General features: G+C 44.7%; 46 protein-coding genes, 1 tRNA gene and 2 riboswitches (2 of these 49 running past the window's edge). Of the genes, 16 read left to right on the top strand and 31 right to left on the bottom strand.

What is annotated here, in order from left to right:
- A protein-coding gene (locus MHI15_RS29525; protein ID WP_341165205.1) for a DEAD/DEAH box helicase crosses the window boundary here: on the bottom strand, positions 1 to 1,499 show its beginning. The gene continues 1,597 nt to the left of window position 1, outside the view; only the first 1,499 of its 3,096 coding nucleotides appear in the window; its start codon is at positions 1,497 to 1,499; its stop codon lies beyond the left edge, outside the window.
- Positions 1,500 to 1,962: 463 nt separating this feature from the next.
- On the opposite strand from MHI15_RS29525, the gene MHI15_RS29520 reads away from it, so the two are divergent.
- Positions 1,963 to 2,730, top strand: a complete 768-nt coding sequence (locus MHI15_RS29520; RefSeq protein ID WP_076124500.1) for a TspO/MBR family protein — start codon at positions 1,963 to 1,965, stop codon at positions 2,728 to 2,730.
- Between the two features lie 94 nt (positions 2,731 to 2,824).
- Here the strand turns inward: MHI15_RS29520 and MHI15_RS29515 are convergent, their stop codons facing one another.
- The 5 genes from MHI15_RS29515 to MHI15_RS29495 all read right to left on the bottom strand — a co-directional run bounded on the left by MHI15_RS29515 (position 2,825) and on the right by MHI15_RS29495 (position 7,139).
- Positions 2,825 to 3,205 (bottom strand): RidA family protein, encoded by a 381-nt coding sequence (locus tag MHI15_RS29515; protein ID WP_341165204.1) that lies wholly within the window; start codon positions 3,203 to 3,205, stop codon positions 2,825 to 2,827.
- 93 nt (positions 3,206 to 3,298) lie between these two features.
- Positions 3,299 to 3,964, bottom strand: coding sequence for an oxidoreductase (locus tag MHI15_RS29510; protein ID WP_076124502.1), 666 nt, complete (start codon positions 3,962 to 3,964; stop codon positions 3,299 to 3,301).
- A gap of 19 nt (positions 3,965 to 3,983) precedes the next feature.
- Complete coding sequence (locus tag MHI15_RS29505; protein ID WP_051491245.1) at positions 3,984 to 5,258, bottom strand: MFS transporter; 1,275 nt, start codon at positions 5,256 to 5,258, stop codon at positions 3,984 to 3,986.
- A 95-nt stretch (positions 5,259 to 5,353) separates the two neighbouring features.
- Positions 5,354 to 6,766: an ATP-binding protein gene (locus tag MHI15_RS29500; protein WP_076124504.1), complete on the bottom strand. Its 1,413-nt coding sequence runs from the start codon at positions 6,764 to 6,766 to the stop codon at positions 5,354 to 5,356.
- A 169-nt stretch (positions 6,767 to 6,935) separates the two neighbouring features.
- Positions 6,936 to 7,139, bottom strand: coding sequence for a CsbD family protein (locus MHI15_RS29495; RefSeq protein ID WP_036682530.1), 204 nt, complete (start codon positions 7,137 to 7,139; stop codon positions 6,936 to 6,938).
- Positions 7,140 to 7,599: 460 nt separating this feature from the next.
- Between MHI15_RS29495 and MHI15_RS29490 the strand changes: the two genes are divergently transcribed.
- From MHI15_RS29490 to MHI15_RS29475, 4 genes are all read left to right on the top strand, one after another.
- Positions 7,600 to 8,493: an FMN-binding protein gene (locus tag MHI15_RS29490; protein WP_076124505.1), complete on the top strand. Its 894-nt coding sequence runs from the start codon at positions 7,600 to 7,602 to the stop codon at positions 8,491 to 8,493.
- Between the two features lie 48 nt (positions 8,494 to 8,541).
- A complete protein-coding gene (locus MHI15_RS29485) occupies positions 8,542 to 10,422 on the top strand; it encodes an FAD-dependent oxidoreductase (protein WP_076124507.1) in 1,881 nt (626 codons plus the stop codon).
- A gap of 245 nt (positions 10,423 to 10,667) precedes the next feature.
- Positions 10,668 to 11,117, top strand: coding sequence for a hypothetical protein (locus tag MHI15_RS29480; RefSeq protein WP_076124508.1), 450 nt, complete (start codon positions 10,668 to 10,670; stop codon positions 11,115 to 11,117).
- Positions 11,118 to 11,133: 16 nt separating this feature from the next.
- The gene (locus MHI15_RS29475) at positions 11,134 to 12,114 is read left to right on the top strand and encodes a polyprenyl synthetase family protein (RefSeq protein WP_076124510.1); all 981 of its coding nucleotides are present in this window, start codon (positions 11,134 to 11,136) and stop codon (positions 12,112 to 12,114) included.
- 568 nt (positions 12,115 to 12,682) lie between these two features.
- Here MHI15_RS29475 and MHI15_RS29470 read toward each other — a convergent pair.
- The 11 genes from MHI15_RS29470 to MHI15_RS29420 form a co-directional block, all read right to left on the bottom strand.
- A complete protein-coding gene (locus MHI15_RS29470) occupies positions 12,683 to 13,567 on the bottom strand; it encodes a UbiA-like polyprenyltransferase (protein ID WP_076179740.1) in 885 nt (294 codons plus the stop codon).
- Between the two features lie 38 nt (positions 13,568 to 13,605).
- On the bottom strand, positions 13,606 to 14,892 hold the full coding sequence (locus MHI15_RS29465; protein ID WP_339189341.1) for an aspartate aminotransferase family protein: 1,287 nt from the start codon (positions 14,890 to 14,892) through the stop codon (positions 13,606 to 13,608).
- A gap of 97 nt (positions 14,893 to 14,989) precedes the next feature.
- Positions 14,990 to 16,915: a peptidase U32 family protein gene (locus MHI15_RS29460; RefSeq protein ID WP_339189339.1), complete on the bottom strand. Its 1,926-nt coding sequence runs from the start codon at positions 16,913 to 16,915 to the stop codon at positions 14,990 to 14,992.
- Between the two features lie 43 nt (positions 16,916 to 16,958).
- Complete coding sequence (locus MHI15_RS29455; protein ID WP_339189337.1) at positions 16,959 to 17,750, bottom strand: energy-coupling factor transporter transmembrane component T family protein; 792 nt, start codon at positions 17,748 to 17,750, stop codon at positions 16,959 to 16,961.
- Positions 17,743 to 18,645 (bottom strand): ATP-binding cassette domain-containing protein, encoded by a 903-nt coding sequence (locus MHI15_RS29450; RefSeq protein ID WP_076302342.1) that lies wholly within the window; start codon positions 18,643 to 18,645, stop codon positions 17,743 to 17,745. The genes MHI15_RS29455 and MHI15_RS29450 overlap by 8 nt, the downstream gene beginning before the upstream one ends.
- The gene (locus tag MHI15_RS29445; RefSeq protein ID WP_076141845.1) at positions 18,636 to 19,490 is read right to left on the bottom strand and encodes an ATP-binding cassette domain-containing protein; all 855 of its coding nucleotides are present in this window, start codon (positions 19,488 to 19,490) and stop codon (positions 18,636 to 18,638) included. The genes MHI15_RS29450 and MHI15_RS29445 overlap by 10 nt, the downstream gene beginning before the upstream one ends.
- 29 nt (positions 19,491 to 19,519) lie before the next feature.
- Positions 19,520 to 20,077: a Gx transporter family protein gene (locus MHI15_RS29440; protein ID WP_076124520.1), complete on the bottom strand. Its 558-nt coding sequence runs from the start codon at positions 20,075 to 20,077 to the stop codon at positions 19,520 to 19,522.
- Positions 20,061 to 20,450 (bottom strand): NusG domain II-containing protein, encoded by a 390-nt coding sequence (locus tag MHI15_RS29435; protein WP_036681022.1) that lies wholly within the window; start codon positions 20,448 to 20,450, stop codon positions 20,061 to 20,063. Before MHI15_RS29435 ends, MHI15_RS29440 begins: the two co-directional genes overlap by 17 nt.
- Positions 20,451 to 21,269: 819 nt before the next feature.
- Positions 21,270 to 22,244: an alpha/beta hydrolase gene (locus tag MHI15_RS29430; RefSeq protein ID WP_256717233.1), complete on the bottom strand. Its 975-nt coding sequence runs from the start codon at positions 22,242 to 22,244 to the stop codon at positions 21,270 to 21,272.
- Between the two features lie 107 nt (positions 22,245 to 22,351).
- Positions 22,352 to 22,720, bottom strand: coding sequence for an LPXTG cell wall anchor domain-containing protein (locus MHI15_RS29425; RefSeq protein ID WP_076185196.1), 369 nt, complete (start codon positions 22,718 to 22,720; stop codon positions 22,352 to 22,354).
- A gap of 188 nt (positions 22,721 to 22,908) precedes the next feature.
- Entirely contained in the window at positions 22,909 to 24,711 is a 1,803-nt protein-coding gene (locus tag MHI15_RS29420) for a choice-of-anchor A family protein (RefSeq protein ID WP_341165203.1), read from the bottom strand.
- Between the two features lie 108 nt (positions 24,712 to 24,819).
- Positions 24,820 to 24,910: riboswitch (cyclic di-GMP riboswitch) on the bottom strand.
- Between the two features lie 495 nt (positions 24,911 to 25,405).
- On the opposite strand from MHI15_RS29420, the gene MHI15_RS29415 reads away from it, so the two are divergent.
- Positions 25,406 to 25,798 (top strand): hypothetical protein, encoded by a 393-nt coding sequence (locus MHI15_RS29415; protein WP_051491249.1) that lies wholly within the window; start codon positions 25,406 to 25,408, stop codon positions 25,796 to 25,798.
- A 199-nt stretch (positions 25,799 to 25,997) separates the two neighbouring features.
- Here MHI15_RS29415 and MHI15_RS29410 read toward each other — a convergent pair whose 3' ends face one another.
- Complete coding sequence (locus tag MHI15_RS29410; protein ID WP_280753282.1) at positions 25,998 to 26,411, bottom strand: ASCH domain-containing protein; 414 nt, start codon at positions 26,409 to 26,411, stop codon at positions 25,998 to 26,000.
- 355 nt (positions 26,412 to 26,766) lie between these two features.
- Between MHI15_RS29410 and MHI15_RS29405 the strand changes: the two genes are divergently transcribed.
- The 4 genes from MHI15_RS29405 (at position 26,767) to MHI15_RS29390 (ending at position 28,760) form a co-directional block, all read left to right on the top strand.
- Entirely contained in the window at positions 26,767 to 27,111 is a 345-nt protein-coding gene (locus MHI15_RS29405; RefSeq protein WP_076124523.1) for a DUF3221 domain-containing protein, read from the top strand.
- 648 nt (positions 27,112 to 27,759) lie between these two features.
- Complete coding sequence (locus MHI15_RS29400) at positions 27,760 to 27,954, top strand: hypothetical protein (RefSeq protein WP_341165202.1); 195 nt, start codon at positions 27,760 to 27,762, stop codon at positions 27,952 to 27,954.
- Between the two features lie 35 nt (positions 27,955 to 27,989).
- The gene (locus MHI15_RS29395) at positions 27,990 to 28,319 is read left to right on the top strand and encodes a hypothetical protein (protein ID WP_076124526.1); all 330 of its coding nucleotides are present in this window, start codon (positions 27,990 to 27,992) and stop codon (positions 28,317 to 28,319) included.
- Between the two features lie 225 nt (positions 28,320 to 28,544).
- On the top strand, positions 28,545 to 28,760 hold the full coding sequence (locus MHI15_RS29390; RefSeq protein ID WP_076124528.1) for a hypothetical protein: 216 nt from the start codon (positions 28,545 to 28,547) through the stop codon (positions 28,758 to 28,760).
- Positions 28,761 to 29,035: 275 nt separating this feature from the next.
- Here the strand turns inward: MHI15_RS29390 and MHI15_RS29385 are convergent, their stop codons facing one another.
- The 4 genes from MHI15_RS29385 to MHI15_RS29370 all read right to left on the bottom strand — a co-directional run bounded on the left by MHI15_RS29385 (position 29,036) and on the right by MHI15_RS29370 (position 31,530).
- A complete protein-coding gene (locus MHI15_RS29385; RefSeq protein WP_076220559.1) occupies positions 29,036 to 29,839 on the bottom strand; it encodes an undecaprenyl-diphosphate phosphatase in 804 nt (267 codons plus the stop codon).
- A gap of 816 nt (positions 29,840 to 30,655) precedes the next feature.
- Entirely contained in the window at positions 30,656 to 30,823 is a 168-nt protein-coding gene (locus MHI15_RS29380) for a hypothetical protein (protein WP_175618960.1), read from the bottom strand.
- A 233-nt stretch (positions 30,824 to 31,056) separates the two neighbouring features.
- A tRNA-Thr gene (locus MHI15_RS29375) sits at positions 31,057 to 31,128 on the bottom strand.
- A gap of 93 nt (positions 31,129 to 31,221) precedes the next feature.
- Entirely contained in the window at positions 31,222 to 31,530 is a 309-nt protein-coding gene (locus MHI15_RS29370) for an MTH1187 family thiamine-binding protein (protein ID WP_036682575.1), read from the bottom strand.
- A gap of 378 nt (positions 31,531 to 31,908) precedes the next feature.
- Positions 31,909 to 32,143, top strand: a riboswitch (cobalamin riboswitch).
- Positions 32,144 to 32,386: 243 nt separating this feature from the next.
- On the opposite strand from MHI15_RS29370, the gene MHI15_RS29365 reads away from it, so the two are divergent.
- The 4 genes from MHI15_RS29365 (at position 32,387) to MHI15_RS29350 (ending at position 38,590) form a co-directional block, all read left to right on the top strand.
- Positions 32,387 to 34,372 (top strand): anaerobic ribonucleoside triphosphate reductase, encoded by a 1,986-nt coding sequence (locus MHI15_RS29365; protein ID WP_076124534.1) that lies wholly within the window; start codon positions 32,387 to 32,389, stop codon positions 34,370 to 34,372.
- Complete coding sequence (nrdG, locus tag MHI15_RS29360) at positions 34,369 to 34,884, top strand: anaerobic ribonucleoside-triphosphate reductase activating protein (RefSeq protein ID WP_076124537.1); 516 nt, start codon at positions 34,369 to 34,371, stop codon at positions 34,882 to 34,884. Before MHI15_RS29365 ends, nrdG begins: the two co-directional genes overlap by 4 nt.
- Positions 34,885 to 34,940: 56 nt before the next feature.
- Positions 34,941 to 37,274, top strand: coding sequence for a ribonucleoside-diphosphate reductase subunit alpha (locus MHI15_RS29355; protein WP_312150788.1), 2,334 nt, complete (start codon positions 34,941 to 34,943; stop codon positions 37,272 to 37,274).
- A gap of 284 nt (positions 37,275 to 37,558) precedes the next feature.
- Positions 37,559 to 38,590, top strand: coding sequence for a ribonucleotide-diphosphate reductase subunit beta (locus MHI15_RS29350; protein ID WP_036682584.1), 1,032 nt, complete (start codon positions 37,559 to 37,561; stop codon positions 38,588 to 38,590).
- A gap of 180 nt (positions 38,591 to 38,770) precedes the next feature.
- Here MHI15_RS29350 and ssuE read toward each other — a convergent pair whose 3' ends face one another.
- Positions 38,771 to 39,319, bottom strand: a complete 549-nt coding sequence (ssuE, locus tag MHI15_RS29345; protein ID WP_036682586.1) for an NADPH-dependent FMN reductase — start codon at positions 39,317 to 39,319, stop codon at positions 38,771 to 38,773.
- A gap of 401 nt (positions 39,320 to 39,720) precedes the next feature.
- Between ssuE and serS the strand changes: the two genes are divergently transcribed.
- Complete coding sequence (gene serS, locus MHI15_RS29340; protein ID WP_076124541.1) at positions 39,721 to 41,010, top strand: serine--tRNA ligase; 1,290 nt, start codon at positions 39,721 to 39,723, stop codon at positions 41,008 to 41,010.
- Positions 41,011 to 41,425: 415 nt separating this feature from the next.
- Entirely contained in the window at positions 41,426 to 47,722 is a 6,297-nt protein-coding gene (locus MHI15_RS29335) for a 5'-nucleotidase C-terminal domain-containing protein (RefSeq protein ID WP_341165201.1), read from the top strand.
- Positions 47,723 to 47,828: 106 nt separating this feature from the next.
- On the opposite strand, the gene MHI15_RS29330 is transcribed toward MHI15_RS29335, so the two are convergent.
- From MHI15_RS29330 to MHI15_RS29295, 8 genes are all read right to left on the bottom strand, one after another.
- Positions 47,829 to 48,467 (bottom strand): histidine phosphatase family protein, encoded by a 639-nt coding sequence (locus tag MHI15_RS29330; protein WP_076124544.1) that lies wholly within the window; start codon positions 48,465 to 48,467, stop codon positions 47,829 to 47,831.
- A 38-nt stretch (positions 48,468 to 48,505) separates the two neighbouring features.
- Positions 48,506 to 49,309: an aminoglycoside N(3)-acetyltransferase gene (locus MHI15_RS29325; protein ID WP_036682594.1), complete on the bottom strand. Its 804-nt coding sequence runs from the start codon at positions 49,307 to 49,309 to the stop codon at positions 48,506 to 48,508.
- A 73-nt stretch (positions 49,310 to 49,382) separates the two neighbouring features.
- Positions 49,383 to 50,942, bottom strand: a complete 1,560-nt coding sequence (locus MHI15_RS29320) for a response regulator (protein ID WP_076124545.1) — start codon at positions 50,940 to 50,942, stop codon at positions 49,383 to 49,385.
- Positions 50,939 to 52,849 carry a cache domain-containing sensor histidine kinase gene (locus MHI15_RS29315; protein ID WP_340393258.1) on the bottom strand — a complete coding sequence of 637 codons (1,911 nt, stop codon included), beginning with the start codon at positions 52,847 to 52,849 and terminating at the stop codon, positions 50,939 to 50,941. The genes MHI15_RS29320 and MHI15_RS29315 overlap by 4 nt, the downstream gene beginning before the upstream one ends.
- A 118-nt stretch (positions 52,850 to 52,967) precedes the next feature.
- The gene (locus MHI15_RS29310; protein ID WP_036682600.1) at positions 52,968 to 54,662 is read right to left on the bottom strand and encodes an extracellular solute-binding protein; all 1,695 of its coding nucleotides are present in this window, start codon (positions 54,660 to 54,662) and stop codon (positions 52,968 to 52,970) included.
- Between the two features lie 92 nt (positions 54,663 to 54,754).
- Positions 54,755 to 55,645 (bottom strand): carbohydrate ABC transporter permease, encoded by an 891-nt coding sequence (locus MHI15_RS29305; protein WP_036682603.1) that lies wholly within the window; start codon positions 55,643 to 55,645, stop codon positions 54,755 to 54,757.
- Between the two features lie 17 nt (positions 55,646 to 55,662).
- Positions 55,663 to 56,652 (bottom strand): ABC transporter permease, encoded by a 990-nt coding sequence (locus MHI15_RS29300; RefSeq protein WP_081387865.1) that lies wholly within the window; start codon positions 56,650 to 56,652, stop codon positions 55,663 to 55,665.
- Between the two features lie 173 nt (positions 56,653 to 56,825).
- Positions 56,826 to 57,671: the end of a cellobiose phosphorylase gene (locus tag MHI15_RS29295; protein ID WP_076124547.1), read on the bottom strand. Its footprint extends 2,382 nt past the window's final position; 846 of the gene's 3,228 nt are visible here — the last part of the coding sequence; its start codon lies beyond the right edge, outside the window — the gene reads right to left on this strand; its stop codon occupies positions 56,826 to 56,828.

The following is a 57,671-nucleotide window of genomic DNA, read 5'->3' as shown; positions in this document are numbered from 1 at the left end:
ATTTCTCCGTTTTCATGGCGTTTCATATATCTAAGAACCTGGCGGATTTCTTTAGGATCTATCTCGATCCATTCCCCGCGGAAACGTACAAAAGGTACACCGGCCTCTACTAATGCATTTAATTCTTCCTCACTAATCGTACTATCTCCAAGCGAGGCCTCAATACGGAACGAGATCAGCTCTTCCATACCCAGAGCTGCGGGCGCCGGACTATCGCCCCCGTTCACGCCCGGCTGCATTTTCATCTTCATGCCAATGCGGCGGCGTCCCTCACGGCTCCAGCGCGAAGGCATCTGCACCGTTATTCCCCGATCGCGCAGCTGCTGCACCGTCTCCTTCAAAAAGAAATAAAGACGCTCCGGTTCCAAATCCGCCCCCGTAGGCGCAGGCTTAGCAAGAGCGCGCTGAATATCCGGCGATATCTTCGCAGCCCGGCCCAGCGCTATAAGCAGCTGCTGCTGGATATTGCGATAGCGTTTACCCCATAACGTAAACTCTCGTTCTTTACTACTCCAGATCGATTTGGCGGGAAACCAGAATTCCCCTTCTTCCTTATTCTCCGCCCAGAAGGTTAACCGCCAGACTTCATTATTGTTTTCATTGTCTTCTGGCGGCTCCAGCCGTAGCCCAAGACCCAGCTGCCCGCTCCGTGCTTCCTCTGGCTCTGAATGTGGCACATCGCTGCCAGCGGTCTCGTTCACAGTGACCAAAAGGTCTGTCACCTCTGCCGGAGTTCCTTGCACGGGTATATCTCGGCTTCCCGTGAGAAGGCTATTCCACCACAGTTCAGTTAAAGGGGAATAACCCCGGCGATAATTCGCTTTATAAGGGATTAACTCACTTTCAATGCCCGCAATTACTTTTTTTATCTCAGCAGTCATTACAGCCTGCATAAAGGAGTAAAGCACATATGCTCCAGCCTCATCACGAGAGGATAAATCCCCTGCCTCTGCGATATGCGTTCCTAGTGCAAGAACAGGCATGGATGCTGCCAGCTGCAGAAAGATCTCTTTGTCCTCCTGCTTTCGGAAAGCTGGCGACCAGCAGACCGTCGCCGCCTGTTCGCCGCCGCGGCGACGTGAGCCCACAGGGCGTGGTGGCAAGGCCCCCGGCGTAATCCCGCCCGTACCCATCAGCTCCAGCGCAAAACGTGCCGCTGCTGCCCAGTAACGCAGTTCGCCGCCTGGCTCCACTCCCTGATCTCGGCATAACGTCTCATCCCATGCCAGAAGCAGTTGAAATGCATCGCTAGGAACCAAGGCGAGCCCTTCGAACGTTCGTCCGGGCAATCCGCGCCGGGCTGGCTTCCCCTCTACAGGGGGAGCCGGATATTTCACTTCTGCCAGACGCAGAGCAGCAGTTGCAAAAGGACGCACTCCTCCCTGTAGCTCCATCCGCTTCACTACGCGAGTCCAAGCGTCAACCTTCGGCTCCGAAGTTTCGCCAGAGAAGCAAAATAAAACGTCCCCTAACCATATTGCATACAGATGCTTAGTCATCGGTGATCTCCTGTCTTTTAAGCAAGCAAAAAAAGAACCAGCCCCCTACCATCAGGAAGGGTAACTGCAACCTTTTCCGCGAGAAATAAATTTTGAAGCTATACAAGTAGAAGTCGCTTCTTCCTCTTTTAGAGAGGGAATGCGGTCCTGCGGTAAATATAAGGATAAAGAACTAGGACAAAACTTATATTTTCTTGAATCTTCATCTCTTCATCTTATACGAAAAAGCGCTGATTTAAAAACATTTCTGCATATTTTCTGTAGATTTTTATGAAATAAAGTTGAAGGATATAGAAACACCCAGTAATTTGATTCATTTAAAATACCCCGCACTACTGCCCTACTATCCAAGAATGTTATGACTCACTAGTCACTTCTTTTCTTTTAATAGTCTTAATTAGGTCAAAAAGGGGTATATTCTAAATAAGCAACACCCTATTAAAAAAGCTAGGGAGTGAATTATTTGAGACGTTATAATCCTTATAAATGGTGGAACCTCGTATTCTTTGTGGGTGTAATTATCGTAAATGTGCTGGCGGTAACCTTGCCTTTGGGCGGAAACAGTACAGGAGAAATCTCTGACAAATATAAGACTTACATGACTCCTGCTGGCTACGCGTTCTCCATTTGGTCGCTGATCTACCTCTTGTTAGCCGGTTTCGTTATTTATCAATTCCGCTCCTATACAAGTTCTAGGGATTCTGTACGAGCTATTTCGTTCTGGTTTATCCTGAGCTGTGTTTTTAATATGAGCTGGCTTTTCCTCTGGCAGTATCTATACATCGAGCTTTCTTTGATTGCCATGGTGTTAATGTTAATTTCCATCATTGTTATCTATCGCCGAACGCGCCAGATCGCAAATCCTACTTCAGGTGAGAAATGGCTGATCAAGCTACCCTTTAGTATATACCTTGGCTGGATCTCTGTGGCGACTATCGTGAATGTTAGCGTTGTTCTGGAGAAAAATCATTGGGATGGGTTTGGACTTAGCGGGATAACCTGGGCCGTGATCATGCTCTGCGTGGGGACACTGCTTGCGGTGTTAGTCAGCTACCCTAACCGAGACAGCATCTATCCTCTGGTCTTCGTATGGGCTTTCATCGCGATCGCCTTGGAACATAGAGAAGCTAATGCAGTCTTTGTAACGGGCACAGTAACGGCAGGTCTTCTGCTGCTCTACAGCATTTGGCTATTGCTCACACCACGCCGCAGAAGATACAGCAGATACTGATTGTCCTCTTGATAATATAAAAAGGCAGGCTAAGAAGGTGATCCTCCTTAACCCGCCTTTTTTTGTAGAATAATCTAGAAGTGCGAAATCATATTTATTTCTTACGTGCTACCGCTTCGATCTCAACAAGTCCGTTTTTGGGAAGTCGAGCAACCTCAATGGCACTGCGGGCAGGATAAGGTTCTTTAAAGAAAGTGCTGTAAACCTCGTTAACTGCTGCAAAATCATTCATATCTTTTAGGAATACGGTGGTCTTCACTACATGATCCAGTGATGCACCAGCTTCCTCAAGAATAGCTTGTACATTGCTAAGTGCTTGACGAGCTTGTTCCTGAACGCCCTCAGCCAAATTCCCTGTCTCGGGATTAAGGCCCAGTTGTCCTGAAGTGTATACCCAACTACCGGTGGTAATGGCTTGACTATAAGGACCAATGGCTCCTGGTGCTTTTGTAGTAGCTACTTGTTTTTTACTCATCTTGTTACCCCTCTCCATTAAACGCTGATCATTTATTGTCCATTGTAAGTCCTGTTCTCACCGTAATGCAAATTTATTAGCAGCCTGAAAAACTTAACGTTTTCCAATCACATGTATTACTTCATTCGTGTAGATATGCAAACCATGCGTGTCAGCAGAGGCAATGTTAACCATAGCTCTCGCCACAGTTACACCAGGTATGGCACGATATTTAGCCGCTTTGCCAACCATCACAAACTCCAGTGCTTTCATCAATCTAGCCGCGACGCGTTCTCCCAGTCTGAATTCCTCACGATGACCCAGCAGCAAGGATGGCCGAAACAAATGCAGCCCTTGAAAACCGATTTTGCTTAACGCTTCCTCTGCTCTCCCCTTAGTCCGACTGTAGAAATTGCGCGATTTGGCATCTGCCCCCATGGATGAAACAACCAAGAACTGTTTAACACCGTGATCTCTCGCAATAGCAGCAGCTGCAAGCGGATAATCCAGATCGACACGTTCGAACTGCTCTTGTGAACCTGCCTTCTTGATCGTAGTCCCGAGGCAACAGAAGATGGAATGAACGCCTTCGAACGAATCGCTATACTCCGCCAGGCTCTCCCAATCCACAACGATTTGCTTAAGCTTAGGATGTTCTAAAGCTAATGGAGTCCGTACAAGCACTCTCACCTCACCCCATCCTTCACGATTCAGCAATTCCTCCGTAACCGCTTTCCCTACTAATCCAGTAGCCCCTAATACCAACGCAATCCTTAACATGGAATAGTCCCCTTTACTTCTATTCGTCCTTTAGAATACGACGGCCCAGCAGGAAGGCAAGAGCGATCATAAGCGTTCCCACTACCAACTGCATACCGTATACTTGGGTCCATTGCGGCCAGTGGGCAATTTTTTCATACAGCTGTCCCCCAATAAGCGGACCAAAAAAGGATGATAAACCCGTAAGCGCCGCATAGGTCGCCATATACATAGGCCGTTCTTTTTTCGGCGTGTCTCCAATAATAAAATTAAAGGCCAGCTGGTTGAAACCGCCTACACCTACACCAAAAACAATATGAGCGGCAAACAACACCAACAGCATCGGCAACACAGACAAGAGTCCCCACATCAACGAGGACAAGGCAATAATCGGCAACGTAAAGAACAACAGACGTTTATTGCTATATTTTGCATTTAGATTACCCCAAACGTAGAAACTAGCCATCATAAAAAGAGTCTGGGACACATTAAGCAGTGATAACGTTTCATAATTTATATGAAGTAACTGCAACATGACATACGAGTATAGCGGAACAGTTAAATTCTGCAGCAGCAACCAGGCGGCCAGAAACAAAGTAGACTTCATAAATAAAGTATCTTTAAGCGGTTTCTTAAACATCGGTAAAAATTTATGTTCTTCCGATTTCTCGAAAGGCACGTCGGGATAAAAAAAGAATACAACGACGTTAGAGATCGCGAAGATCCACACAACAATATAAAGAATCAGAAAGCCATGGCTCCCGGGATAACGATCCAAAACGATACCCCCACCATACATCACCAGACTACCGAGTGCATTCAGGAACGTATTACGAATCCCAAAATAACGTCCACGCACACGTGCCGGAACAAGATCGCTGATCACAGAGCTCCACAGCACACCACCCGCCGTATTGGCAATAAAAGCAGTAGTATATAAGGCTATAAAAGCCATGACCCAATACTCTTTAGGAAAAATAAACGGAATTAGCCCCGTAGAACTCCAAAGTATCCTATGCAGGCCGATAAAAGTAACCATAGCCCATTTGCGGCTTGGCAGCTTCTGAATCAAAAAAGCTACCCCGATCTGCATCACGTTAACCAAAGTGGTAAGCGCTAGCACAAATCCAATTTGACTTGAAGTGGCTCCTAAATATAGCAGGAATCCTGTTAGAAACTGCCCTTGCAGCAGGACCTGGAAAATGGTCGATGGCACACCTTCCCAGGTAGCAATGCGCAAATTCCTGCGATGTACTGAGGTTTTACGGACACGCTTTGAACTAGTAACTGTGTGCTTAGTTTCCATGTTGTTCATAGAAAGGGGTAACACTCCTTTGATGCGGCATTTGCTTCATTCTACTCCGCATCAATCTACTGTCAATACGCCAAATTAACAAATAATATTGGAGCTTACTCTTCTATGAATTCGAGGGGTAAATAAAGCGAAAAACGACTCCCTTTACCCTCCTCACTTTCTAAAGTAATGAACCCTCCGAGCAGTCTGGCCAAATCATTACTAATAGAAAGTCCTAATCCTGTTCCGCCATATTTTCGACTAATTGTTCTATCCGCCTGTTGGAAGGCTTCAAAGATCATGGCATGCTTCTCTGGTGCAATACCTATCCCACTATCTTCTACCTCAAATACAATCCAATGCTTCACAATAGCTCTTTCCCCACGTTCCTCTTGACGAATACGGAGTGCGACATGGCCAGACTTTGTAAATTTAAAAGCATTAGAGAGCAAATTACGCAGGATCTGCTGAATCCGCTGTGGATCGGAATGAATCATTTGCGGGATGTTTTCTTCCATAGCAATAGTAAATTCTAATTCCTTTTGTTTAGCCGTGACAGCGAATTGCATAGCCAGGATCTCTGGGATCTCAATAACACTTAAATCTTCATTTATAATATCCAATCGACCTGCTTCCACTTTGGACAGATCTAATATATCGCCAATTATCATCAATAATTCTTCACCAGAACGGCGAATAATGGCTGCATACTCACTCATTTCTGCTTCCGTAAGAGAATTATCATTGTCTTCAATTAATTGCGATAAATTAATGATGCTATTCAGTGGTGTTCGAAGCTCATGAGACATATTGGCCAGAAATTCGGATTTAAATTGCGAAGCCATCATTAACTGATCGGCACGTTCTTCAAGCGCTATCTTATTCTTATGCAGCTCCTCCGTCTGGGCGGACAGTTGTTCATTAGCACGCTGAATCTGCACATTCCGTAAGAGTCCTAATTGAAAGTCACGAATAATTAAGGAGAATAGAACACTTAGAATCAACCCCGCAGGGAAAGTAATCGGCATAATCTCTCTTATGTACTCTGGGGCGGGAATCACACCAAACACCATAATGTTGATTGCATTCATTACATTTACGACTAGAATCACGATCAAACCTTTGTTCACTATGCATAAGCTAGATCGTCTGACCCAGTAGCTAAGCGCAGCACAAATAAATCCTAGAATGGACAAATTAATTGTACCAGCCATTGCTGCCTCATTTACTCCAAAAGTTAACCGTGTAAGACCTGTTCCTATACCAATCAAAACAAGAATGAAAGGATGCGGATAAGCCAGCGTTGAAATAATAAGTGGCACAAAACGTAAATCAAAAATCACATGCTCATCCAGCCTATATCCAAAAAGAGTACTAATCCACCCGGCAAAGATGGCTAGTAATACCCAGCTTACTTTCTTTATTCTTACACTTGCATTTGAAATGGTGCTTTTATATATAAGATTAGCCAAATAGGCTACAGCTATTAGCATCGCGGTGTTTCCAAAAAATATTTTAAGATAACCCATAGATTCACTCCCACCTTGGCAAAATAAATTACAACTTTCATCTCATAATACTACCATACTAAAGCCCTATTCGATAACTAACCGCCCACGGACGCAGAAGAAGAGCGCAAATCAGATGCGATTTGCGCTCTTCTTCTGGAATTTTATTATAGACGTCATTAGTAACGAATTAATCGCGGTAGGAACGTCCCCAAGTTTGGTACTCTTTTTCCGCGTCTTCTTTCGTGTGTCCATAACGTTCTTGTAGTTTACCTACTAATTTATCCTTTTCACCATCAATTACGTCAAGATCATCATCTGTAAGCTTGCCCCATTGCTTCTTGGCCTCGCCTTTGAGCTGTTTCCATTTCCCTTTAAATACATTGTTGTCCATTATTAGCTCATCTCCTTAGCTGAATTAATTAGGGTAGGATCGTTATCCCGTGTTACCTTTACTTACCCTTCCCCATTCGCTATGAATCTTTCCGCCATTCATGGCATTAGCAAATTAAGTCGTATTCTGTCACATATATTTTTTAATTTATGTATTCAAATCTTTTAAAATTTGATATAATCCAGATATAAATTAAATATTTAATTTTTTAAGTGATTTATTTCACAAATGTTTTCCTAGTCCATATGCTAGAATGCCATCGGAGATAAAACAACATCATTAAATTTTTTTCTAATCTATGCCGATATAAGTCATGATACTGTTACAAACGGGTAATGAGGTATGAGATTAAAGTGACAAATATCATTTATAAAGTGATTTTTATCACTTCGCTCGACTATTAAAATGTTTTACATTTTAATATATATATTTTAAACTATATTTTTGGAGGTCATTTGAAATGAAAAAAGCTTCTGTTATCTTGTCGAGCGCACTTATCCTTGGATTGCTCGCAGGTTGTGGTAACAACACAGACAACGCCGCAGCCCCTACTAACGCACCAGCTGAAACAACTGCTCCTGCAACAAATTCCGGTAACGCTGGAACTGAAGCTGGACAGTACAAAGACGGAGTTTACTACGGTACTGCTGACGTTGATGCTAAAACTGGCTGGCAATATTTCGCACTCTTAACTGTAGAAGGTGGAAAGATCACTAAAGCTGACTGGGATGCCTTTAACGTTAACACTGCAGGCGACCTGAAGAAAAAGGTTTCTGAAGATGGTAAATATGGCATGAAAGCTGGTGGTGCTTCTTCTGAATGGCACGAGCAAGCAGCTAAAGCTGAAGAATTCCTGATCGAAAAACAAGATCCAGCAGCTATAACTTTTGATGCTGAGGGGAAAACTGATGCCATCTCTGGTGTATCCGTACACGTATCTGACTTTGTAAAAGCTGCTCAAGCTGCTCTTGCTGCTGGTCCAGTAGAAGCTGGTCAATATAAAGACGGAGGCTACCATGCTGAAGGCGAAATGGACGCTGAATCCGGTTGGAAATCCACTGTTGACCTGACTGTTGCTAACGGTAATGTTGTAGCTGTTAAATTCAGTGGTTTGAATGCTGCTGGCGATGACAAGAAGCAATTCTCCGTTGATGGTAAATATGGTATGAAAGCTGGCGGCGCTTCTGCTGAATGGCATGAAGAAATCGCTTTGGCTGAAAAATACTTCCTTGAAAACAAAGGTACTGCTCCAACGCTTGATGCTGAAGGCAAAACTGATGCAATTTCCGGCGTGAGTATTCATGTTGGTGAATATTTTACACTTGCAGAAAAAGCACTCGAAGGCGCGAAATAATTTCGCAGGACCTTCTGCAGCTAATCAGACGAATGAGGTGAATTTCTCTTGAAGAAAATAGTCATTTTGGGCGGCGGCTACGGCGGCGTACTCACGGCTAAGAAACTGGCAAAGAAATTTAAGAAAAACAAAGATGTTGAAATTACACTGATCGACCGGAATCCATATCACACTCTATTGACTGAGCTGCATGAGGTTGCCGCGAACCGTGCTCCAGAGGATTCAATCAAGATCGATCTTAAGAAAATTTTTGCGGGCCTTAAAGTAGATGTTGTTCTTGATGAGATCAGCAATATCGATTTCAAAAGCAGAAAACTTAAGTCCGATAAAGCTACCTACGCTTACGATTACCTTGTAATCGGCACAGGTAGCAAACCAACCTTCTTCGGCATTCCAGGCGCAGAAGAAAACACCTTCTCCTTCTGGTCTTACGATGATGCGGTAGCATTGAAACGCCAAATCCGCGATATGTATACCAAAGCGGCTATGGAGAAAAATCCAGCTGTACGCCGTGCTATGCTGACCTTCGTTATTATCGGTGCCGGCTTTACTGGTGTCGAGCTGGTTGGTGAAATGGCTGAACAACGCGAGGAATTATGCAAGGAGTTCTTTATCGACCCATCCGAAGTAAGACTGATTGTGGCTGATATGGCTCCGAAGATTCTGCCTATCCTTCCAGATAAGCTGATTCAAAAAGCTGAAGCTCGCCTTCGTAAGCTGAACGTGGAAATCGTTACTGGCGCTAAAATCACCGAAGTAGGCAATGGTAGTGTTGCCCTTGGTGAGAAAAACGTCGTTGATTCCCAAACAATTGTTTGGACTGCTGGTGTTGAAGGCTCCGAAATCGTTGGTGGACTTGAAGTTCAACAACAAGGCCGCAAACGGATTGTTACGAATGAGAACCTGGAAAGTGTAGATCATAAGAACGTCTACGTAGTAGGGGACAACATTTTCTACATTCCTGAAGGTGAAACTCGTCCTGTACCACAAATGGTTGAGAACGCTGAACAAGCCGCTCCGATTGTTGCTGGCAACATTGCCGCCGACATTCAGAACACTGCTAAAAAAGCTTACAAACCAGGTTTCCACGGTACAATGGTCTCCATTGGTAGCCGCTACGGCGTAGCTAACGTTGGTCTGCCAGGTAAGTTCTTTATGCTTACTGGATTCATGGCAATGCTATCCAAACACTTTATTAATATGTTCTACCTGTCTCAGGTTGTCGGATTCAATAAAGTATGGACATATATGATGCATGAATTCTTCCATGTTGAGAACCGCAAGAGCTTCTTGGGTGGTCACTTCTCCAAACGTTCACCTAATTTCTGGCTCGTTCCACTTCGTGTTCTACTTGGGGGTATGTGGTTATACGAAGGTATTGAGAAGATCCAAAAGATTTGGAAAGATCCAGATAAGATTTTCTTGATTCCAGCTGCTCCTTTTGCAACGGATGCTTCATCAGCAGCCAGTGTTGCAGTAGATGCAGTTAAAGACACCGTAGATGCACAATCTGCAGCTTCAGCAGTATCCACTGCAAAAGAAGCAGTTGAAGCGTTGCCTGTACCTAACTTCGTATACAACATTACAAACTGGTTCATGGATTTGATGTTCTACAACAACGACGGAAGTTATACTTTCCTCGCGAAATGGTTCCAAATCGGTATGGTATGTGCAGAAATCGTCTTCGGTATTATGCTCATCGTTGGTCTCTTCACAGCACTTGCTTCTATAGCAACCGTAGGCATGTCGGTCATGATTTGGTCAACCAAAATGGCCTCGACAGAAATGTTATGGTACGTTGCTGCTGGTATTGCCTGCATCGGCGGATCGGGAAGCACACTTGGTCTAGACTACTATGTACTTCCTTGGCTTAAGAAACAGTGGAAGAGAATTCCGCTCGTCAGACGATGGTATCTATACACCGACTGATAATAAAACCCTGAATTTGTGTAATTTATCATATAGAACATATGTGCAAATTGTATTTTATTAGGGTTAAATATGGATATACTTCAGAGTAATGTGTCCCTAGGACACATTACTCTCCTTATTTACAAGAAGAAAATAACCTTCCTAATCCTAGGAAATGGTGGTTTTTTCTTGAATGAATGGTTTTGTAGGGATGATCGGGGTATGGTTTCTTCCGGCAAAACCGACAAGAAGGAGAGAATCTTGTGAACAAACAACTCATAGAAGATACCCTCCGGTTGTTGCATACTGAAATGTCACCTATTGCCGGAATTGAGCTTCAGCCCTCTCCGGCTGCATGTGAACAGCTAATCTCGGTACTGGAACGCCATGATCTGGAATACAGCCGCAAAGTCAATTTGCTGGGTATTTACACTATTCTCACTTTGGCAGCAGAGCGCCATATGGAATGTATCCCACATCATCCCGACCTTACACGCAACATTTTGGATGGAGATTATTTGTATAGCTTTTACCTGCAGTTTGCGGTGAAATGCCGTGAGCTCGACTTAGTTGCTTATCTAGCTCCTTCGATCAAAAAAATGCAGATTAGACGGTCAAATGGAGACTTCGCGGAACATGATCCAGCTACTGGAATCGAAGAGTTCTTGATTCAAGAGTGCAGACAGCGTAGTCGCACAAGCAAAGCCATTTGACAGGTGGGATCCATAAATGAAGCTGCATGAGGCCTTAAATATAGACATAAATGAAATCAACCGCGAAATCGTAAACCTTGTGACGCGTGATAAAGATGTACCTAAGAAATCTCAGCTCGCGCAAAGTGTTCTAGAGCTTATAAATTCCGGTGGTAAACGCCTTCGTCCCCTCATGGTCATTGTTGGCAGTCGGTTTGGCCGTAAGGATACCGGTCGCAGAGCGCTTCAATTAGCTGCTGCTGCTGAATTTATTCATGCCGCCTCATTAATTCATGATGATATCATTGACCGTTCTGAGTTACGGCGGGGCGTACCCGCCTTACATATTAAGACGGGGACATTGTCAGCAGTACATGTTGGTAATTACATGTCCGCTCGGGTCATCGAGCTGCTGAGCAAATATACAGGAGATAAAAACAGATACGTTCATGACTTATCCTCTGTAGCCACCGCTCAGCTGTGTCTGGGTGAATATCAGCAAATGGAACATGCTTTTGATTATGAAATTACAATGGATCAGTATTTGGAGAAATCCTTAAACAAAACCGCTCTTCTTATGGCAACCTGCTTACGGGTTGGTGCACTGTCCACTGAAAGCACCGAAGAAGTTGCCAATCTCCTTTATAATTTTGGAGAAGCCTTAGGGATGTCCTTTCAGATACAAGATGACCTGCTAGATTTCACACAGTCCGCCGATGTCCTAGGCAAACCTGCCGGTAGCGACCTGCGACATGGTCAGGTCACCCTGCCAGTGCTGTACGCCTTGCAGGACCCTAAGCTCTCGCCTGTGATCCGTGCAATCGGCCCGGATTCTTCCGACGCTGAAGTAGCACATGTGCTCACCCTAATTAACAATAGCGATGCCCTCGCTCGCGCTGAACGGGTCAGCCAGAACTATCTGGATAAAGCTGCAGCTATTGTGCAGCAGCTCTCCTCCTACCCGGCGCATGCTGATCTGGAAACGTTGCTGCAATATTTTGCGGACCGTGATCGCTAAAGCGTACGTTCTAATACAAATAAAAACGGATACCTCCCATTCACTTGGGGGTATCCGTTTTTTTGATTTAGACACATCATTTTATTGATCTTGTCGCAATTCAACTGCTATTTTTCCGCTTCAACAGGACAAGCTAAACACGCAAACGCAGCGTAGCGCACATGAGCTAATTCAGTCATTCTACTCCATCGGATATAATTAGGGAAAACCTCCCTAAAATTAGCTAATAATCGTTCGAAAACCACGATATTAGGGAATTCCTCCCTAATAAAGTCCACTTTAGCATGCTTTTAAGAGTAACCAGCTATATTTCAGGGAGAAATTCCCTAAAACAGAGTCAAAGGATAAAAAACTCAATAAGATTAGGGAGGTTTTCCCTAATCTTTGCATTCAACTCGTAGCTTCCCCCTTGCAGAGCGGGGACCCGAGTCAACACAAAAAAGGAAAGCTAGCGTAGCCAGCTTTCCAATTCCCTTGCCTACCCAAAAGGGGTAGGCTATTGTCTTTTGTTGTTAGTTTGAGGGCAATGCGCCAATGCTCAGCCAGCCGGCTCACCAAAGCCAGCTCCCTAACTAACATAGAAAAAATCAATCAGCGTACACAATAATATCACTATGCTAATTACCTGATTTAGATTATAAGAAGCCACCTTCATCAGCTTACGATTCGAAGGTTTTATAATCTTATGCTCGGTCATCAGGAGCAATGTAGCGATGCCAATCCCAACCAGATACACCCAGCCGAGATCCTGCCATACGTATAGAAATAATAGCAGCATAATCATAATGAAATGTAGACCTTTGGCGATACGCAGCGCATTCTCTAATCCAAAGAAGCTCGGAATAGACCATAACCCATGCCGCCGGTCAAATTCAATGTCCTGAGTGCCGTAGATAATATCAAATCCGGCAATCCAGAGCATAACTACCGTCCCGATCACAAACGGGGTAAATGCGATATTTCCGGTTACGGCAAACCATGCACCAATCGGTGCGGAAGCAATAACAAAGCCTAAATATAAATGGCTTAGAAAGGTAAAACGTTTTGTATAAGAATAAGTCGATATTAACACGATTGCTACCGGCGATAAGAGCAGGCAGAGCAAGTTCAGCATGCCTGAAGCCACAATAAAGATGGCATAATTGACAATAACAAAGACAACCACTTCTTTTTCTGCCAATAACCGTTGTGGCAAATGCCGATGTGCCGTACGAGGATTCTGTTCATCAAACGTACGGTCTGCCAGCCGATTGAATGCATTAGCGCCATTACGGGCACCGATCAATGCAATCAGACCCCAGATCATCACATGCCCTGATGGCCAGCCCCCAGCAGCCCACACCATCGAGATAATGGCAAACGGCAGCGAAAAAAGCGTATGAGAGAACATCACCAGTTCACTGAACATTTTAAGCTTTAGGCCTGCAGTTTTAAAAATGTTTAGAATAGCCATTCGTTTTCCTCTTTCTTCGCTACTTGAAATTCATTATATTAGTCATTAAGCTCCGCAAGGACTTCATTCAGGTTGTAAAGCAGCCCGTCGATATCCTCTTCCGTAATAATCATCGGCGGTTGAAAGGCTAGTACGTTGCGTCCTATGCCATTTTTGCCGATCAGGTATCCTCTGTCTTTCATCGCTTCCAGTACTTGATCTGTAAGCGCCGCAGAGCCTTCTGCATCCTCACCAGCAAGCTCCGCTCCCAACATAAGCCCAATTCCCCGTACATCCACAATAAGCGAAGGATAACGGTCTTGAAGGGTCTTTAGCCCTGCTTTCAATCGTTCTCCGAGCAGCACTGAGCGTTCAGGAAGCCGTTCATCGCGAATATAATCAAGCACAGCCAGCGCCGTTGCAGCAGATACCGGATTGCCTCCAAAGGTTGAAGCCGACGGACGGTTCAGCGCGAGTGCAATCTCATCCGTTGTCGCAAAGGCTGCCACCGGAATTCCATTCCCCAGTGCCTTGGCCATACTTATAATATCGGGCACTACGTCAAAATGCTCCATAGCAAATATTTTGCCTGTACGACCAAATCCAGTTTGAATTTCATCAGCGATCAGAAGCACGCCGTATCTCTCCAGCAACATTTTGACCTCACTGAAATAGGTTGGCGTTGGCATAATCATACCACCATTGCCTTGGATTGGCTCTACGATCATTGCGGCGATAGTATTCCCCTTCTCCTCAAGCACTCGCTCCAGAGATTCCAGGGATAGTGCAGCGGCTTCCTCCAGAGATAGTTCTGGATGATATGGACGAGGAATAAACTCAACGTCATGATCCAAGTATTTATCGGTGCGCCACATCGGCAGACCTGTCACACTCATAGTTAGATTGGTACGGCCGTGTAAACCACTTTCCAGTGCAATGAACCCTTTGCGTCCTGTAAACATCCGGGCAAGCAGCAGTGCGCCTTCATTAGCCTCTGAGCCGCTGTTCACGAAAAAGGTTCGGCGTAGACCGCCTGGCATAACCTCTTCCAGACGTTCAGCCAAATCCACATTTGGCTGAGTTAAATAGATCGTAGACGTATGCTGCAGCTGCTGCAGCTGCTCAATCGTACGTTCAGTTATGGCTGGATTGCAGTGCCCACAGGCAACTACAGATACACCTGCGAAGAAATCTGTATATTGTTTGCCATGTTCATCATACACAAACTGCATCGAACCTCGCACAAGCTGAGGCGCATCGCGGTAAAAATGCTGTGTACACGGATAGAAATATTGCTTACGCTTTGCCGCTACGGCTTCTCTTCCGATGAATTCTTGTTGTTCCATGATTGATTCCCTCTCTTCTTGTGAAAATAGTAACTTATTCATAGAGTACTGTGCATTCTTCTTACTAGCAGACGGTATTTTGCCCCAAAAAATAGAATTAGTTAAATTGCAGCGAACCTAGAGTATAACCCGCATAAATGGGCTCAAGACCACCTAGCATATCAACTTTTACTTCAGTACGATTCATAGCTTGTTGATAAGAAATTATAATTTCACGCAACTGCTGAGCGCTATATGTCGCTCCTTCAATACGGAAACTAGATATGCCTAGATCAATCATCTCACCAAGCAACGGTAAATAGCAGAGCTCTTTCGCGAACAAAAGATGGCAACGGCCGTGCTGATCACGATATACCGGATTTTCACCTTTGTCTGTTTTTAGAACCAATACATTATTGTGCACATATTGATTATCCTCTTCAGCGATAGGCTCCATTACTTCAGTATTCTCATAAAGGTCATGTTCCATATACATTAGTGCAGGTGTACCATGTACAACAACTTCCAAAGGTGTGTCACAACGCGAGGCAAAGGTAGCAAAGTGCTCCAGCGTCATTTCCGGTGAAACCGAAAGCTGAGTTAAACCTAATTTCGCATATAATTGGGCTGAAAGATGATTGTAGACATTTAAACTACCATCTCCAATTAACGGATAACCTGTAGAGCTGTATCTGCGAATCGCTCCCAAATTAGTAACGATTAGACCGTCGATCGGCAAGCGTTCTCCACCAAGCAATTGATCATATTGATCGAAATGCAGCTCGGTCATCATACGTGGCAACCCTAAATAGATTTTGCTATCGCCTTTTAGCTCACCAAGTTCCTTAATATCACGTTTTGTAAAAGGTCTGTCCGGTTCAAATACATCCCCCGGCAAGTATAAACTATCCACACCCAGCTCCAATACTACACGCGCCTGTTCCATATTATTCACACGTACAGCCAGCTTAGCTTTTGTTGCCATTGGTTTCTTTTCTTGCGCCAAACGTTCCCGCAATTCCTCTACACGTTTTTCAGATAGCTCACGTTCTGCGGTTGGTGTGCTAAATACTTTTCCAGTGCTATAGAATTTGCCCGTACCTTCATAACGACGGTTAATGTTAGCTAACCCTGGTTTACCAAAAGCATAAGCTGTCGAAAAGTCACGCTTGCGGTTGTTGTACAGCTCTTTAGTATCAACCGTACGATCAAAGCCAATCGGATCATCGATATATCGGTCAATGGCTTCGCCGTAGCTATTCGCCAGCATCACCATAAAATCCTTATCACGCATACGGCCTTCTATTTTGAAGGAAGTAATGCCTGATTCAATCAATTCCGGAAGATGCTCATACATAAACATATCTTTGACAGCCAGTGGATATTCAGCAGGATATACATATCCGTCTTTTTTAACCCGATAATCCCAGCGGCAAGGCTTCATACATTTCCCCCGGTTGCTGCTCATACCAAAGACATGGGAACTGAAGTAACAATTTGCACCATGCACAGAGCACATATCCCCGTGAATAAAATATTCCAGCTCCATGCCACTCCGCTGACCAAGCAGCTTAGCTGTCTGCAGGTCCATTTCCCGCGAGGTAACTACACGAGTTACACCCAGATCACGCAGCGCATAGATCATCTCCAGGTTGTGAACATTCATCATTACGGAAGAGTGAATAGGAAGGTTAAGCTCCATCTCCCGAATAAGCTCCAACACTGCCATATCCTGAACAATCAAGGCATCTGGCCGAGCACCATCAAGGAAACGCAAGTATTCTCTAGCTTCCTCCACATCTTCCTCACTAAAAAGATTATTCACAGTGATATACACTTTTTTGTCTAGACGGTGCGCGATATCAAGTGCCTCTACAATCTCTTCATGAGTAAGATTATAACCTTTACGCATCATTCTCATATTCAATACAGGTCCACCAAAATAAACTGCATCACACCGTGATTGGATCACTTCCTTGAAAATCTCAAACGTTCCTGCGGGTGCGAGTAATTCGACTTCTCTACCGTTAAAATAACGTGCCATTCAAGTTCCCTCCCAAGTTGATACTACTAATAGGGAATGAGTATTATAACAAAGCTACTGCAATTCCCATGACCACAAACATCCCAATAAAAACAGTATCGAATTTGCCCCACCTTAGGCGGTGATACCGACTGCGGGGAGCATCCATGCGAAAACCGCGGGCCTCCATGGAATACACCAGATCCTGAGCACGCCTAAAAGCACTGGCGATAATCGGGACCAGCAGGGAGACTAACATCCGTCCCTTTTCCTTCAAAGGCAGCTCTTTCAGATCGGCTCCCCTTGAGGCCTGCGCTTTCATTATTATCTGCGATTCATCTAGAATCGTAGGAATAAAACGAAGTGAAATGCTGATCATCAGCGTGATACGGTCAGGGGATAAGCCAAGCTTTTTGAAGGGTGTCAAGATCCCCTCCAGCCCTTGATTCAGCTTCCCCGGCGTTGTTGTGAAGGTCAGAAGCGCTGTAAAGGTGATAAGAAAGAACATGCGGATGACCGAAAATGCCCCTAATCTTAGCCCTCCCTCATAGATAGACCAGGAACCAAGAGTCAGCACTACCTCCCCTGTCTTTACAGACACCAATTGCACAATAAAGATAAACAACATTAAATAACGTAAAGGCTTAGCTGCTTTCAGGAAGTATTTAAGCGGAATCTTCGTTGAAGCCATAACGGCTATCGAAAAAATAGCCAGCACAGCCATGGCCATCCACGAACGTGAGAGCAGGATAACAGCTACGTATAATAGCATGCCAGTGATTTTGGCACGAGCATCCAGTTTGTGCACCCACGAACCGGTCTCAATACTCCTACCTAAGATCAGTTTCTCATTCATGGTCATCCCTCTTTCCATCGGGCTTACCAGTGCTTATTGATTCCGCTGGCAGCGAAGCTATAAGCTCTGCCAGACTCTCAGCCGTCAAGCGGGGGGCTTCATCCACAAGACCTAAATGATCAGCAACTGCACGCCAGTAACGAAGGGACTGTGGAACCGTCAAACCACACTGTTCCAGAATTGAAGGATCATCTGCAAGCACCTTTACACTGCCCTGAAACGCCGTGCTGCCCTCTTTAAGTACAACCCAGCTGTCCGCATAGGGCAATAACTCATCCATCCGATGCGTGACGATAATGATCGTTCTGCCCTGCTCACGACATAATCTCTCCAGCAAGCTGATTAGCTCTGCACGGCTAATGGGATCAAGCGTTGCCGTGGGCTCATCCAGAACGATGACCTCAGGGTCCATAGCTAGCACGGAAGCGATAGCCGCCTTACGCATTTGTCCACCGCTCAATTGGAAAGGATTCCGCTCTAGCAGTGCGAGATCCAGCCCCATATCTGACATGGCCTGACGTGCACGTGACTTTGCCTCTTCGAGACTCATGCCGAAATTAAGGGGACCGAAAATGAGATCCTTCTCGACCGTATCTTCGAACATCTGCTGCTCCGGAAATTGAAATACCAATCCGACTCGGCGGCGCAGTGGCATTAGCTTAGGTGACTTCTCACCAGCCTGAATAGTTACATCAAGCACTTTTACCGTACCCTCGGTTGGTTTCAGTATCCCGTTAAACAATTGCAGCAGCGTCGATTTACCTGAGCCCGTCGCCCCCGCAATACCAACCATCGAGCCAATGGGTACACTGAGGTTAATGTCCCGGAGCGCCGTCAGCTTCCAGAGGCTTCGGTCAGCGTAGGTGTAACTTACTTGCTGTAATTCTATGGCCATAACGTGTCTATAAGCTCCTTTTCACTGGTCGGAACATCCACATGAATACCCTGGTTCTGCAGCTCGCGTGCAAGGCGCCAAGGATAAGGTTCACGCAGATGGCATTTTTCCAGAAGCTCCTCGTTCCGGAACAACTCCGCCGGTGTAACATCTGCAGCCAAACCACCTCCATGCAGTGCAAGCACCCGATCCGATGCCAAAATCTCATCTGCATCATGTGTAATCATGAGGATCGTGTACTTCCCTTCTGCCCGCATATCCTGCAGAATACCGAGAAGGTCATTTCTGCTTCCTTCATCCAACATAGAAGAGGCCTCGTCAAAAATGACGATGCCTGGTTCCATAGCAAGAATGGAAGCGATAGCAACACGCTGCTTTTGACCTCCCGACAGCTCACCCGGATGCTTGGACAACAGATGATTTATTCCTAGTCTCGTCGTATAGGAGTGCAAACGTTCAGCCATCTCTTCGTACGGCAAACAAAGCCCTTCCAGGCCGAATAGGATATCTTCCTCTACAGTGGCTCCAATAAACTGATTATCCGGATTTTGGAACACCATTCCGATACATTGCCGAATGCTTCCGATCGTTTCCTCACTAAGCAGCATGCCACTAACCACAATCTCACCAGCCCCCTTAGGCAGCAGAGCATTGAGCAGCTTGACCAACGTAGACTTCCCGCAGCCATTAGGACCAACCAAGCTGACCCATTGTCCTTGAGAGATAGATAACGTTATATTTTGAAGAATCGGATGCTCGGGATCATAGCCAAACGATACCCCATCCAGAGAGATGACTGCTTGTCCTTCTCCCTCTAAGTCTTGACCTTCGTATGATTCATTCATGTTAGTCATCCTTCCGCTGATGTGACTAATCAGTCCAAAAATTCTTCAAACAGCGATATTTTTGACAATGACGCCACCAAATAACGGACTGCATAGCCCACGGCAATTCCTGTTACTACCCCAGTGATCAGCAGCATGGGAAGATAATAAAAAATACTAAGTGATGCAAATACCATAGAAGCTGCCAGCAGCTGACCGATATTATGCGCAATCCCACCGGCTATACTAATTCCGATCAAGCTTATACTCTTACCTTTGCCACTAATCAGCATCAGCACAAACATAACAACAAAGCTAAAAAGTGAACCAAATAAACTAAACAGCAAGCTTGAGAAGGTACCTAGCAGAAATGCAGTAAGCAGTGTTTTGAGGATGACAAGCAGCAAAGCATCCCGTCCACGTAAAAAGTAAATACAAGTCAAAATCATAATGTTGGCCAGTCCGAGCTTAGCACCCGGCACCAGTCCCATCCCGGATAACGGAATCTGTGCCTCTATTAAACTTAACACTACTGCCACTGCGGCGAAAATCGCAATAATCACTGTTCTTTTTAAAGCTGTTGCAGATTCACTACTGGACATAGGCATCTATATCATCCTCCCCCGACGCACTGGTGATTTCGACTAATACTCTATGCGGTAGACAGACAATCGTCTGTTTGGGCAGGGTAATAAAACCAAAACCTAGGCAAACTTTATCAGCGCAATCGGCATCGTACATTTCAATCCCGTAATCATGCACCTTCAAAATGTTATAGCCGCGTTCCGTGCGGACCTCAATGGTTTGTTCTTCTTTTGTAAGCTTTACCGTTTTAAATAACTCACCGTCCACCGTTACATTGGCTATGAGATTTTTACCGGCCCCACCTTTGTCATCATTGTCCGAAAACCATCTCGGTACGAGAAAAGCGAGCGCAGCAATCAATACGATGGAAATCAGCCACACATCTGCGCGTTTCATAAAAATCTCCCTTATTTTTTAATTAAAATCCAGACTTATTAATTATAACGGTCTACCCTCAATCCTTCAATCAATGTTGGAGTTTATTGTCAGTTTTAGAGAGCTGTTCACAAAATAGGCACGCAAAATAACCCCAGCAGACACAACCCATTCGTCTCTGGCATTTTCAGTTGAAGTTTGTAGCGTTTGCAAAAATATCCAACTTACATTTTAGCCCATTTGCACCGAGATCGCCCATCTCCTCTGGTTTACTAGCTTTTCCGGAATAATTCACAATTAACCCAATTTAAGTTACTTTCAAAATCTAAGCGCCCCTTATCGAGGTTTGTTCCTCTCTAGAATCAAATAAACCTTATCTTGGAATTCATTATTATATTTGCCTTTTAAACAATAGTGTGTTATATTTATATGGTATTTGTTTTTCGATATATTGAATATCCCCACCAAGAAGATGTCAGGCCGACTATTATACACATCGGCATTTTGGACAAAGAGGCTTTATGTTTTCTTGCAGTACTCTTCCTTTTTATGAGATTAAATTCGAAATATAGCATTCCGATTCACACTGGCGCGGTCAATGGAGCCGCAAGGGCAAAAGAGAGGTAGGGCTTTTGTCGTATTGGAAGGATTATTCTCGCCACACGGCTGCTGGAAATAACAAGGAATTAAGACACCCGTTACTCACGAACGGCGGGGGATGAATATAACGAGAAAGCATGACGGTACGATCCTTATTCAAGGACTACGTCATGTGTGGAAAAATATAGGCGCCCGATAACCGCTACCTAGCGGATATCGGGCGCTGTCTACGTTCAGGACTTATTTTACATATCGACTTACAAAAGCTGTTACTACATCTATATACCCCGCCTTATCCGTATCATAAGACAATCCATGCCCCGCTTGCGGCACTATGAGTCTCTCTTTTGGACTCTGGCATGCCTCATACAATTCATTCATCATAGCAAAAGGTACAAAGTTATCCGCATCCCCATGAATAAAAAGAATCGGGACCTTCGCTTTCCGCACTTGTTTTAATGCAGAGGCTTCACCAAAACCATACCCCGCCTTCAAGCGGGTGATTAGACTTGCACTTTGAACGAAAGGGAAACTTGGCAAGCGATACATGCGTCGTAGTTGGTAAGATAATTGTGCTTTTACTGAGGTATAAGCGCAGTCCGCAACAATAGCTTTTACCTGCGGCGGAAGATCTTCCCCTGAGGTCATTAGCACTGTAGCACCGCCCATAGAGACGCCGTGAAGCACAATTTGAGCACTGGGCCCAGTCTTTTTAATCATGTATTCAATCCATTGCAAATAATCTTTTCGTTCCGGCCAACCAAAACCAATGTAATCCCCTGCGCTATCTCCATGCCCTCTTGCATCGGGAATTAGGATGTTAAAGCCTAAGTTCTCGTAGTAGATTTTGGCGTACGCCCCCATATCCTTTGCTTTACCTGAATAACCGTGGGCTAGAATGGCTGTGCGTCCCGCAGCACGATTAGATTGGAGTAAGTAACCCCTTAGTTTAAGTCCATCTGCAGATACGATCTCAATATTCTCGAAGCTCTGGCGAGAGACCCAATCCTTCCCCTCCCCCCAAGAAGCTCCGGCAACCGGAGGATCAGCCTTCAGATTAGGATTATTACTTAGAAATACCTTTGGCGCTCGTTTAATAGCAATACCATAGAAGAAAAATCCCACATAGATTAGAATCCCTATGATGATTACAGCGCTAATAATGAACCATATCAATTCGCCTTCGCCATCCCCTCTACATTTCTTTTCCAACAAGAGTATACCATCTACTTAGAATGCACCAAACTATCGCAATCATGACATACAAATAGAGCCGCCATCGGAACACTCCCGAAAGCGACTCTATGTTGATCTACCCTTTATTATTTATTCTTTTTGGAGAACTTGGTTCTCATTAATAATCCGATAAGTGCAAAACCTAAACCTGCTACATAGTAAGGTGCAGGACTTGATTCACCCGTTTTTGGCAATTCCTTCACAGGTGGCTTACCTAATGGGATCGTATCGTCCACTACGATGATTTCATCAGGTGTTGGTGTTGGCGTTGGTGTCACTGCCGGTACCGGACCTAATGGGATCTCATCATCATCAACAAGTACTTCTGTGCTATTCGACGGTGTTGGTGTTGGTACTGGCGATGGTGTCGGCGAAGCTACAGGCCCAAGCGGCACAGGATCTTCTGCAAGAACTATAGTGCCAATTACGGATGATGGCGTTGGTGTCGGGAACACCGAAGTCTCTGGTGTCGACGTTGGTGTTACCTCTGGTGTTACCGTTGGTGTTGGTGTTACCTCTGGTGTTACCGTTGGTGTTGGCGTTACCTCTGGTGTTACCGTTGGTGTTGGTGTTACCTCTGGTGTTACCGTTGGTGTTGGTGTTACCTCTGGTGTTACCGTTGGTGTTGGTGTTACCTCTGGCGTTACCGTCGGTGTTGGCGTTGGTCTGCTCGCGTCACTGTTGGCGTTGGCGTCGGCGTTGGTGTTACTGTCGGTGTCGGTGTCACTGTCGGCGTTGGTGTCACTGTCGGCGTTGGTGTCGGCGTCGGTGTTGGTGTTGGTGTCACTGTCGGCGTCGGTGTTGGCGTCGGCGTCGGTGTTGGCGTTGGTGTCGGCGTTGGTGTCACTGTCGGCGTTGGTGTTGGCGTTGGTGTCACTGTTGGCGTCGGCGTTGGTGTCGGTGTCGGCGTCGGCGTCACTGTCGGTGTTGGTGTCGGCGTCACTGTCGGTGTCGGTGTTGGCGTCGGCGTCGGTGTCGGCGTTGGTGTCACTGTCGGCGTTGGTGTCGGCGTCGGTGTCGGTGTCGACGTTGGTGTCACTGTCGGCGTCGGTGTTGGTGTCACTGTCGGCGTTGGTGTCACTGTCGGCGTTGGTGTCACTGTCGGCGTCGGCGTTGGTGTTGGCGTCACTGTCGGCGTCGGTGTTGGTGTTGGTGTCGGTGTCGGCGTTGGTGTTGGTGTCACTGTCGGCGTCGGTGTCGGTGTTGGTGTCACTGTCGGCGTCGGTGTTGGTGTCGGTGTTGGTGTCACTGTCGGCGTCGGTGTTGGTGTCGGCGTCGGTGTTGGTGTCGGTGTTGGTGTTGGTGTCGGTGTCTGCGTTGGTGTCGGCGTTGGTGTCACTGTCGGCGTTGGTGTCGGCGTTGGTGTCACTGTCGGCGTGGGACATGGTGTTGGCGTCGGTGTCACTGTCGGCGTTGGCGTTGGCGTCACTGTCGGCGTCGGCGTCGGTGTTGGCGTTGGTGTTGGTGTCACTGTCGGCGTTGGTGTTGGTGTCACTGTCGGCGTTGGTGTCACTGTCGGCGTCGGTGTCGGTGTTGGTGTCGGCGTTGGTGTCACTGTTGGTGTTGGTGTCGGCGTTGGTCCAGGTTCATCACCATCGTATGGATAGTGGTGAAATTCACCACCACCAGTACCTTTGAGTGAAGCCGCCACTAAAGTACCGTTAATCTGACCATTAATAAAATCAACATGAGCATAGGGGGCAAGTATGCTTCCCATTACACCTATGCCTGCCATATCAAGATACGCAGCTTGGCTAAAGTTAAGCAAAATTTTCTTGCTGTTCAACACGTTATTAGGTAGAAATCCGAAGTTTTTCATTTTTACGTTAGAACCATCAATATTAATAATTGCAGTAGATCCTGAAGGAACATTTATTGTAATTCCGTAGGTATTAGAGACGTTATCTCCTGAAACATTAAAAACATTGACCGCAGGATCTGTACCTGTCAGGGTAAGGCTGCCATATTGGTACACTGTTGTTCCATTCGCCGGCAATGCTGCAAGTTCTGCTGATTTGTCCTTCAAAGACTGACCTACGGCTGAAAAGTCAATCGTACTCCCCTGTCTTTTTGCACCACCCTTGAGGAGCGTTACATTCCCTGAAAAATCTCCCCCGTACACGATATTCCCATAAACAGTACCTCCGTTGAAAGTAAGATTCCCTCCAACAACAAGTGTGTCAGTCAGGGAAACCTCTGCTGCGGTCAACCTATCTCCAACACTATAGTTGGTTAAGTTAACGTTACCTCCAGCAGCAAACCTTCCTTCCGTATCCGAAACTGTCGTTATATCCCCTAGAATAAACACGTTGTAGACCGCTGCAATTCCCAATGTAGAAGAACTACTAGCTCCAGCAACTCCAGCTCCCAATGAGGAAAGCCCACTACCTACCGTCAAAATCCCAGCTAATACAAGCGAGAGTAACGGTTTTATTCTTCTTTTCAAATGGCACACCTCCTAAAACTATGATTTATATTAATCAGAATAATTACCAGAAACTCTAAAGGACCTAACAACAAAAAAGACCGCCAAAAAGAAGTGAAATTCCCTTCTCATGGCAGTCGGACGGTCATTGTGCCTTTAAGACACTTTAGACTCCTGGACTTTGCGTCCCGCCCTTTCAGACGGTTTGCTATTATCATGACTATATATATGTATTACACTGCAAGTCCAGAACTGGTAGCTGAAGCATTCTATCCAATAACAGTCTATGACTTTTAATACTTTTGAATTAATAACAGTTTAGCTCCCGACACCCACAATTGTCAATCAATTCCTTTCGATAATTCCCCGCATTAGTACCACACAAAAAAAGCGCCTAAAGGCGCTTCGCATAAGGTTTTTCATTAAATTTTAAAGTAACTGTATATAGCCCAATATGGATATCCATAAGGGAACACTCAGAATTAAACCAAAAAACAATCCACGCTGGAGGCTGCCCTCTTTTTCCATCATAATTCTCCTTTATTTGCGTTCGATACATTAATTTTTATTATTACAATTTTTAATATAATTTATTCTTCGTTATTAAGTTGTGAATTTAATCACATTGGATAAACTGTTTAGAAATACCATTGATTATTTTTGGAATATCGGGGTAGAATACGAATATACGTTCCTATTAGAGGTGATGAGATTCATGCATAGAGCAGAAAGCAGGGACAACATGCTGGTGAAATCTTATTTATTGCTTCCGATGATTTTATCAGCTTTCGAACGGGACTCCGCCATTTTATCTACACACTTACGAACACCCGCCCCTTATCTGGAGGTGCTTGGAACAGCTGCTGCAGTAGCTACAACAGATCTAAGGGATGTTCGTGCAGAAATGAGAAGACGGGGAATCAAGGTGTATGAGCAAAACAGACTTAATACTGGAATTGAAGCCAAGTATATATGTCGTGGCTATCATGAACGAATGCTGCTGTTGAATGACATTGTTGCGGCTCAGGCTGCCATCCATATGCGCAGATACCTAGGGCTGGATATTTCATCTTTTAAGAGTTACGAAGAACAGTACCAGATTAAGTAAAGCTGTATAGAAGCCGCTGCGCTCTCTCCCCCCAATCAATTAGTGAACAAAAAAATAGGCCTTACCATGGGAGTTGGCAAGACCTGAGAGAGATATACCACAAAACACTGGGGGGTGTTTGGTGTCTCTAATATATACCTCGAACCTGAAAAAAAGCTGATAGGCACATAAAAATTACATTAAAAATATTGTTCGCCGTTCAGAAGTGATTAGAGTGCTCCCACAAGCTTAGCCGACCTTTAGCTGGAATTGGATGGCTTAATGGATGAACCCGTTCAAGCTTCCAGGCAAACCGTCCTTCACTATAGTCGCCAAAATCATATTCGTTCCCATTGATCCATTCCCTTAAATCCACCTCTGGAGTAACCACATAACATCCCGCGAGCTGACCTGTAGCAATAATAGCTCCTGTCGGCAAATTATTCGCTGTATAGCCATGTTTCGCCAATACTGATTTGTACGGTTCCTGTTCACAAATCTTTTTGTCAATCCTCATTCCGGCATGGATGCCTAACTCGCCGCGGTAGGCTGTTCTCCATGAACGAGTTTCAAACTCTTTTTCACCAAGAGCAATTAAAGTCGCCCAAGGCTGCCGTATTGTTATACACCGCATGATATTTATCCCCTTCGTTTATGTTGGACGTTTGTCACGGATGCACGGATCTCGATCTCGCGTTGTGTAATCTTGCTCACCTTGACCTGATAAATTAAATAATCCCAACCGTTTGGTCGATACTCATTTCCATCATTGATCGCCTCTAAAATAAGAACATTTATTTTTATTATATACAAACAAAAGTTCTTATGAAAATATCAATACTACAGACATTCACCTGTAACTCCCCAGAATCAATAAAGGTCGTCATAATGGAAAGGCTGCTGTTTATTCTTATATTGGTAATGTACTAACTGCTATGCCTGTGCAACCGATTTTAAACTAATGTCGTAACCACTGGAGGGGAAGGTCCATGATTCAAAAACCACGTACTACTATTAAATGGACTCTTATTTTTGTTTTTTTGTTATTAGTCACCGCCTGTAGTAAGAATGATGAAGTTTTGAAAGGAATTGTACACACAATAGATGTAGAAAATAAAAGAATTTTAGTAATTTCTGAATTAAAAGAAGAAGACTTGAACAAGGAATACAAGGAAATTCTCGAATCTAATGAGTACTCTCAAGCCATTTGGGTAAATAAAGTTGCACCTTCTAAATATAAAAAAGGAGATGAGATTAAAGTGTTTTTTGAAGTAAGTGATGATTCATTCCCTGCACAAGTTACCGCCAAAAAGATCACCAAAATCAAGAATTGAGCAAAAAGAATAGAATCTACTATAAAGAAGCGGCGTCTCCAAAGGGACGGCGCTTCTTTGTGTAGATTTAAGGAGAAATCAGAGTATATAATATGGAACATTATATACTCTCAACATCTCTGTTACGGGAATTCCTGAAGCAGAAATACCCTTCCGAACATATACTATGAATAATCTCTTCCGGACGAAACATTTACATAATCTGAATATAATAATTCTGGAACATTCTGTAAACAAAAAAAGCTCACCTACCGAAGCCAGTGGGCATAATCCCAAGCATTTGGGAATTTACTCTTTGTTGGAATTACTGAAACCTTACCATGTAACAACTATAGGAGCTTATAAAGTCCCTACAGTTGTTGGCAATGTACCTAATAACACGAAGGATCTACTTGAAGATACAGGATCAGCACAAACCCGCGAGACATGCATCGGCGGGTTTCGTATTTTTAAAATTCATCACAATTAATTAGTCCTAGGTCATCTACACCAATAAAACTCTCTTATTATAATATTCGACGTTTATTTATAAAAACTTACAAAACATCTCATTTTTCAAATCGATCTTATAGCTCATATACATCATTAACCATTAAATTTACTATTATCCATGTAAGTAAACACTTCATATGTGAGGATTATCAAAGTATGAAAAAACTAATCGTAGTTTTATCAATCGCTTTATTGACTACCGCAATTGCTCCTTTCGCATCAGCAAATCAATCAAATTCAAGTGTACTATCTCCACAACAAGTAAGCCTTCAACAAGATGCAACAGACAACTATACTCATAATGGTTTCCCAATTAATTCTCCCTGTTCAAAAAGCATCTCAATCTGGTGAAATACTAATAACATTCAGTAGATTGGAGGTTTACCATGACAGAAATTGATGAGAGAAAATGGGGGCAGCAGGATCCTATCAAAGAACCACAAGATCGTTATGAACAGTTTTTAAAAGTTGTATCACTAACCTTTGTGAGTGTCACATTCACTATTATTTTCACTGAGATAAAAATGGGCAACTTTCCCCTTAAGCTCATTTTCTTTGTTATTGGACAATTCCTCATTTATGGATATGTGATGAAGAATCTGTCCAAGACCTCAGAAAAATTCAAAAATTCCTGCAAGAAATTAAAAATAAAGCTACCCATTCTCTACATTTTATATTTCTTGTTTCTCTTCTATATTGGGCAACCATATTTATAAAATTACTCTGTGCAAAAAAGTGACCCCACCAACTTCCGGCAGGGTCTAGATCTATATTATAAGGGGGTTATGTAATTACTATAATCCTCTTAGCTTAAATAAGTATGAAGCCCGTCTAAAGATTTGCTGAATTTTTATTATTTTTATCGAAACCGATCAAACAAGGTAACGTATCAATCTTAATTTCCAAATTACTATATATACAAAATGAAGGTGTGTATAAAGATGAAAATATTCAGTCTATTGCTTGTAGCATTGTCTTCCATTGGAGTAGTTGCCACATTCGGATTTTCAACATTCAGCTTAATCACAGGAATTATAGGAGGGCTTATTGCAGCATTTGCAATTTCAGGCTACTTGCAGTCTGTCAGACGTGATTACCCAAATGAGAGCTATGAGAACAAACATGTTAAGTATCAGTCGAACTATAATACTTGGTAAGCAAAATCCCCACCTTAAACTGGTGGGGATTTTCATATTCCCAAACACTTGTATAATCACTTTGTGATATTAATGGTAGAAGAAACAAACGAGGGATAATGGCTAGCTGTAGAAGTGCTTACACCGAAAATTCATTCCTTAGTTCATAGACTACTTGAGCTTTGTCTTGTTTGGTGATTTCCCCTTGTTTTAACCTCTAGTTAAATCTGTGCAGGATATGATGTATAGCCTTTTTAAAAGCTTCTTTCCCATGATGTTCATATTGACTAATCCAATTACTGTATGACAATTAAATAGAAGAGAGCTGCTAAAACAAACCGGTATAGAGCAAACCACTCCAATCGAAGTCTCTTAATCAGTTTGATGAACGTCACTACTGCAATCATTGCCACAAGAAAGGATGTCGCAAAGCCAATTAACATTAGAAGCAAATCGTCAGAACTCAGCAAATCACGACTATCGTACAAATCCAACAAGCTTGCACCAAACATAACAGGCACAGAAATAAGGAATGTAAAATCTGCAGCGGCTTTTTGGCTAGTGCCAAGCAACAGGCCACCTGAAATCGTCGAACCTGATCTCGAAAATCCCGGCCATAACGCCAAGCATTGAAACAGACCAATTCCGAAAGCCTGTTTATAATTAATCCCATCGATAGTATCAGCGGTTTCAGTCCGCCTATTCCGCGCTGCAATGATCATCAACACGCCACCAACAACTAGACCTATCAAAACAGGGGTTGGGCCAAATAATTGGCTTTTTATTGTGTCCTTGAAGAGAAGATATAGGGTTAATGCTGGTAACATAGCCAAAATCATATGAATGACATTTAATCCTTTGCTTTTGGAAAAATCCATTCTAATCATATTAACCCCAATCTCCAAATACCTTTTCCAATAAAGAATTAAAACTGCCATCACTGCACCCAACTGAATAACAATTTTAAAAGTTATTGCAGCATCTCCCTCAAAGCTAAGCAAATCGCCTGCTAGAATAAGATGTCCAGTAGATGATACTGGTAAAAATTCAGTTAAGCCCTCTATTATGCCAAGTATTATTGCTTTAATTACATCAGTCATCAGTGCATTGTCCCCTTTCGGAAATAAAATCATTTAATTTCCAGTATAAGGGAGACAAGTAAACTTCCCCATCGATTAACCTAACAATATTCAATTCAGAATGACATAATTGTCACATTGCTCATTATTCCAGTCTTAAGTAACTCCTTTATTAAACTATCCTTTCCCGTTAGCATAACAACAGTATCAAACATTAAATTCAACCTGTATCAATAAAAAATCCGTTAACCTTCTGAACTTGCTGCCCGTTATTTGGATAATCAATTTCAGAGCATGCAGCAGATATGAACACCGAAACGTAACTTCCATTTGATCATTCTGCAGCCGCGTGCGTGGAGCCTCAATGACCATCATGATTCCAAAGCGCTGAGAAACCACACAGAACCGCCACCCCGACCAAGAATTGGGGGTCCTTTTTTTGGCAAAACACAAAATATTAAGTATAATGTTATTGTCGAAACGCTAAGGCGTCTGTACAGGATGGCTACCTGGCACTGATGATGGCAGGCCAAGCGCTTTATAAAGTTTTCTTTATGTGTATTTATACTTTAGGAGCGTGGTTATCTATGAAAATTAATATTACCGCACATTTTAACATTGATATTACTTTATCTCTTCATCTGTTAGCCGTAGCCAGTCTTGCTTATGAACTCAGTTCACTGACGAGCTCGTGAAATTCGAGCGAAAAGTATCTGTACTAAGACACCTTGTGGTGTCTTTTTTATTTTTATAGTAATTACCATCTAACCGATCTGCCCCCGCAAGAGAAAAGCAGCTTATGCTGCACCTCCGCCACATCCTTCATTCTGATTGCTGTCAGCTTGCGACACGCCTTCCATCTGCTCGACAGTGACCACTAGTCATACCGTTTTCATTACCGATTTCGCGCCATGTCTTATCTTCCTTGATACGTTTCTCCAGAAGAACAGGGAACAGCAGGGGCTGTCCATCATATTCGACTTCAGGAAAGATTAGGCCATTCATCAATAAATATCACTCTGGATACTTATTCACATGTTCTCCCCAATCTGCAGGAAGCGGTGCCCCGATGTATCGGAGATTCTATTCTAGGAACCCGAAAAGAAGTGGAGAAAATTGACGAGACACCCACTTTAATCGACTAAAGGTTAGAAGAATGTTAGAAGTTGATGCTTGTACAAAAAAAAGGCGCAGTTCCAAAAACCCGGGAACACGCGCCACTATCGACTTTGTAAGGATGCTGGTGAAGGGAATTGAACCCCCGGCCTACGCATTACGAGTGCGTTGCTCTACCCCTGAGCTACACCAGCTTAACGCTGTTTTTCTGTCAAACAAAAAATATTATACAACTTTCAGCCAGAAACGCAAGCCTATTTCTCCCTGTTTTCCGCCCTCCTAAACTGCTAATCCACCTGTAGCTTACGCTCCACAGACTCTAACTTTCCACGGCTAGTAGAGGGTTTATCGCGGCGGTCGTCTATTTTAAGTGAAGTAGAGACACGTTCTGCACCTGCGGCAAAAGGAGACTCATGCAAAGCTTCTACCGCGGCAAAAATGCGTTGCAGAGGCCCTTCGATGATCGTACCCATAGACGTAAGTTCATAAGTAATCCCTTCTACTGTCTTCAGCACCCGCTGCATATCCGCAACATAGCTGCTAAGACTGGTACTGCCTGTTCCAATTGGAATAACTGTAACTTCAGCGATAGGCATGAGAATACCTCCTCGAAATTTTATAGTAGCTGTCTCCTTCCATTGTAACAATTCCACCGCTCTGTCACAAACTAAGCAAGATTATCCTCCCTTATCTCTTCTATTTCTTCTGATTACTCCAAAATATGACTTTGGGCTAAGAGTATTTTCTCATGAGCAAATTCTAGGGTCATCTGCACTATATTTATGGACTCTTTGTGGCATCTTTTCGGACAATTTATGAATCATTTCGCATCTCCCTGTGGATCAATTGTGGATTACTTATGGACAGCCTGTGGATCATTTGTGGAGTACTTTTGAAGAACCCGCTCCCCGCGCGGGTTTTCTAAAAAACTGTTTACAAACACAACATCTTGGGTTATTTTTATCTAACGACAACAAAATATAGTGGAGACAGGCGCTTTGATCCTTAACCGGATTTAGAGCTTAATAGGGAAGCGCGGTGAGAATCCGCTGCGGTCCCGCCACTGTAACCGGATGGCCTTCTTAAGCTTCTGGGAAGCTTGAGAATCCACATCTCCCGGCAAATGCCACTGAGGGTTAGGAACACCCTTGGGAAGGCGCCGAGAGATCCCACGGAAGCCAGGAGACCTACCTGTTTCGACGACACCAACTATTGATGCCTGCGAGGAACAGGGATGGTGTCCGCATGCGGTCATCTACGTAGAGACCTCTGCAAATATCCGTGTGGATATTTACATAACGCATCGGGCATTTTCTGCCATCCTCGGGTAGGGGATGCTTTTTTTTATGTAATCTGAACAAATATACGACTGCTTATAGCAGTCCAACTTCTTATGGATATATGGATTTGATGATAGATGTTTTTCTTTTATACTGAGAGGAGAGCTGTACAATGACGTTGTTGGAGAGACAATTTAATGGAGTAGAAAATGCACGGGAAGTTCTTTTAGAAGAGCTCATTGATTTAGGCCGGGATATTATCGACAGTCGGGATATGGACCTATTGCGCGAGAATGCCAATTTGAATGGAGAGAGTTTCTCCGGTAAAATGAGCAAGTTCGGCAGTGAATATTCAAAATGGTACGCCCGCAATTTTACGATGCCGCCACAGCTAGTGCAGGCTATTGATGACAATGTCGTCTATGTGCATGATCTGGATCAATACGCGATTGGAACGACGAACTGTATTTTTATCCCGTTTGATAAACTTCTCCGTGAAGGTTTCAATACCGGCAACGGCAGCGTTCGTCCTCCGAACTCAATAATGACAGCTATGTCTCTGGTAGCGATTATTTTCCAATCCCAGCAAAATGCTCAATATGGTGGTGTATCCGCCAATAAACTCGATTACGATCTGGCACCTTATGTAACCAAATCCTTCGCCAAGCTGTTCCGCAAGGGTCTGGATTATTTTGAAGAAGGACAAGCTGACGAATCTTTGGGCGAGATTACGATGAGCCGGACCGATCTGGCGGAGTCATATCCAAGAGCGTTCCGTTTTGCACTAAAGGAAACCGAAATCGAAACCCTGCAAGCGGCTGAAAGTATGGTACATAATCTGAATACCATGTCCAGCCGATCCGGTGGACAAATACCGTTTACCAGCATCAACTACGGTACTTGTACTTCACCAGAAGGTCAGCTTGTGATCAGTTCTCTGCTAACCGCAACTATGAACGGACTTGGCAGCGGAGAAACACCAGTGTTCCCGATTCAAATCTTCAAATGCAAGCAAGGAATCAATCAACAGCAAGGCGATCCTAACTATGAACTGTTCCTAAAAGCAGCTGAATGTTCTGCGCGCAGACTATATCCAAACTTCGCTAATCTGGACGCTCCGCTCAACTTGCAGTATTATGATTCAAGTGATCCTGATACGGAGTTCGCTACAATGGGCTGCCGAACCCGAGTGCTCGGTGACCGTTTTGGGCGTAATCATTGCTCTGGGAAGGGCAACCTTTCCTTTAATACACTAAATCTGGTTCGGCTAGGTCTGGCACACGGCACAGTAACAGGCAGACGTACCGTCGCAGACGAAGCTGGCTTCTATGAAGATCTAAATCATTATATGGATATTGCGCTGGAAGGACTTCTCCATCGCTTCCACATCCAAACCGCACAAAAAGCTAAAGCTTCCGATTTCATGATGCGAGAAGGCGTTTGGGAAGGCGGCGAACATCTTGCACCCGATGACACTGTAGGCGATCTGCTGAAGCATGGCAGTCTGTCTCTTGGCTTCATCGGTATGGCGGAATGTATGAAAGCTATGTACGGCAAACACCATGGCGAGGATATGGAAGTTCATGCCAAGGCGCTGGCTATCGTGCGTCATATGCGGGACTATTGCGATCGGAAAAGTGAGGAACTGGATCTTAACATCACCCTGTTCGCTACTCCAGCAGAAGGTTTGTCCGGTAAATTCACCAAAGTTGACCGCAAGGTACTGGGTTCCATTCCGGGCGTAACCGACCGTGAATATTATACGAACTCTTTTCACATCCCTGTATACTTCGATCTGGGTGCTGCTCAGAAGATCAGCTTGGAAGCTCCTTTCCATGAATACTGCAATGCCGGGGCTATTTCTTATGTCGAATTAAACGGCAATGCCCGCAACAACCCATCGGCTTTTATCAAAATCATTAAATATGCGCTCGAACAACAGGTCAGTTATTTCAGCATTAACCATCCGATTGACCGCTGCTCCAGCTGTGGATACGAAGGCGTAATTGGGACAAACTGTCCTTCCTGCAACGCAAATGAGAATGATGTGCACATCCGCCGTTTGCGCAGAGTTACAGGTTATTTAACCGGCGACTATCAGACCCGCTTTAATGCCGCCAAACAAGCTGAAGTTCGGGATCGCGTTAAGCATCTATGAATATTTGCGGTTACTATCCGGAGTCGATTAACGAGGGAGAGGGCATGCGGGCCGTCCTCTTTCTCAGCGGCTGCCGCCATCGTTGCCCGGGATGTTTTAATCCCGAGACATGGAACTTTAAATATGGAGAAGTCTTCACCTTAGAACGACAACATGAAATCATTGCAGAAATCGCCGCTAACCCTTTGCTGGATGGTCTGACACTGGCAGGCGGCGATCCTTTTTTCTCAGCAGAAGAGTTGCTGGGGTTCATTCATGAGCTTCGCACTGTACTGCCAGGGTTCTCAATCTGGATTTACAGTGGTTATACGTACGAAGAACTTACAGCCCTTCCCGGTACGCCGGAGTGGAATCTACTTAAACAGTGTCAGGTGTTAATAGATGGAAGATTTGTAGAAGAACTGAAAGATACTACGCTTCTCTACCGGGGAAGCTCCAACCAACGCATTATCGACATTCCGGCCAGCATGAACGGCTCGGAGGTCTTTCTGTGGCAGCCTGCTGCGCTATAATATATCAATTTTTGATATTGAAAAATTAATTTGAAATAAGAAGGGATGAACTAAACATGCCGCAATTCGTAGTAAAACCGGATAATCGCCAACTGGCTTTTGATGAGAACCGTCTTTCCGTCTACGCTGACCGTATTCTGGAAGGTCTCGATCAACTAAATAAAGAAACTTTGCTGCGTGGAGTGAATTCCAAACTGCGTCGTGACTCGGTAAGCGGAGAAGAAATCAGCAACGCCTTCACCATGAGCGCTCTAGAGCTTGTAACAAAAGAAGAGCCTAACTGGAAGTTCGCAGCTGCCCGCGCCCTTCTGACTACCCTTTATAAAAAAGCTGCCGTCCATCGCCGCTACAAAGCTTATCCAGAAGAGCCTTACGGTGAATTGTATCCACTAATTACGGATCTCGTGAAAAAAGGAATCTATCGCGAAGAACTTCTAAGTCATTACACCAAAGAACAAATTATCGAACTAGGCGGGTGTATCGATTATACACGCGACCTTTTGTTTGACTATATCGGTCTGCTTACGCTATCCGACCGTTATTTGGCGCATGATTTTGACGGCCGTGTAATGGAGCTTCCACAAGAACGTTATATGATTATTGCTATGTACCTGATGCACCGTGAGCCAGCTGAGAAACGTCTTGAGCTTGTAAAAGAAGCTTATTGGGCTATGAGCAACATCTATATGACTGCTGCTACACCTACAATGTCCAATGCCGGCAAAAAGGTCGCTGGACAGCTATCCAGCTGCTTTATTGATACTGTAGACGATTCCCTAGAGGGAATCTTTGACTCCAATACAGACGTAGCACGTCTAAGCAAAATGGGTGGCGGCATCGGCGTTTACCTCGGAAAAGTAAGGGCACGTGGTTCGGATATCCGTGGCCACAAGAACACAAGCTCCGGCGTAATCCCTTGGATTCGCCAGTTGAACAATACAGCAGTCAGTGTAGACCAGTTGGGCACACGTAAAGGTGCTGTAGCTGTTTATCTTGATGTATTCCATAAAGATATTCTCGCTTTCCTCGATCTTAAGCTGAACAACGGTGACGAGCGCATGCGTGCACATGACGTGTTCCATGGCGTCTCCCTGCCTGACCTGTTCATGGAAGCTGTAGAATCGCGCAGCCATTGGAACCTCTTCTGCCCTCATGAGGTGAAAAAGGTCATGGGCTGGACAGATAAAAATGGCCGTCCACTAGGATTGGAAGATTTCTACGATGAAGAGCTTGGCAAAGGTACTTTCCGTGAAAAATATGCTGAGGCTACAGCGAACCTGGAATTATCCCGGATCACTGTTCCTGCGATCGACATCATGAAACGGATTATGAAATCACAGCTAGAGACGGGTACACCGTACATGTTCTACCGCGATACCGTGAACCGGACCAACCCAAACCGTCATCAAGGTATGGTTTTCTCCTCCAACCTGTGTACAGAAATTATGCAGAATCAGTCTGCAACAGTTATTGAGCAAGAAGAATTAGTAACTAAAGATGGCCAGACCCGGATCGTTATTTCCAAAATCCCTGGCGACTTCGTAGTCTGCAATCTGAATTCGATTCACTTAGCACGGGCGATTCCAGCTGGCGTATTAGAAAGACTTGTTCCGATCCAAGTTCGTATGCTTGATAACGTAATCGACATTAATAATATTGAAGTTCTGCAGGCACAATACACGAACAGCCAGTACCGCGCAGTAGGTCTCGGCACATTCGGCCTGCATCACCTATTGGCACTCAAGGGCATTCGTTGGGAATCCGAGGAAGCCGTAGAATATAACAATCATTTATATGAACATATCAACTACCTGTTGGTTCGTTCGAGCATGGAGCTTGCCCGTGAAAAAGGCCGTTATCCGAAATTTGCTGGATCCGATTGGGAGACTGGCGCATACTTCACTTCCCGCGGTTATGTTAGCGGTGAGCAAGAAGGTAAATATGTAACGACTGAGCAATGGCGCGAGCTGCAAGAAGAAGTAGCTAAGGACGGCGTACGTAACGCTTGGATGTTCGCCATTGCGCCGAATGGATCTACATCGATTATTGCCGGCTCCACCGCCAGCATTGATCCGCTGTATGAACTGCTTTCCTATGAAGAAAAAACAACTTATAAGATTGCTAACCCAGCACCGGATCTGTCCGACAAAACGATCTGGTACTATAAGACAGCATTTACGATTGACCAAAACTGGTCGATCCGCATGGCTTCTGCTCGCCAGCGTCACGTCGATCAAGGCCAAAGCTTCAACCTGTATGTCCGTCCTGACATCAAGGCTACCGAGTTCCTGGAACTGCATCTGAATGCCTGGAAGGGCGGCTTGAAATCAACTTATTATGTGCGTAGCCGTGCTTTGACTATAGAAGAGTGTGAATCTTGCGCTAGCTAATTATCTTAGTGCCCTAAATAGAAAAACGATGATGAATTTCGTAACTGCGAGGAATGTTTGGGCTTCCGGCCGCTGTTGTCATCAGAGGTCTTGATCTTTACCGCTATTAGCGGATGACATCCGATGACAGCATATGCTTTCGATGCGAGCTTTCCTACGGAAAGCTTTCGGGCGAACGCTGACGCTCCTACAGCTCCAAACTTCCTCTCCGTTACTCCATCACCGTCTTTCTATGAACAAGACACCAAGAAAGATTACCCGCGCAAAAAATGGAGGGATAAGAAATGCAATTACAAAAGATTTTTAATACTGAAGCACCTAACCAATCCACACGCATTATCGACGGTGAATGCTCAGGTATTCTGAACTGGAATGATATTCGCATGCCTCATATGTACAAGCTGTATAAGGTACTGCTGCTTAATCACTGGATCGCGGATGAAATTCCAATGTCCAAGGATGCGCAACAATTCCCGATGCTGGATGCCGAGGAACAACGCGTATTTAAGATTAATATCTCCCTACTCGCTGTGCTGGATTCGATGCAGACGATGTTCGTGAGCGACGTGAAGCGTTATTTCACCGATTCCTCTTTGGAAGCTATCTCCGCTATTATCGGGCAGCAAGAAGTGGTGCATAACCAATCCTATTCCTATGTTCTTTCCTCTATCGTGTCGGAGAGTGAGCAGAAGGAAATTTTTGAATATTGGAAAAAAGACCCTGTCCTGCTGGAACGTAATCAGTTTATCTCTGATATTTATCAAGAGTTCCGTGATAACCCTACGAGACAGACCTTTTTCCATGCGCTGGTAGCAGATCTCATCTTGGAAGGGATTTTCTTCTACAGTACTTTCGCCTTCTTCTACAATCTGGCCCGTGACCAGAAGATGATGGCAACTAGCCAAATGATCTCTTATATTCAACGTGACGAGAATCAGCACTGCTACTTCTTCGCAGAAGTATTTAAGCAGCTGCTTGTAGACTTCCCTGAGCTGAACACCAAAGAAAACATGGATTACGTATACCGTACCATCGACCGCGCGGTAGAGCTCGAAACCAACTGGGCTTATTACACACTTACTAACGTGCGTGGTATTGATCTTAACGAGCTTAGCGACTACATCAAATATACAGCGAACAAGCGTCTGACTTTGATGGGTATGGAAAAAGCTTATCAAGGTGTTGACGTTAACTGTATGCCTTGGATCAAACCCTTCTCCGATGATGCGCTTAATGCTACCAAAACTGACTTCTTCGAAGCCAAATCCCGCAACTATGGTAAGGTTGGCGACGATAACGGATTCGACGATTTGTAAGACCGGATATATAACAATCCCTATATAAAAAAGAGGCCATTCTCTACTTTCTTAGTGAGATGGCCTTTTTGCTATAGCTTATATAATGCAAAAAGCGCCCCTCTCCCCTGGTATCAGGGATGAAAGAGACGCTTATACGTTTGTTATTAGCACTAAGCACAGAAGGCTTACTACTTAGTCTTATGCCTTGCGTTCCACACGATGTGTAGTTTCTTCTGCAAGCTCATCTAATGCATCGTTCAGGCGCAGCTTCAGCTCCTCAGCAAGCTCTACCACTCCGTGATCATTACGAACCACTTGAGAATCCACGGCATAGACGCCGCCAAGAATGTAACGCGCGCCCAGTACAGACAACACAGGTTTCAATGCGTAATCAATTGTGAGCAGATGTGCAAGACTGCCGCCCATGAACAGCGGGAGTACAACTTTTCCGGCCAATCCCTTTTGTGGAACCAGATCTAAAAAGGTCTTCAACACGCCTGTATAAGAAGCTTTATAAACCGGGCTAACCACAATTACCGCATCAGCTTCCGCTACAAGGCCATTGGCTTTGACGATAGACTCACTTTCAAACTTAGTGTGAATCAAATCCTCCGCTGGTAGCTCTGCTACGTTAATACGCTCAACCTCGAAGCCCTGATTGGTTAAGCTGGCCTCCGCATATTCTATAGCTGCATTGATACGCGATACCAGGGAAGGCGTTCCGTTAATCACAACAATTTTAGCCACTTCTCCACCTCTTCCATCCCACTTAAGCAGCTCTCACTGCTTTATTTATTATCCCGACAAAATTACTTTAAATTAATACTAATCCTAACGTAGAATTGATATTTTTGTCAAACCATAACCACTTGCGCTCCTCCCACTCTTACGTTATACTAAGCAACAATATTAAATCCAACAATCAGGCCAATGATCGGCATCCAACCGTGAGGCGTCTGCGACCGGAGTCTACAACAACTCCCTAAGTTCACCGGGTTTCGCCCGTTACCGCGAAGACCAAAGAGGGTCGGATTGTTCCTGCAGTTAAGGAGATTCGATCAACCTGGGTGGCACCGCGAGCTGACGCTCCTCGTCCCATGGATGAGGGCGTTTTTTGCGTTTTTTTAACCAAAAAGGAGCGAAACGGTATGCTGGATATGAACTGGATCAAAGACAATCAGGAACTTGTAAGAAACATTACGGCTTGGAAAAGAGTCGACTTCCCACTGGATGAACTGCTGGAATGGGATGAGAAACGGCGCGAATTGCGCCAAGATACGGAACAGTTGAGAGCCCAGCGTAACGGGCTGACCAAAGAGGTTGAACGACTTTTACGACAGGGTGACAGCGTGGCAGGAGAAGCAGTTAAAGAACAAGTAAGAGAACTGAACAACCGCCTGAATCTCTATGAGGCAGAACTAACTGAGGCAGACCGGCGCTGTGGAGAACTCATGCTGCTCGCACCAAACCCTGTATCGCAGGATACACCGATTGGCCATGATGATAAAGATAATGTAGAACTGCGACGAACCGGAACGTTGCCGGAATTCGGCTTTAAACCGCGTGATCATGTAGAGCTAGGCGAGCTCCACAATATCATCGATATCCCCCGTGGCGTCAAAGCAGGCGGCCCACGCAGCTATGTGCTGAAGGGTGCAGGGTTGTTGTTACATCTCGCTGTACAGCGGCTGGCCATTGATGTACTAACTGCCCGCGGGTTCACGGTGATGGATGTTCCCGTGATTGTCCGTCCGGAAGCGCTGGAACGTACGGGCTTCTTCCCCGGCGGGATGGATCAGACCTATGAGCTAAACGGAGACAATCGCTGGCTGGTAGGCACATCGGAGGTGTCGCTTGTCTCGCTGTATAGCGATGAAATTGTCGAACTGGATTCGCCAATGCGACTCGCCGGAATGTCGGCCTGCTTCCGCCGTGAGGTAGGATCGGCGGGACGAGACGTGCGTGGCCTGTACCGTGTTCATCAATTCTCAAAAATTGAACAAGTTATCTTATGTCGGAATGATGAGGGCGTATCAGAGGGCATGCTGCAGGAGATTCTTGCGAATGCAGAGCATATTCTACAGCTCTTGGAACTTCCCTATCGGATCATGTCTGTCTGCACAGGAGATATGTCCCTGAAGACACATAAGCAGTATGACATCGAGACTTGGATGCCAAGCAGAGAGGCATACGGAGAGACACACTCGGCTTCCAACCTGCTCGATTTCCAAGCTCGTCGTTCGGGCATTCGTTACCGGGATGCCGACGGTAAGCTGCAATACTGCCACACCCTAAACAACACCGCAGTGGCTACACCAAGGATCCTAATTCCGCTGCTGGAGAATCATCAACTGGAGGATGGATCCATTTACATTCCGCAGGCACTGCGTAAATATATGGATGGAATTGAACGGCTTGAGCTTCCGCACCAGCAGTGATGTGTTGTCCAAGTAGATTTAAAATTAATAATGCCCTTCCACTTCTCGATAAGAAGCTGGAGGGGCATTATTTTTGTTCCGATACATTCTATATAATTCTAATCTCTATTGTTTTCCCTATGTAAAAATTAACAAAACTCTAGAATAAATTTGTCGCAATCCATAATAAATTCAACAATATATATAACATAAAATTAAAATATCGGTGATCTATTAACCATAAAAACACTAAATTTATAATTAATATTGTATTTATGCACTGTTTTTATACTAAAATCACAACATTTCAATTTTTAGATTTAAATGATGCAAACTTTAATTTATATTCATGAAAGACAACCTTTCATTTTACATTTGAATGCTAAGATTTAATAGGTTGTAAATAAAAGATTCGAGGGGAGAATGACTTATCCAAATGATTATTTCTTCAAGAGTAAGGAAATGGTTCGCTACTGGACTGGCAATGTTAATGGTTGCCGGCAGTGTGTTACCAGCTGTCCAGACCGCCGAGGCAGCACCGGATAATAGCAATATTGTTATCTCGCAGGTCTATGGTGGTGGTGGAAACGGCGGAGCGGAATTTAAAAATGATTTTATTGAATTATACAATCCTACAAATCATCCAGTAGATTTGACTGGATGGAAAGTTCGCTATACCTCAGCGGCCGGAACCTTTAGTAGCGGAACAGACTTAAATGGAACCATCCCGGCAAATGGATACTTCCTTATTGAGGAGGCCGCTGGAACGGGAGGAACTACCGACTTGCCTACTCCTGATGTTAGCAAGGGAATCCTTGCTATGAGTGGTACAAACGGCAAAGTCGACCTCGTTGATAAATCAGGTACAACAATTGATTTAGTTGGCTACGGAACAGCTACAAATGTCGAGGGAAGTGCGACCGCTGCTCTCTCCAATACGACAGCCGCTATCCGTAAAGCTGCGGCTGGTGCACCAGCAGACAGCCGCGGTCTAGATACGGATAACAACTCTACGGATTTTGTTGTCCAAGCACCAAGTCCACGGAACAGCACCTACGGTACGTTCCCTGAATTACCGGAAACTGCTAGTTCCGCAGTAGCTTTACCAGCCCCTAATGCCTGGCCGGCTGGTACAGAAATATCTTTGAATTCTCCAACGGTTGGAGCATCCGTCTATGCAGCTGTTTATGGATCAGGTGGTTCAACTAATTTCCAACCTTACACAGGGCCTATTACCTTAACTGAGGACACTACGATTAAAGCGTATGCTTCAGAACCAAATATGCCAGACAGCCCTATATCGACTTTTGATTACACTATTCTGGCCAAAACAGTTGTTGCAACAGCACGCCTTGCTAGTAAAGGTCAGAATATTTTAACAGAAGGTATCGTAACTCACATTAATGCAGCAAAAATGTATATTCAGGATGAATCCGGCGGGATCGTACTTTATGGTTTCCCAGAGTTCGCAAACGTTGGAGATCGTGTTGAAGTAAGCGGCACAATGGATATCTACAGCAACCTGCAAGAAATCAAATTCCAAAGTGGACTTCAATACAATGTAGCTGCAAAAAATGTTGGGGTGCCTGCACCAAAATTGATTACAGCAACCGACTTGTCTGCCGCGAACGGCGAAAGCCACGAAGCTCAGCTGGTAACTATGAATAATGTGACCATAGACAATGTAAATGGCAGCACGGTGACTGCTAGCCAAGGTGGACAACAATTCACAATTTTTTCAACCCTGCCTAAACTAGTTAAGGGTAAAACCTTTGACAATATCACTGGAGTTATCGAGCAATATAGTACGACTTATCAATTCATTCCACTTAATGAAAATGCTTTGGTGGAAGAAACTTTTTCCGTTATGGCCAGCCCTGGCGCAGGTCGCATCATCAAAGGAAGTTCTGTGACCCTATCCAGCCCTACTCTTGGAGCACAGATTTACTACACGACCAACGGAACTGAACCAACAACAGCAAGTAAGCTTTATTCAGATCCGATTACAGTTAATCAAGATCTTACCATCCATGCAATTGTCGTAGCAGATGGCAAGACAAGTAAGGTTTATACCTTTGCATATAAAGCATCTGAACTCCCTCGTATACATGATATTCAAGGAGAATCTCATACTTCTGAGTATGCAGGTCAGAACGTTTCCGATGTAGAAGGCATCGTTACCCAATATGGGTACACCTTCGCCACTGGCGCTTATAGAGGTTTCTTTATGCAAGACCCTCAGCCAGACGATAATGTAAACACTTCGGAAGGTATTTTTGTATACAGCACTAATTCATCCCTTAAGCCTCAAATTGGAGATTTAGTCCAAGTTAGTGGAGCTGTTTCCGAATACAACGAAGGTAACGCAAGTAATTTAACCTCTACTCAAATTACTATGACTTCAATAAAAGTAGACTCCTCTTCAAGTTATACTGTGCCAGAGCCTGTCGTACTTGGTAAAGGCGGGAGAGCCATTCCGTCTTCCATAATTGACAATGACGGCATGGCTGATTTTGAGCCTAATGAAGATGCAATTGATTTCTACGAATCGTTAGAAGGTATGCTCGTCAAGCTCCCTACCCCTACGATTATCAGTCCTTACTGGACAAGTGGTAGCGGAAATTCCATGCTGTATAACATCCCTACAAGAGTAGAAAATGAAACACCTGATGTCATCACACCAGCTGGTGGATTAGTTCTCAAAGAATACAACCAATACAATCCTCAGCGCCTCATCATTGCTTACGGAAATCCGGGTCAAGAAGTCATCACCGGAGATAAGTTCGCGGGAGATGTAACTGGCGTCATCGGATACAACAACGGTAACTTCAAAGTGATTCCGGAAAACGGTAAGCTTCCAGCCATCACTCCAAGTACCTTTAAGCAAGAAACAACTACTCTTGAAGTCAATGATAGTAAGTTGTTGATCGCATCGTACAACATTGAAAACTTCTACCCGGGTGTCGGAGCAACAAAAATCCAGAAACTAGCCGACTCCATCACAAACAATATGAAAAAACCTGACATTATCGGCGTTGTCGAAATGCAGGACAGCAATGGTGAAGCCAATAATGGTATCACTGAAGCAAGTGCAGCCGAATTGATTAAGGCTATTGAAACCGCTGGCGGTCCTGTATATAAATACACAGATATCGCTCCGGAGAACAATATGGATGGCGGTGCCCCAGGCGGAAACATTCGCGTAGGATTCCTGTACAATCCAGCAAGAGTACAGCTTGCGGACAGTGTGAGCGGACAAAAAGGTACAGCTACACAATCCGTTGGATATAACGCAGCGGCAGATCAATTGACCTACAATCCAGGACGAATTGATCCAACAAACTCTGCCTTTGCAAGTTCACGTAAACCCCTTGCTGCACAGTTCGTATTCGGTGGCGAAACAGTAATTGTGATCGCTAACCATTTCAATTCAAAAGGCGGCGATACCGGTCCTTTCGGAAACGTTCAGCCCCCTGTATTGTCCAGTGAAACACAACGCCATAAAATCGCGGCGGTCGTAAACGGATTTGTCAAAGAGGTTCTGACTGCAAATCCTAAAGCCAACATCGTAGCTCTTGGCGATTTGAATGATTTCCAATTTACTAAAACTGCAACCCTCTTAAAAGGTACAGAACTAGACAATTTGATCGATACATTACCTTTAAATGAGCAGTATACGTACACCTATGATGGAAACTCTCAAGTGCTAGATCATATTCTTGTCAGTAAAAATCTAACGGCTTCTTCTAAAGTAGATGTCGTTCATCTAAATGCCGACTTCTCACCATCGAACGGTCGGGTATCCGATCATGATGCGGTTTTGGCACAGATTGATTTTAATACTGCTGAAGACTTCCCACTAACCATTCTGCACACCAATGATACACATGCAGGATTAGATACTGTCAGCTCGCCAAACAACATCTTGCGCCGTGTAACAGCAATCAAAGATGCCAAGGCGACTACAGAGAATCCTATTCTTGTAGACGCAGGTGATGTGTTCTCCGGAACGCTTTACTTCAATAAGTATCTGGGTCAAGCAGATCTGGCCTTTATGAATCTGGTTAAATATGATGCTATGACTTTCGGTAATCATGAGTTTGATAAAGATTCAGATGTACTGTCCAAATTCATCGGCAACGCAAAGTTCCCATTTGTCTCCTCCAATGTGAACTTCTCAGCGGATGATATTCTTAGCAAAATGTTCACCAATGAAATCGGCCGGTCAGGTAATGCTGGAACCATCTACCCTGCGCTGATCAAAGAAGTAGACGGCCAACAGGTCGGTATCATGGGTCTGACGACAGAAGATACGGCGAACATTGCTTCACCAGGTAAAGTGACCTTTGAGAATGCCTTCGCTAAAGCGGAAGCAACGGTCGCTATGCTTGAAAAAGAGAAAGTTAACAAGATCATTGTTCTCTCTCACCTTGGCTATGAAGAAGATCTCAAGCTAGCCAAAGCCGTTAACGGCATTGATATTATCGTTGGGGGTCACAGCCACACGCAACTGAATCAAGCCGTTGTTGATAACACCGATCCAAAAGCACCGAAGCTAATTGTACAAACTGGTGAAAAAGGTCTTTTCCTTGGCCAACTTGAAGTTAAATTTAACAAAGATGGCGTACTGACCGATTGGAAAGACCAATTAATCTCCATCGATGCTAAAAACGGTACTAACTACGTTATCGCAGAGGACCCTGAAGCTAAAAAGATCCTGGATACCGAGTATAAGCCGGGGATTCAAGAACTAACCAATGAGGTAGTAGGAAATTCAGAGGTTGTTCTAAACGGCGTTCGTGATAATGTGCGCACAAAGGAAACTAATCTTGGTAACCTGATTGCCGATGGCATGCTTTATGCAGCTCAAAAAGCGGGCACTAATGCCGTAATCGCCTTGCAAAACGGCGGCGGTATTCGCGAATCCATCAACGAAGGACCGATCACACAAGGCGAAGTACTCGGTGTACTTCCATTCAACAACGATCTGGTTACGATCACTTTGACTGGACAAGAAATTAAGGATGCTATGGAGAACGGGGTTTCCAAAACGCCGGCAGCAGACGGACGTTTCCCACACGTTGCAGGGTTGAAATTCTATTACGACTCTACGAAACCTGTGAACGAACGTGTATTGCGTATTGAAGTGAAAAACGGGGATAAATACGTTCCTCTAGATCTAAAAGCATCTTATGAAGTAGCTACTAATGCTTTCACAGCTAAGGGTGGAGATTTCTATACTTCACTTGAAAAGGCCTATAAAGAAGGCCGCGTGAATCTGCTGTACCTACCGGACTTTGATGTATTTACGAAGTATCTGCAGAAGGTTGGAACGGTCACTGCGAACACTTCCGCCGTTGAAGGCCGGATTGTTGATCTAAAAGGTGCACCACTGCCGGAGACAAATCCAACTCCGACACCAGACCCAACACCAGTACCAACACCAGATCCAACTTCAGTACCAACTTCAGTACCAACATCAGTACCAACATCGGCTCCAACAGTACCAACAGCTACACCATCACCAACTGTTGCTCCAACTGTGGCTCCAATTGCTTCAGCACAAGTAACAACAATTGATGCTGCTGATCTAACCAAACAACTTGCTGAACTGCCAACGGGTAGCCAAGAGCTGGTTATTCCGGTTAAAGCCACTACAGGCGGCGCTCAAGTAGTGCTTCCAGGCAGTGTGCTTGTAAAACAAGCAGCAGCACAACCTAACACAGTTCTTACCTTTACTACGGATGGTGCTTCTTATTCCTTGCCACTCCGTGTTGTAAACAGCGCAGCACTTGCCGCTCAATTAGGCACCAGCGACTTTACAATTACGGTATCCATTCTAGTAGCGAATTCGGGAACACTAAGCAGCACAAACCAAGCTATAGCCTCACAGCTAGGTAATGCTACTTTAGCTGCTCCAGTAATCGAATTCAGCGTTTCAGCACAAGCCGGAACTAAGAGTGTGCAGTTGAACAATTTCGGCAGCACTTACGTGAAGCGCACGATCAATGTACCTGCCGTCTTAAATTCAAATAACGCAACGGCAGTGGTCTTCGATCCTGCTTCAGGTAAGATCTCCTTCGTGCCTGCTATCTTTGTTCCTAAAGCAGATGGAACAACGGACGTTACGATTAAACGGAACAGCAACAGCTACTACACCGTTGTTAAGTCTTCCAAAACGTTCGCAGATACTAACGGACACTGGGCTAAATCATCCATTGATCTCTTAGCTACCAAACTAATCGTCAGCGGAACAAGCAACGATACGTTCTCTCCTTCACAGTCGATCACACGTGCTGAGTTCGCGGCAATAATTACGCGTTCTCTGGGACTTGCGATAGCTAATGGTGAGACCACATTTAAAGATGTAAACCCAAGTGCTTGGTATGCTGATGCTATTCGCACCGCAGCAGAAGCCGGATTGATTTCCGGTTATACCGATGGTAGCTTTAAGCCGGGTAGCCCAATCACTCGTCAGGAAATGGCCTCGGTATTAGCGAAAGCTATTAAGTACACAGGGAAAACCTTAAATGCCGACCCTGCAGCACTGGCTAAATTCAGTGACGCAGCAAGCATTCCAGCTTGGTCCCAAGCAGCAGTAGCAGAAATCGCTGCTGAGGGAATTATCCAAGGAGCAACAGATGGATCCTTTGCTCCACAGAAGCTGGCAACTCGTGCCGAAGCGGTTACGATGCTGGAGAAGACATTGAAATCTCTCCAGTTTATCAACTAGCAAAAGCTGATCTCCAGCTCTGAAGTCAAAAAGGCGGTTCTTCGAGTGCGTAATGCACCCGAGGAACCGCCTTTTTTTATAAACCCAATCTGATCTGTAGGAAGTGTTATGATTCCATCCCAGCTTCACTCTCTTCGTAATGGCTCGTATCCCCATGCAGCAGGATTTCCGGCACACCATCCGTAAAATCAACCCTGCATAAGCAGGTCGGATAAATGTAAGGCAGATCCCAGAGCTTAGGCAACGCTCTGCCCTCAAAATAGGCCATTAACAGCTTAATCACTACTGTATGTGTGACGATAAGAATGGTCTCACCCTGATGGGCAATGAGAATTTCCTGAAGCTTGCCCAGCGCCCGTGCCTGCACCTCTGCAAAGGTCTCACTACCCTCCACTTTAAACTGCTCAGGGTCTTGCCAGAAATTGCGATGCTGCTCCGAATACTCGCTCTCCAGCTCAGTAGAATCACGGCCTTCCCATACCCCCATGCCAATCTCTTTGAACGCCTCAGAGGTCTTAAGCGGAGTACTCCGCTCTCCTCGAATAATTTCAGCTGTGCGCAGCGCCCTTGGGCTGGGGCTTGCATAGATGACATCCAGCTGTTCAGTGCGCATTCCCCGGCTCAGCCATTCTGCCTGTTGCACACCAAGAGCCGTCAGTTCAGAATCCATATGTCCCTGCATCCGATGCTGCACGTTCCATTCCGTTTGACCATGCCGGGTTAAAAATATCGTTGTTGTACTCATGCCAGCTTCTCCTTCCGTTTCCCCTATCCAATGAGGTTTTACTTCCTGTTCTGTTCCATCCAGTTCACTGCATAATCTACGATTTCCCGTTGCGGAATCAATTGAGCGGTTGCGGAAGCAACCTGTCCATATGTAATAAGTCCCGTCTCTTGTCCAAACTGATCTGCCAGCTGAACGAAATCGTCAGAATCCCAATCCAGCTCCTTAAATTCCACCCACTGCCTAACTCCATCCACCATAATGGGCGCCCCGCCAAGGGTTTCCTTCTTGCCAGCATAAGATGCGCGGCATTCGGCAAGATGCAGAGAAGTATTATTAAGATTGCCAACACCCAGCAACAGTACATGTCCGCCCAAATCGTAAATCCGAGCCAGCGGAGAATCTTCCCCCAGACCCATTTCAAGCGAATGACCATACATAATTTCGTCTCTATGCTTGCCCCAAGCGGCAAACGAATGAATCGGATGGTCACTGCGTTTTACTCCTTTTTGTTTACGGAAGCAGTCCGGAATAACCCCCATTCCTCTAAGCTGGGTCAGGTCTGGATCATAAGCCGGCATCTGCTCGCGGATACTCTGCCACCACGCCTCCGGCACCGGTGGGTTGCTCCAGCCTGCGGGATCAGTCAGGTCACTGGAATGAGTGGGCATTACCAGCGTGCCAGATTCTCCGAGGACCTCCTCCAATGCCAAAATAACAGCGACCGGGCCCCCGGCTACCCATTGGCCTAACGATTTAAAAGAAGAATGCAATAAAATCGTCATGCCCGCCTTAACGCCCAGTCGACGAAAATCCGCTGCTAATGTCTGAACCGTAATCAAATTGCCTTGTATTTCTTCCACCCTTCATTCCTCCAATGAATCTTCTCAAATCCATTATATAGGAGGGCCGCTTCTAAATGCACCTTCAATAGCCTCAACACTCTTCGGATACTATTTTCGCTCTATAATCACCTGGAGAAATTCCCTCCAGCTCTTTAAAAACACGGGCAAATTGTTTACTGTTCTCGAAGCCTACCTCTTCTGAGACTGTTGCGAGCTTACTGCAGCCTTTTGCCAATAGCTCTTTAGCGTGACGGATACGGACCTTTTTTAAATAAATAACAAAATTCTCACCGGTATATGCCTTAAAGGCTTCGCTAAAATAAGAATAATTCAAGGATACATGATTGCTGACCATAGCCATATTCAGTGGACGGGCGTAGTTGGCTTCAATATAGCTCAGTGCCTCTTCCATATCCGCATGCTCGGTATGCGCGGACCTTACGCCTACAATGTATTCATTCACACTCAAGAGTAAGTTCTCCAGCGCACGATAATATTCGTGGAAATGACGATAGTTGTACATATTGCCTACCGTGCGATACAGCTTCAATACCTCTACCGAGGCTTCGCCATGTACCCGAAATACTTCATCCAACACCAGTTCGTTTACATTCTGTCCCACGGACTCCAGATAAGCTAGGTCCAGTTCCTTCAAATGCTCAGTTTGAAAAATCACAGATAGAAGATGCTTCATCTCCTTCTCGCGTTCTGTTCCCAGCATATTGAGCAGCTTGCGAAGCTCTTCCTTAGGTAACGGAAAGTTAGACCGTCCCTGACCAACATCCCCATAATCCAACAAACTCACTTGCGGATATAAAAAAGTATATTGCAGTGCCCGGCATGCTTCCTTATAACAGGAACGGAGGTCCTCAAGACTTTCTCCTTCGCTGCTAATCCCAATCGATAATCCCTTTATTTCCTTAGCTTCAGCTTGTCTGGACAGCTCTATAAAATCCTGTTTTCTGCTCCCGATCAAGACTAATTTGCCATCCCAATCCGTTGTGATTTCCGAGAAAAACTTTTCAAGCGGTCCGATCAATCGTTCCGCCAGTCCCTGAACATCCCCCGACTTCATTCTTGTTCCGTCATTGTAATAGTAATTCAACACACCAACTGTAAAAGGTGCTTGCAGATCACTTAGCCACTCTTGCTGCTCACGCTCCAGCGGAACCTCCTGCTGCATTAGCAGTCCCCGTAAACGACTGGACCGCAGTTCCCTGCGGAAGTGTTCCGTTTCCTGTTCCAGCTGCCTTGCGCTGAGATCCTGTTCTTCCTGTTCCTTATCGATATTCTTCAAAATTTCGAACAACTCATCTCGGCGAATCGGCTTCAGCAAGTAATCCTTCACGCGATAACGAATCGCGCTTTTGGCATATTCGAAATCATCATACCCGCTTAAGATCAGCACTGCTGGGCTTTTCTCACCACTTGTTAGCTTAGATATCTGCTCCAACAGTGTAATTCCATCCATCACTGGCATACGTATATCTGTAATAATAATATCTGCACCTTCGGTCTTAAATATCTCGAAACCCTCTGCGCCATTACTCGCCATTGTGATGGTATACACGGACGGAAATTCTCTTTCTATCATAGTCTTGAGACCGTAACGGATATTCTTTTCATCATCAATGATCAGTAGCTTCTTCATAGTTGTTTTTCTCCTGTCAAAAGAACTTTCGGCAAGGTCAGACGTACCATCGTCCAACTCCCTGCTTCACTCTGTACTACAAGCCCATATTCATCACCATAAAAGATTTGCAGTCGCTGATGTACATTTCTCAGTCCAATACCACCTGTTCGGCGGTCAACATCCCTCTGTTCTGAAGCACTCTCACAGCGCTCATCTTTCGCATAAATCGCCTCGTTCAAAGCAACCAAACGCTCTGGAGTTAAGCCGATGCCATTATCACGAAGCTCTATGCAAATATCACCTTCCGTTTCCGAAATATGAATATGAATGTTCGGGTCCTGTAAATTCTCTTTCTCGTCGCACCAAGCATGCTTAACACTGTTCTCTACAATAGGCTGCAGTGACATTTTCAGCACCTCCAGCTCCAAATATCGAGGTTCAATATGAAGCACTAACTTAACCGGATATTCAAAACGAATATTCATCACTTCAATGTAATTTTCAATGTGGCGGACTTCATCCCGCAGCTTCACATACTCTCCGGACCATTTAAAATTATAGCGCATCATCCCACCCAGCGAGGTCAGTGCGTCCGAGATCGTTCGCTGGTTCTCAATTTCAGCCAGCATTTTTATATTTTCCAGCGTATTATACAAAAAATGTGCGTCAATCTGGTTATGCAGCGTACGCAGCTCAGCCTCTTTAGACAACGCCTGCTTGCTCACTGCCTGAGCCACCAACGTATTGATGGTGTTCATCAGCTTGGAGAAATGATGGGCAAGCTCCCCGACTTCCCCTCCACCACGAATCATTATTCCAGTGTACGCTTCACCTCTACGCACTTTTTTCATCGTTTCGGTCAATCTACGCAGATTTTTTAGAATAAAGGCATTTGTCACATAAGCGATCAGCGTTAGTAAAGTAATAAAACCAACATTGGCTCCAATGATTAAGTTGCGCGTGCGGGAGATATCCTTCATCACTCCTTCCATTGACACTACATTTAACAAATAAGCATCAATTCGTTCTAGCGGAGTGTTAATTAACAAAAACGATTTACCATTCTCCGAGTAATTACTGTCCCATTCGCTAGTTTCCCGGAACTGCTTATACCGTTCTGCAATCATATCAGCCATCTCTAGATTATCCTGCAAAAAAGAATTGTCCGGCCTGGTGAAAAGCTGCAGCTCACTATCCACAAGAAACATCTGGGTCTGATTATCCCGTACATCTGTATACGTCTTGGGTGTAAATCGACTAAGCAGCATATCCACCTGCACCATGCCGATATGATTGTCTGCTGGCCGACTCTTCTCACGCAGCAAAGAAACCTTTGGCAGACTCTCCGTCGGTGCTCCCAAGTATCTCTGCATCAAATCCGGATCATTTTTCTGAAAAGACCAGTATTCCTGCCCCTTCAATTGAAGCGCTTTCTGAAACCATGGGGTGGAAGAAACCCGCTCTTCGCGAAAGATAATCGGCCAAATTTCATGCACCTTATTACTTCTCGAATACAGCCGTAAATGCTCAATATTCGGATTATTAAATTGAATACGAGTCATATTCACATAAGCATTTGTATTAAAATCAACCAAATCTACTAGCTGCGGTTCGGTTTCATTCGCTAAGAATTTTTCTACTTCGGCATCAGAATAAGCCATTTGCGCCGCCCGTTCCATCGCTTCGATCTGATTATGAATATGCAGCTTCTCCATTTGCGACAAATAATCATTTTTCTCGACGGCATCGCGGAGATAGGTATTATTAATGGCTTTATAGGAGTAGACAGAAACCAGCATACACGGGCCTAAAACAATAAAAACATAAGCTGCAATTAAACGGCTCTGAAGTGATCTTCGCCCCCACCAATAACTAAAAGAATGCCATAATGCTCTGGTTCGATCTCGCCTATTCACTTTATACACTTCTGTCCTGTCCACCTCGCTAAAATAGTGAATATTCAAATACTTAATATCTATTCCTTATTATAATTCGAAAATAACCCAAAAGCCCGCAGTTAGCGGGCATTTTGGGTCATACTTTTTATTTTATGGACAGCTTCACTTTATTCTCTTCATATTTCTTTTGTTGGTAGGCATCAAATACATCTTCGCCTTCCTTCTTTCTCTTCTCTAAATACTCATTCCAAATCTTATCGAATTCCGCATCGGAGGAAGCCATGAGCAATTTCGGCATAGTTTTACCGCGCAGCTGTTTCAGCTTCGAAGCGATGATGCCTTCAGGAGAGTTTCCTGTTGGTTCGATTTGTTGGAACTCGGAGGAGCCTATGGATTTACCTCTAGTCCAATCTTCCAATTGCTTAAATGGTTCTACCGATTTAGGAGCCCATTGGTCTGTGATATTCGTATTTTGCAGCATCCAGAATGTAAAGGAAGATCCGATTTGCTTATCAAACGTCGAACGGTCTTTATTCATCAAATCAAACACTTCTGGTTTAAATTGATCTTTTCCATCAATCGTATCGTAGCTGACACCTTTTTCGCCTAAGAACAAGTCTTTGTTGCCTTCTTCACTGTTCAAGTAGCTGAGGAAGCGGATAGCACGTGCTTTATCCTTAACATCTTTGGAGATCAGTGTTACCGTCCAACCGGAGATACCAGGGCCATCAAGGGTTGGTTTATCCAAGTTCGTATTGGAAGGTCCGTCAACAGCGATATACGTTTTAGTTGGATCCTGTTGGTAAATCGTTCCTAGTTGTGCTGCAAAGTCTGTACGTTGATACAGCATTGCGAAATAACGGCCTTGGGCAATTTTTTCTTCCATTTGTGGGCGTTTGTCGATAAAGATATCTTTAGCCAGCAGACCGTCTTGATTCGCTTGACGAAGTGCCTTCATCCAGCGGATATATTCAGGATCGGTTTCACGAGCATATACCTTGCCATCTTTTTCTCTTGGGATTGCCAAGAAGTTCTGCAGGTAACCTTCCAAAGAATCGTTACCGTTCTCGGTAAATTCATGCAAACCAAGTGGAATAAGCGGCTGTCCATTTACGTCAGGGAATTTCTCTTTCGCTAATTTAAGCGCATTCAAGAAACCTTCTGGTGTGCGCATATCTGGACTTCCAATAGCTTCATACATATCCTTGCGGACAGCGAATACTTGGTTGGATACGTAATTTTCTCCATATTTCTCATAGTCGGCAGGAGAGGAAGAAGAGTTAGGATAGCCATACACATTGCCGTCTTCTTGTGTATACCAGCCCAGCTTATCAGCATCGGATACTTTAAAGAAGTACGGATCATATTCATCAGCAAGTTTGTTCAATGGAAGAACAAGTTCACCTTCGACCATTTTCTTAATCGCATCTTCCCAGAAGCCCAAAGTGATGAAATCAGGCAATTTACCGGATGCAATCAGCGTGTTAAGCTTCTCATTCTCGTTACCAGCCGGAACGATGAAATTAATATCAACTCCGGTCTTCTTAGTTACATATTGGGAGGTTGGGTCCACGCCCCATTTATTAGGGAACCATGAGAAGTTCAGGTACCAGTCAAATGTAATGGGTGAAGTATCAATCTTCCATCCCGGTTCATCTGCTGATAATGCAGCAGCAGTCGGTTCAGCACTTGCCTCCGTATTAGTAGCTTTAGCGCTGTTAGCATTACCTTCGGCATTCTTGCCAGCATTATTCCCGCTGGAGCAGCCTGCGGCTGACAATGACATCATTATTGCGAGAAGCAGAACTCCCATTGCTTTTGGCTTACGTTTCATGCCCATGCTTGTTTACCCCTTTTCTATGAATGTTAATTATAAGCTCAACCCCAGTGCCTACAGCTGTAGGCAACCGGAGGAGTTATCACTGCTAGACATCAGCCCTTAATGGAGCCGATCATCATCCCTTTAACGAAATAACGCTGCAGGAACGGATACACGAATACTATCGGCAGTGTGGTCACTACCATCGTCGCCAGCTTAATGGACTGTGACGTTACGCTTCTCGTAACGCTGCTGCCTTGTACAGCGACCATCATTTGACTAGAGCTCGATTGTGCGACGACCCGGAACAAATACGTCTGAATCGGCTGTAGATCAGTATTATTGATATAGATCATACCCGTGAAGTAATCATTCCACTGATACACGCCATGGAACAGCGCAATGGTAGCAATTACAGGCATGGATACTGGAAGTACGATTCTTAGAAAGATGGACCAATCATTAGCACCGTCAATCCGTGCCGCTTCTTCCAGCCCATCGGGAATCTCCCGGAAGAAGGTCATGAAGATAATAAGATCAAAGAAGCTAAACATAACCGGAATAATATAGACTAGGAAATTCTCCAATAGGTGAAGGTCCTTCATCAGCAGGAAGGTAGGAATGAGTCCCCCGCCAAAAAAGAGAGTCACTGTACCCATCAGCATGTAGAACTTACCGCCAATGAGGTTTTTTCTGGAGAATGCATAAGCTACCATCGCTGTGAAAAATACATGCAGTACAGTACCCAAAAGTGTTTTGGCGACAGTAACCCACATCGCCTGCATGATGCCGGGGCTGGCAAACACGGCCTCGAAATTCTCAAAGCTGAACATCCGCGGCCACCAGTAGATTCCTCCCCGCATGGCGTCATTACCGTTATTGAAGGCGTTAACCAATACGTACCAGATCGGGTAAAGCGTTATGAAGCAGATACATAACATGATGAGGTTATTGATGATATCGAACAGGGCCTCGCCCTTGGTTTTACGCTTAAGTGCAAACATATATGGTCCTCCTTATCCTAGAACAACGATGTATCGTTGATTTTTTTAGATACTTGGTTGGCAATCAGCAGCAATATTAGAGCGATAACCGATTTTAACAATCCAACTGCAGTTGAGTAAGAGAAGCGGCCTGAGAGAATCCCTGTATAGTACACATAGTAATCAATTACATTACTTGCACTATCATTCAGTGAGTTGCGCAGGACCAGAATCTGATCAAAGTTGGAGTTCAGCACTCCGCTGACCGCGAGAATGAAGAGAATGCTGATTGTCGATTTAATCGCCGGCAAGGTAACATACCACATCTTCTGAAATCTGCCCGCGCCGTCGATTGTCGCCGCCTCGTACATTTCAGGAGATACACCGGAAATTGCTGCTAAATAGATAATCGCTGACCATCCAAGTTCTTTCCAGATATCAGAGGAGATAATAATTGTCCAGAAGTAACCAGGCTCAGCCAAGTATGTAATTGGCTGATCAATCAGATGAAGCGCTAGCAAAATGTTATTGATAATTCCTACATCAGCAAGCCATGTAGCCAAAATCCCTCCGAGTACCACCCATGAGAGAAAGTGGGGCAAATACGAAATCGTCTGTATGGTCTTCTTGAATTTCATTGAACGAACTTCATTCAGAAATAGAGCAAATATTATTGGCAATGGAAATCCGATAATTAGCTTAAACAAGCTGATGCCGAGCGTATTTTTAATTACATTCGAGAGATTGTCATCATCCATGAACTCTTTGAAATGTGTAAGTCCCACCCATGGGGCTTCTGCAATCGTTTTAACGATGTTGTAATCTTTAAAAGCAATGATAATTCCATACATGGGAATGTAGTTAAAGATTATCATCCACGCAATGCCGAGTAGAGCCATTGTCTGCAAATGACGCTGGGCAATGAACCTCTTCCAAAGCGGGCTCCGATTTACTTTACCGGTTTCGAAATTGCCAGGAATTAACGGCTTCATCGTTGAGCTTACTTCCATGCTTTTTTTGTTCTCCATCCTTTGGACCTCCAGGCTCTATATCTGTATTTAATCTAAAGCGCTTACAATGTTTATGTATCCATTGTATTTGCTTTTGCCTGTCTCCGTAAGGCTTTGAATTTCGGATTATAGGTACCATTTTTCGGATTGAGTGAAAATTTAAGGGCGAGCCGCAGCTCGCCCCTCTATTTTTATGCTAATACTGCTTGAATTTGCACGATTTCTCCACGCCGCAGAGCCTCTGCCTCTGCACCGCGCACGAACGCTCCAGATATTTTAGTCACAGTTCCATTGCGGTATACAAGCATCAAAGATTGAATGCTAACCTTCTTCTCGCCAAAGGTATTTTCACGTTTTGGGTTAGAATAGATTACCTCCGTATTCCCTAGGAAAGTGAAAGACAGTTTGCCCTCTTCATCAAACAGCCATCCTGGCAATACCGGATCGAGAGACAGCGTAAGCGCTCCATCCTCCATTCTGAAAACATGGCTTCCAGCCATCATTGTTCTCCACATGCTTAAGAATTCCGCGGTCGATCCACTAAGTCTCGCTACGAACCCTCTACCATGGTTATTTGGATCAGGATTGCCTCCAGTTGCGATAAATGATGAATTCTCCAGTGTACTGCGTCCATAAACAGCAGGATCAAGGAATGGCACCAGCGACGTCTTCAGCTCGCCGTAGAATTCCTCATACAGCCCGCCCTTCAGCAGCTCAAGCAAATACTTATAGGACATGTGCAGGAAGTTAGACTCCCGTTCTAGCCAGCCTGGTGTGAAGGCTCTCATCCGTCCGATTTCATGCGATTCACCTTCTAGACTAACAGAGGTCTGATACATAGATGTTGCCTGATCATACAGCTCTGTTTGCTTAATCAGATTATAGATTTTTTTTGCCTGCACCGGGTTCTTCATCGTCTTCAACCAGCGGGTAGGTCCTTCAAGGAAATAAGGCAAGGCATAAGCCTTAAACTCCTCTACCACAGCCTTTGGCAATCCGTATCCGCTAATGACTGGCTGACCCTCAGCATCTGTTAC

This window comes from Paenibacillus sp. FSL H7-0918 (genome assembly GCF_038007025.1).
Lineage (GTDB): Bacteria > Bacillota > Bacilli > Paenibacillales > Paenibacillaceae > Paenibacillus_AQ > Paenibacillus_AQ odorifer.
The sequence above is the reverse complement of the archived record's forward strand: the minus strand, read 5'-3'. Positions and strand labels throughout refer to the sequence as shown.

Excerpts from the sequence above, each read along its gene's own strand:
- MHI15_RS29500 (WP_076124504.1), bottom strand. The coding sequence starts at position 6,766 with ATGGGTTATCTTAAAATATTTTTTGGAAACACCGCGATGCTAATAGCT.
- MHI15_RS29355 (WP_312150788.1), top strand. The coding sequence starts at position 34,941 with ATGCCGCAATTCGTAGTAAAACCGGATAATCGCCAACTGGCTTTTGAT.
- MHI15_RS29405 (WP_076124523.1), top strand. The coding sequence starts at position 26,767 with ATGATTCAAAAACCACGTACTACTATTAAATGGACTCTTATTTTTGTT.
- MHI15_RS29440 (WP_076124520.1), bottom strand. The coding sequence starts at position 20,077 with ATGCCTATGTCCAGTAGTGAATCTGCAACAGCTTTAAAAAGAACAGTG.
- MHI15_RS29350 (WP_036682584.1), top strand. The coding sequence starts at position 37,559 with ATGCAATTACAAAAGATTTTTAATACTGAAGCACCTAACCAATCCACA.
- MHI15_RS29455 (WP_339189337.1), bottom strand. The coding sequence starts at position 17,750 with ATGAATGAGAAACTGATCTTAGGTAGGAGTATTGAGACCGGTTCGTGG.
- MHI15_RS29380 (WP_175618960.1), bottom strand. The coding sequence starts at position 30,823 with ATGAATGGCCTAATCTTTCCTGAAGTCGAATATGATGGACAGCCCCTG.
- MHI15_RS29470 (WP_076179740.1), bottom strand. The coding sequence starts at position 13,567 with ATGGCTATTCTAAACATTTTTAAAACTGCAGGCCTAAAGCTTAAAATG.
- MHI15_RS29460 (WP_339189339.1), bottom strand. The coding sequence starts at position 16,915 with ATGGCACGTTATTTTAACGGTAGAGAAGTCGAATTACTCGCACCCGCA.
- MHI15_RS29390 (WP_076124528.1), top strand. The coding sequence starts at position 28,545 with ATGAAAATATTCAGTCTATTGCTTGTAGCATTGTCTTCCATTGGAGTA.
- MHI15_RS29305 (WP_036682603.1), bottom strand. The coding sequence starts at position 55,645 with ATGTTTGCACTTAAGCGTAAAACCAAGGGCGAGGCCCTGTTCGATATC.
- MHI15_RS29410 (WP_280753282.1), bottom strand. The coding sequence starts at position 26,411 with ATGCGGTGTATAACAATACGGCAGCCTTGGGCGACTTTAATTGCTCTT.
- MHI15_RS29505 (WP_051491245.1), bottom strand. The coding sequence starts at position 5,258 with ATGAACAACATGGAAACTAAGCACACAGTTACTAGTTCAAAGCGTGTC.
- MHI15_RS29310 (WP_036682600.1), bottom strand. The coding sequence starts at position 54,662 with ATGGGCATGAAACGTAAGCCAAAAGCAATGGGAGTTCTGCTTCTCGCA.
- MHI15_RS29495 (WP_036682530.1), bottom strand. The coding sequence starts at position 7,139 with ATGGACAACAATGTATTTAAAGGGAAATGGAAACAGCTCAAAGGCGAG.
- serS (WP_076124541.1), top strand. The coding sequence starts at position 39,721 with ATGCTGGATATGAACTGGATCAAAGACAATCAGGAACTTGTAAGAAAC.
- MHI15_RS29385 (WP_076220559.1), bottom strand. The coding sequence starts at position 29,839 with ATGACTGATGTAATTAAAGCAATAATACTTGGCATAATAGAGGGCTTA.
- MHI15_RS29415 (WP_051491249.1), top strand. The coding sequence starts at position 25,406 with ATGCATAGAGCAGAAAGCAGGGACAACATGCTGGTGAAATCTTATTTA.
- MHI15_RS29330 (WP_076124544.1), bottom strand. The coding sequence starts at position 48,467 with ATGAGTACAACAACGATATTTTTAACCCGGCATGGTCAAACGGAATGG.
- MHI15_RS29395 (WP_076124526.1), top strand. The coding sequence starts at position 27,990 with ATGACAGAAATTGATGAGAGAAAATGGGGGCAGCAGGATCCTATCAAA.
- MHI15_RS29320 (WP_076124545.1), bottom strand. The coding sequence starts at position 50,942 with ATGAAGAAGCTACTGATCATTGATGATGAAAAGAATATCCGTTACGGT.
- MHI15_RS29465 (WP_339189341.1), bottom strand. The coding sequence starts at position 14,892 with ATGGAACAACAAGAATTCATCGGAAGAGAAGCCGTAGCGGCAAAGCGT.
- MHI15_RS29435 (WP_036681022.1), bottom strand. The coding sequence starts at position 20,450 with ATGAAACGCGCAGATGTGTGGCTGATTTCCATCGTATTGATTGCTGCG.
- MHI15_RS29510 (WP_076124502.1), bottom strand. The coding sequence starts at position 3,964 with ATGTTAAGGATTGCGTTGGTATTAGGGGCTACTGGATTAGTAGGGAAA.
- MHI15_RS29335 (WP_341165201.1), top strand. The coding sequence starts at position 41,426 with ATGATTATTTCTTCAAGAGTAAGGAAATGGTTCGCTACTGGACTGGCA.
- MHI15_RS29365 (WP_076124534.1), top strand. The coding sequence starts at position 32,387 with ATGACGTTGTTGGAGAGACAATTTAATGGAGTAGAAAATGCACGGGAA.
- MHI15_RS29450 (WP_076302342.1), bottom strand. The coding sequence starts at position 18,645 with ATGGCCATAGAATTACAGCAAGTAAGTTACACCTACGCTGACCGAAGC.
- MHI15_RS29400 (WP_341165202.1), top strand. The coding sequence starts at position 27,760 with ATGAAAAAACTAATCGTAGTTTTATCAATCGCTTTATTGACTACCGCA.
- MHI15_RS29445 (WP_076141845.1), bottom strand. The coding sequence starts at position 19,490 with ATGAATGAATCATACGAAGGTCAAGACTTAGAGGGAGAAGGACAAGCA.
- MHI15_RS29490 (WP_076124505.1), top strand. The coding sequence starts at position 7,600 with ATGAAAAAAGCTTCTGTTATCTTGTCGAGCGCACTTATCCTTGGATTG.
- MHI15_RS29370 (WP_036682575.1), bottom strand. The coding sequence starts at position 31,530 with ATGCCTATCGCTGAAGTTACAGTTATTCCAATTGGAACAGGCAGTACC.
- MHI15_RS29475 (WP_076124510.1), top strand. The coding sequence starts at position 11,134 with ATGAAGCTGCATGAGGCCTTAAATATAGACATAAATGAAATCAACCGC.
- MHI15_RS29300 (WP_081387865.1), bottom strand. The coding sequence starts at position 56,652 with ATGGAGAACAAAAAAAGCATGGAAGTAAGCTCAACGATGAAGCCGTTA.
- MHI15_RS29515 (WP_341165204.1), bottom strand. The coding sequence starts at position 3,205 with ATGAGTAAAAAACAAGTAGCTACTACAAAAGCACCAGGAGCCATTGGT.
- nrdG (WP_076124537.1), top strand. The coding sequence starts at position 34,369 with ATGAATATTTGCGGTTACTATCCGGAGTCGATTAACGAGGGAGAGGGC.